This window comes from Methylobacillus glycogenes JCM 2850 (assembly GCF_000617925.1).
Lineage (GTDB): Bacteria > Pseudomonadota > Gammaproteobacteria > Burkholderiales > Methylophilaceae > Methylobacillus > Methylobacillus glycogenes.
This window is the reverse complement of sequence record NZ_BAMT01000015.1, coordinates 1-54902: the sequence shown is the minus strand read 5'-3', so window position 1 is coordinate 54902 and position 54902 is coordinate 1. Positions and strand designations below refer to the sequence as shown.

General features: G+C 54.2%; 53 protein-coding genes, 3 pseudogenes and 1 riboswitch. Of the genes and pseudogenes, 24 read left to right on the top strand and 32 right to left on the bottom strand.

The features are described 5' to 3' along the window. The 5 genes from JCM2850_RS23115 to JCM2850_RS20715 form a co-directional block, all read left to right on the top strand. Nucleotides 1-196: hypothetical protein (locus JCM2850_RS23115; RefSeq protein ID WP_234406296.1), on the top strand; the 196-nt coding region annotated here is incomplete at its 5' end. A 272-nt stretch (nucleotides 197-468) separates the two neighbouring features. After that, nucleotides 469-1143 (top strand): hypothetical protein, encoded by a 675-nt coding sequence (locus JCM2850_RS14825; RefSeq protein WP_159105187.1) that lies wholly within the window; start codon nucleotides 469-471, stop codon nucleotides 1141-1143. A gap of 163 nt (nucleotides 1144-1306) precedes the next feature. After that, entirely contained in the window at nucleotides 1307-2680 is a 1374-nt protein-coding gene (locus JCM2850_RS19785; RefSeq protein WP_199898370.1) for a molecular chaperone HscC, read from the top strand. Then, nucleotides 2566-3006 (top strand): hypothetical protein, encoded by a 441-nt coding sequence (locus JCM2850_RS22075; protein WP_199898372.1) that lies wholly within the window; start codon nucleotides 2566-2568, stop codon nucleotides 3004-3006. The genes JCM2850_RS19785 and JCM2850_RS22075 overlap by 115 nt, the downstream gene beginning before the upstream one ends. 17 nt (nucleotides 3007-3023) lie before the next feature. Next, a complete protein-coding gene (locus tag JCM2850_RS20715; RefSeq protein WP_025872883.1) occupies nucleotides 3024-4517 on the top strand; it encodes an energy transducer TonB in 1494 nt (497 codons plus the stop codon). 135 nt (nucleotides 4518-4652) lie between these two features. Here JCM2850_RS20715 and JCM2850_RS19775 read toward each other — a convergent pair whose 3' ends face one another. Then, nucleotides 4653-6212 carry a TonB-dependent receptor gene (locus JCM2850_RS19775; RefSeq protein ID WP_051525453.1) on the bottom strand — a complete coding sequence of 520 codons (1560 nt, stop codon included), beginning with the start codon at nucleotides 6210-6212 and terminating at the stop codon, nucleotides 4653-4655. Beyond that, a complete protein-coding gene (locus JCM2850_RS22070; protein ID WP_051525452.1) occupies nucleotides 6209-6826 on the bottom strand; it encodes a TonB-dependent receptor plug domain-containing protein in 618 nt (205 codons plus the stop codon). The genes JCM2850_RS19775 and JCM2850_RS22070 overlap by 4 nt, the downstream gene beginning before the upstream one ends. 122 nt (nucleotides 6827-6948) lie before the next feature. On the opposite strand from JCM2850_RS22070, the gene JCM2850_RS14800 reads away from it, so the two are divergent. From JCM2850_RS14800 to JCM2850_RS14790, 3 genes are all read left to right on the top strand, one after another. Beyond that, complete coding sequence (locus JCM2850_RS14800; protein WP_025872876.1) at nucleotides 6949-7140, top strand: hypothetical protein; 192 nt, start codon at nucleotides 6949-6951, stop codon at nucleotides 7138-7140. A gap of 167 nt (nucleotides 7141-7307) precedes the next feature. After that, nucleotides 7308-7727 (top strand): competence protein ComJ, encoded by a 420-nt coding sequence (gene comJ, locus JCM2850_RS14795; RefSeq protein ID WP_025872873.1) that lies wholly within the window; start codon nucleotides 7308-7310, stop codon nucleotides 7725-7727. A gap of 63 nt (nucleotides 7728-7790) precedes the next feature. Further along, complete coding sequence (locus JCM2850_RS14790) at nucleotides 7791-8321, top strand: cytochrome b (RefSeq protein ID WP_025872872.1); 531 nt, start codon at nucleotides 7791-7793, stop codon at nucleotides 8319-8321. A gap of 90 nt (nucleotides 8322-8411) precedes the next feature. Here JCM2850_RS14790 and JCM2850_RS19770 read toward each other — a convergent pair. From JCM2850_RS19770 to JCM2850_RS20695, 14 genes and pseudogenes are all read right to left on the bottom strand, one after another. Continuing rightward, nucleotides 8412-9841: pseudogene (locus JCM2850_RS19770) on the bottom strand (TonB-dependent receptor). A 203-nt stretch (nucleotides 9842-10044) separates the two neighbouring features. After that, nucleotides 10045-10518: a TonB-dependent receptor plug domain-containing protein gene (locus tag JCM2850_RS23110; RefSeq protein ID WP_234406293.1), complete on the bottom strand. Its 474-nt coding sequence runs from the start codon at nucleotides 10516-10518 to the stop codon at nucleotides 10045-10047. Nucleotides 10519-10720: 202 nt separating this feature from the next. Further along, nucleotides 10721-10938: riboswitch (cobalamin riboswitch) on the bottom strand. Nucleotides 10939-11015: 77 nt separating this feature from the next. Further along, nucleotides 11016-11645, bottom strand: a complete 630-nt coding sequence (locus tag JCM2850_RS19765) for a cytochrome c (RefSeq protein ID WP_025872870.1) — start codon at nucleotides 11643-11645, stop codon at nucleotides 11016-11018. A 9-nt stretch (nucleotides 11646-11654) separates the two neighbouring features. After that, complete coding sequence (locus tag JCM2850_RS14775; protein WP_025872868.1) at nucleotides 11655-12125, bottom strand: DUF6644 family protein; 471 nt, start codon at nucleotides 12123-12125, stop codon at nucleotides 11655-11657. Nucleotides 12126-12150: 25 nt separating this feature from the next. Then, nucleotides 12151-12648, bottom strand: coding sequence for a DUF6644 family protein (locus JCM2850_RS14770; protein ID WP_025872866.1), 498 nt, complete (start codon nucleotides 12646-12648; stop codon nucleotides 12151-12153). Between the two features lie 280 nt (nucleotides 12649-12928). After that, on the bottom strand, nucleotides 12929-13936 hold the full coding sequence (locus JCM2850_RS14765; RefSeq protein WP_025872864.1) for a hypothetical protein: 1008 nt from the start codon (nucleotides 13934-13936) through the stop codon (nucleotides 12929-12931). Between the two features lie 40 nt (nucleotides 13937-13976). Next, nucleotides 13977-14786, bottom strand: coding sequence for a hypothetical protein (locus JCM2850_RS14760; RefSeq protein ID WP_234406292.1), 810 nt, complete (start codon nucleotides 14784-14786; stop codon nucleotides 13977-13979). A 23-nt stretch (nucleotides 14787-14809) separates the two neighbouring features. After that, nucleotides 14810-15274: a DUF6152 family protein gene (locus JCM2850_RS14755; RefSeq protein ID WP_025872859.1), complete on the bottom strand. Its 465-nt coding sequence runs from the start codon at nucleotides 15272-15274 to the stop codon at nucleotides 14810-14812. Nucleotides 15275-15314: 40 nt separating this feature from the next. Continuing rightward, nucleotides 15315-15788: a rhodanese-like domain-containing protein gene (locus JCM2850_RS14750; RefSeq protein WP_025872857.1), complete on the bottom strand. Its 474-nt coding sequence runs from the start codon at nucleotides 15786-15788 to the stop codon at nucleotides 15315-15317. Nucleotides 15789-16013: 225 nt separating this feature from the next. Continuing rightward, the gene (locus JCM2850_RS20705) at nucleotides 16014-17768 is read right to left on the bottom strand and encodes a TonB-dependent receptor domain-containing protein (protein ID WP_234406295.1); all 1755 of its coding nucleotides are present in this window, start codon (nucleotides 17766-17768) and stop codon (nucleotides 16014-16016) included. Beyond that, on the bottom strand, nucleotides 17669-18796 hold the full coding sequence (locus JCM2850_RS14735; RefSeq protein ID WP_025872853.1) for a TonB-dependent receptor plug domain-containing protein: 1128 nt from the start codon (nucleotides 18794-18796) through the stop codon (nucleotides 17669-17671). Before JCM2850_RS14735 ends, JCM2850_RS20705 begins: the two co-directional genes overlap by 100 nt. Nucleotides 18797-19146: 350 nt before the next feature. Continuing rightward, nucleotides 19147-19917 (bottom strand): TonB-dependent receptor domain-containing protein, encoded by a 771-nt coding sequence (locus JCM2850_RS20700; protein ID WP_159105186.1) that lies wholly within the window; start codon nucleotides 19915-19917, stop codon nucleotides 19147-19149. After that, complete coding sequence (locus tag JCM2850_RS19760) at nucleotides 19836-21461, bottom strand: TonB-dependent receptor (RefSeq protein WP_051525449.1); 1626 nt, start codon at nucleotides 21459-21461, stop codon at nucleotides 19836-19838. The genes JCM2850_RS20700 and JCM2850_RS19760 overlap by 82 nt, the downstream gene beginning before the upstream one ends. After that, the gene (locus tag JCM2850_RS20695; protein ID WP_148301301.1) at nucleotides 21458-21829 is read right to left on the bottom strand and encodes a hypothetical protein; all 372 of its coding nucleotides are present in this window, start codon (nucleotides 21827-21829) and stop codon (nucleotides 21458-21460) included. Before JCM2850_RS20695 ends, JCM2850_RS19760 begins: the two co-directional genes overlap by 4 nt. Nucleotides 21830-22398: 569 nt before the next feature. On the opposite strand from JCM2850_RS20695, the gene JCM2850_RS14725 reads away from it, so the two are divergent. Both JCM2850_RS14725 and JCM2850_RS14720 read left to right on the top strand, forming a co-directional pair. Further along, nucleotides 22399-23490 carry an SMP-30/gluconolactonase/LRE family protein gene (locus JCM2850_RS14725; RefSeq protein WP_025872852.1) on the top strand — a complete coding sequence of 364 codons (1092 nt, stop codon included), beginning with the start codon at nucleotides 22399-22401 and terminating at the stop codon, nucleotides 23488-23490. A 58-nt stretch (nucleotides 23491-23548) separates the two neighbouring features. Continuing rightward, nucleotides 23549-24439 (top strand): dienelactone hydrolase family protein, encoded by an 891-nt coding sequence (locus JCM2850_RS14720; protein ID WP_025872846.1) that lies wholly within the window; start codon nucleotides 23549-23551, stop codon nucleotides 24437-24439. Between the two features lie 87 nt (nucleotides 24440-24526). Here JCM2850_RS14720 and JCM2850_RS14715 read toward each other — a convergent pair whose 3' ends face one another. The 8 genes and pseudogenes from JCM2850_RS14715 to JCM2850_RS23105 all read right to left on the bottom strand — a co-directional run. Then, on the bottom strand, nucleotides 24527-24829 hold the full coding sequence (locus JCM2850_RS14715; protein ID WP_025872844.1) for an HU family DNA-binding protein: 303 nt from the start codon (nucleotides 24827-24829) through the stop codon (nucleotides 24527-24529). A 403-nt stretch (nucleotides 24830-25232) separates the two neighbouring features. Further along, nucleotides 25233-27464, bottom strand: a complete 2232-nt coding sequence (locus JCM2850_RS14705) for an OsmC domain/YcaO domain-containing protein (RefSeq protein WP_025872842.1) — start codon at nucleotides 27462-27464, stop codon at nucleotides 25233-25235. Between the two features lie 161 nt (nucleotides 27465-27625). Beyond that, nucleotides 27626-27940, bottom strand: a complete 315-nt coding sequence (locus JCM2850_RS21485; protein WP_148301300.1) for a hypothetical protein — start codon at nucleotides 27938-27940, stop codon at nucleotides 27626-27628. A gap of 38 nt (nucleotides 27941-27978) precedes the next feature. Then, nucleotides 27979-29463 (bottom strand): anti-phage dCTP deaminase, encoded by a 1485-nt coding sequence (locus tag JCM2850_RS14700; RefSeq protein WP_025872840.1) that lies wholly within the window; start codon nucleotides 29461-29463, stop codon nucleotides 27979-27981. 747 nt (nucleotides 29464-30210) lie between these two features. Then, nucleotides 30211-30813: a mobile mystery protein B gene (locus tag JCM2850_RS14695; RefSeq protein ID WP_025872838.1), complete on the bottom strand. Its 603-nt coding sequence runs from the start codon at nucleotides 30811-30813 to the stop codon at nucleotides 30211-30213. Nucleotides 30814-30845: 32 nt separating this feature from the next. Continuing rightward, entirely contained in the window at nucleotides 30846-31304 is a 459-nt protein-coding gene (locus tag JCM2850_RS14690; RefSeq protein WP_025872836.1) for a mobile mystery protein A, read from the bottom strand. Between the two features lie 160 nt (nucleotides 31305-31464). Then, complete coding sequence (locus tag JCM2850_RS14685; RefSeq protein ID WP_234406291.1) at nucleotides 31465-32907, bottom strand: sensor histidine kinase; 1443 nt, start codon at nucleotides 32905-32907, stop codon at nucleotides 31465-31467. Nucleotides 32908-33065: 158 nt separating this feature from the next. Beyond that, nucleotides 33066-33518, bottom strand: a pseudogene (locus tag JCM2850_RS23105) (7TMR-DISMED2 domain-containing protein); the annotation flags it as partial. Between the two features lie 222 nt (nucleotides 33519-33740). On the opposite strand from JCM2850_RS23105, the gene JCM2850_RS19755 reads away from it, so the two are divergent. The 9 genes from JCM2850_RS19755 to JCM2850_RS14645 all read left to right on the top strand — a co-directional run bounded on the left by JCM2850_RS19755 (nucleotide 33741) and on the right by JCM2850_RS14645 (nucleotide 45007). Next, on the top strand, nucleotides 33741-34598 hold the full coding sequence (locus JCM2850_RS19755) for a response regulator transcription factor (RefSeq protein ID WP_159105185.1): 858 nt from the start codon (nucleotides 33741-33743) through the stop codon (nucleotides 34596-34598). Between the two features lie 270 nt (nucleotides 34599-34868). Continuing rightward, nucleotides 34869-38468, top strand: coding sequence for an SdrD B-like domain-containing protein (locus JCM2850_RS14670; protein ID WP_025872828.1), 3600 nt, complete (start codon nucleotides 34869-34871; stop codon nucleotides 38466-38468). Continuing rightward, nucleotides 38465-38842 (top strand): SdrD B-like domain-containing protein, encoded by a 378-nt coding sequence (locus JCM2850_RS14665; RefSeq protein WP_025872826.1) that lies wholly within the window; start codon nucleotides 38465-38467, stop codon nucleotides 38840-38842. Before JCM2850_RS14670 ends, JCM2850_RS14665 begins: the two co-directional genes overlap by 4 nt. Next, nucleotides 38796-39770: a DUF11 domain-containing protein gene (locus JCM2850_RS14660; protein ID WP_159105184.1), complete on the top strand. Its 975-nt coding sequence runs from the start codon at nucleotides 38796-38798 to the stop codon at nucleotides 39768-39770. The genes JCM2850_RS14665 and JCM2850_RS14660 overlap by 47 nt, the downstream gene beginning before the upstream one ends. After that, a complete protein-coding gene (locus JCM2850_RS14655) occupies nucleotides 39767-40432 on the top strand; it encodes an SdrD B-like domain-containing protein (RefSeq protein ID WP_025872820.1) in 666 nt (221 codons plus the stop codon). Before JCM2850_RS14660 ends, JCM2850_RS14655 begins: the two co-directional genes overlap by 4 nt. Next, nucleotides 40429-41226, top strand: coding sequence for an OmpA family protein (locus JCM2850_RS22065; RefSeq protein WP_199898369.1), 798 nt, complete (start codon nucleotides 40429-40431; stop codon nucleotides 41224-41226). The genes JCM2850_RS14655 and JCM2850_RS22065 overlap by 4 nt, the downstream gene beginning before the upstream one ends. Nucleotides 41227-41273: 47 nt before the next feature. Continuing rightward, on the top strand, nucleotides 41274-44129 hold the full coding sequence (locus JCM2850_RS19750; RefSeq protein WP_199898368.1) for a hypothetical protein: 2856 nt from the start codon (nucleotides 41274-41276) through the stop codon (nucleotides 44127-44129). Then, nucleotides 44045-44632, top strand: coding sequence for a hypothetical protein (locus JCM2850_RS22060; protein WP_199898367.1), 588 nt, complete (start codon nucleotides 44045-44047; stop codon nucleotides 44630-44632). The genes JCM2850_RS19750 and JCM2850_RS22060 overlap by 85 nt, the downstream gene beginning before the upstream one ends. A gap of 114 nt (nucleotides 44633-44746) precedes the next feature. Beyond that, the gene (locus JCM2850_RS14645) at nucleotides 44747-45007 is read left to right on the top strand and encodes a hypothetical protein (RefSeq protein WP_148301296.1); all 261 of its coding nucleotides are present in this window, start codon (nucleotides 44747-44749) and stop codon (nucleotides 45005-45007) included. A gap of 58 nt (nucleotides 45008-45065) precedes the next feature. Here JCM2850_RS14645 and JCM2850_RS14640 read toward each other — a convergent pair whose 3' ends face one another. The 3 genes from JCM2850_RS14640 to JCM2850_RS23570 form a co-directional block, all read right to left on the bottom strand. Further along, a complete protein-coding gene (locus JCM2850_RS14640) occupies nucleotides 45066-46268 on the bottom strand; it encodes an MFS transporter (protein ID WP_025872817.1) in 1203 nt (400 codons plus the stop codon). Between the two features lie 2 nt (nucleotides 46269-46270). Next, nucleotides 46271-47185 (bottom strand): alpha/beta hydrolase, encoded by a 915-nt coding sequence (locus tag JCM2850_RS14635; protein ID WP_199898366.1) that lies wholly within the window; start codon nucleotides 47183-47185, stop codon nucleotides 46271-46273. Between the two features lie 107 nt (nucleotides 47186-47292). Further along, complete coding sequence (locus JCM2850_RS23570) at nucleotides 47293-47427, bottom strand: hypothetical protein (RefSeq protein WP_267879302.1); 135 nt, start codon at nucleotides 47425-47427, stop codon at nucleotides 47293-47295. A 97-nt stretch (nucleotides 47428-47524) separates the two neighbouring features. On the opposite strand from JCM2850_RS23570, the gene JCM2850_RS24170 reads away from it, so the two are divergent. Beyond that, nucleotides 47525-47728 carry a helix-turn-helix domain-containing protein gene (locus tag JCM2850_RS24170; protein WP_199898365.1) on the top strand — a complete coding sequence of 68 codons (204 nt, stop codon included), beginning with the start codon at nucleotides 47525-47527 and terminating at the stop codon, nucleotides 47726-47728. 14 nt (nucleotides 47729-47742) lie between these two features. Further along, a complete protein-coding gene (locus JCM2850_RS19745; protein WP_199898364.1) occupies nucleotides 47743-48417 on the top strand; it encodes a LysR substrate-binding domain-containing protein in 675 nt (224 codons plus the stop codon). 71 nt (nucleotides 48418-48488) lie between these two features. On the opposite strand, the gene JCM2850_RS14620 is transcribed toward JCM2850_RS19745, so the two are convergent. Further along, a complete protein-coding gene (locus JCM2850_RS14620; RefSeq protein WP_025872810.1) occupies nucleotides 48489-49199 on the bottom strand; it encodes a PEP-CTERM sorting domain-containing protein in 711 nt (236 codons plus the stop codon). Nucleotides 49200-49443: 244 nt separating this feature from the next. After that, nucleotides 49444-49626, bottom strand: a complete 183-nt coding sequence (locus tag JCM2850_RS14615) for a hypothetical protein (protein ID WP_148301295.1) — start codon at nucleotides 49624-49626, stop codon at nucleotides 49444-49446. Between the two features lie 269 nt (nucleotides 49627-49895). On the opposite strand from JCM2850_RS14615, the gene JCM2850_RS14610 reads away from it, so the two are divergent. From JCM2850_RS14610 to JCM2850_RS14600, 3 genes are all read left to right on the top strand, one after another. Beyond that, nucleotides 49896-50120: a hypothetical protein gene (locus JCM2850_RS14610; protein WP_025872804.1), complete on the top strand. Its 225-nt coding sequence runs from the start codon at nucleotides 49896-49898 to the stop codon at nucleotides 50118-50120. 223 nt (nucleotides 50121-50343) lie between these two features. Then, nucleotides 50344-50556: a hypothetical protein gene (locus tag JCM2850_RS14605; protein WP_148301294.1), complete on the top strand. Its 213-nt coding sequence runs from the start codon at nucleotides 50344-50346 to the stop codon at nucleotides 50554-50556. Between the two features lie 15 nt (nucleotides 50557-50571). Next, nucleotides 50572-50778 carry a hypothetical protein gene (locus tag JCM2850_RS14600; protein ID WP_025872802.1) on the top strand — a complete coding sequence of 69 codons (207 nt, stop codon included), beginning with the start codon at nucleotides 50572-50574 and terminating at the stop codon, nucleotides 50776-50778. Between the two features lie 121 nt (nucleotides 50779-50899). Here the strand turns inward: JCM2850_RS14600 and JCM2850_RS14595 are convergent, their stop codons facing one another. The 3 genes and pseudogenes from JCM2850_RS14595 to JCM2850_RS24165 form a co-directional block, all read right to left on the bottom strand. Next, the gene (locus JCM2850_RS14595) at nucleotides 50900-52066 is read right to left on the bottom strand and encodes a zinc-dependent alcohol dehydrogenase (RefSeq protein WP_025872801.1); all 1167 of its coding nucleotides are present in this window, start codon (nucleotides 52064-52066) and stop codon (nucleotides 50900-50902) included. 261 nt (nucleotides 52067-52327) lie between these two features. Beyond that, nucleotides 52328-53080 carry a TonB-dependent receptor gene (locus tag JCM2850_RS22050; protein WP_234406294.1) on the bottom strand — a complete coding sequence of 251 codons (753 nt, stop codon included), beginning with the start codon at nucleotides 53078-53080 and terminating at the stop codon, nucleotides 52328-52330. Between the two features lie 65 nt (nucleotides 53081-53145). Beyond that, nucleotides 53146-54549, bottom strand: a pseudogene (locus tag JCM2850_RS24165) (TonB-dependent receptor); the annotation flags it as partial. Nucleotides 54550-54902 lie beyond the last annotated feature (353 nt).

Genomic DNA, 54902 nt, shown 5'->3' with positions numbered 1-54902 from the left:
GCCGGAGGTGGTGCTGGTGGCGGAGCAGGCGGTGGTGCTGGCGGTGGCGCTGGCGGTGGCGCGGGGCCTTAATTGGCCAGCGGCTGATCACCTCAGCTTTAAACATCAAAAGGTTTGGCTTAGGCCAACCTTTTTTTCATGTGCGTTTTTATGTGCATACTCATGTGCATATTCATGTGAGTTAAGCCAGATTTAAACTTGGTTTGCGTGTTGAAATTAAGTGAATATGGCCTGTCAATTTGTTCAACAAACTCTATAATCCAGCAGATAAATAAAAAAGCATGGCATTGCGGTAAATCTTTAAAGGGGAAAATCTTGTTGTTGCGTTATCAGGCTGTTCTGGCCTTTATTTGCGTGGCACTTTTTGGTTGTGCTGCCGCACCAAAACTTCAGGCTGCCCAGCCTGCTTCTTCCATACACCAGCAGTACGGTTACGCTAGCTCAAAAGTTCTCAGCACTCAGGATCATATGTGGAAGGGCGTAGTGGCGGATAATTCCGTGCTGTATTTCCAGAATTTTGGTGGTGGGGGCGCTGCACTGGGCTTGCTTGCCGGGCCATTTGGTGTGATGGCCAATATGAAAATGATCGAAACCAACACCGATCATGATCTCAGCAAGCTTAAGGGCCGTGTGCAGTTCAATGCCAAAACCGCCTTTGCGCAGGCCTCATCCACGCAGGGCTTCAAGTTGCTGGAGCAAGCCTCAGCGCAGGATATACGCGTAACGCCCTACTTCATCATTTCCAAAACCACAGAAAACACCATTCATCTTTCTTCATCGTTACAGATCGAGGGTGGCGAGGGCAGCAATCTCTGGAGTAGAAATTATCGCTATCAACTGCCTGGGGTTTATACCCTGGACAGTCTGGCAACGCTGCAGCCAGAAGCGCTGGCCAATATTCAGGCCCAAAGCACGCTGGCTTATGCGGCAATACTCAAACAGTACAATGCAGAATCCGATGCCTCTATTCTGGCGGAACCGCAGATTATCTATACCTCAGAGTTTCTTTATCCCCGGTTTACTTTTGACACCTTGGGGTCTTTGATAGGGGAAAAAGAAGGCAGGGTATGGGTGAGAGGTTTTCTCGGCGTGGTGGCCATAGACCCCAGCAATATCAGCTATAAAAAGCTGGCAAAAAACTAGGTTTAAGCATGGACGGATTGGCGGTGAATATTGTGCACAGTGCGTGCCCTTGCCGGGTATTGGCGGCTGGGCTTGCAAGGTGGGATTTGTGAGCGCGGATTTTTTAATTTCGTTTTGTTAATTCTGGTTTGTTAATTTGGCTTTATTAATTTAATTCTTAATCATGACAATTCTTGGTATTGATCTAGGCACCAGCAATAGTTTGGTCTGCTATCTCAAGGACGGTGTTCCTACCGCCATTCCCAATGCTACTGGTCAGTTGCTGACGCCTTCGGTGGTGGGTGTTGATGACACTGGCACGGTGCTGGTAGGAGCCACTGCTCGTGAGCGCCTGTATAAGTTTCCCCAGCTCACTGCCCATTCCTTCAAGCGCCTGATGGGCACACGCCAGCTGATCAAGCTGGGGAAAACCGACTATACGGCGGAAGATCTCTCAGCGCTGGTGCTGCGCTCGCTCAAGGCCGATGCCGAGGCCTTGCTGGGGCAGGAGGTCAGTGATGTGGTGATTTCCGTCCCGGCCTATTTCAATGATGCCCAGCGCAAAGCCACCAAGGCCGCGGGGCAGCTGGCTGGCTTGAATGTCCTGCGACTGATCAATGAACCCACGGCGGCGGCCTTGTTCCACGGCATTCAGGATTATGCCTCCGAGGCCAAGTTTCTGATTTTCGATCTGGGGGGCGGCACCTTTGATGTTTCCATTCTGGAGAAATTTGAAGGCGTGATGGAAGTGCGCGCCACGGGCGGGGATAGTTTTCTCGGTGGCGATGATTTCAGCCAGGTGCTGGTCGATCTGTTTATCAAGAAAGCTGGCCTCAGCCTGTCACAGCAGCACCAGCCTGCCGTGCTGGCCGCCATACGCTTTGCGGCGGAAGATGCCAAACGGCAGTTGAATGAGCAGGCCACTACCAGCATGCAGGTGAAGATAGACCAGGCGTTGGTGGCGGCAGAGATCAGCCAGGCCGAGTTTGAATCAGGCTGCAAGCCCTTGCTGGAGCGCTTGCGTGGCCCGATAGAGCGCGCCTTGCGCGATGCCAGATTGCGCACCAGCGACTTGGATGAACTGATTATGGTGGGCGGTGCCACGCGCATGACCATGATACGCAAGCTGGTGACGCAGTTATTTGGCCGCTTGCCCGCGCGCTATATAGACCCGGACCAGACCATAGGCCTGGGGGCGGCGGTGTGCGCCGGGCTGGTGGCGCAGGATGTGAGCTTTAATGAGGTGGTGCTTACCGATGTGTGCCCGCATACCCTGGGCACTGAGGTGACGGATTACGATCAGCAGCAAGTCATAGGTCTGGTGTTTATGCCCATCATAGAGCGCAACACCATAGTGCCAGCCAGCCGGGTGCGCACGGTGGTCACCGCCAATGACAATCAAACCCTGCTTGAGATCAAGATTTACCAGGGCGAATCTCGCGATTGTGCCAAGAATATTCTGCTGGAGACGCTGGAGATAGAAGTGCCCGCGCGGCCCAGGGTGAAATCAGCGCCGACATCCGCTACACCTACGATATCAACGGCATACTCGAAGTAGATGTGGATGTGGAAAAAGCCGGCATACGCAAGAATCTGGTGATCAACAAGCTGGCCAGCAATGTCAGTGAGCAGGAAATAGAAGCCAGACGCAAATTACTGGCCGCGCTGAAGGTGCACCCGCGTGAGCAGGAAGAAAACCGCTATTTACTGGAGCGTGGCGAACGCCTGTATGAGCAGTTTCTGGGTGACCAGCGCGTGCAGGTAGGGCAATTAATGGCGCAGTTTCTGGCGGTGCTGGAAAAACAGGACCCGCATGCCATCAGCCGCGCCAGAGAAGCCTTCAACCGCGCCCTGGGCTCTATAGAGCGTGGAGAGGTCTGGTAGCCAGGCTGAGTACGCAGATGAATATCTATCAAACCCTGGGCATTGCCAGCAATGCCGATAGCAAGGAAATCCGCCGTGCCTATGCAAGGCTGATCAAGGAGTTTCGCCCGGAAACCCACCCGGTGGAGTTTGGCAATATCCGTGAGGCCTATGAAATTGCGCTGGCAAACTTTGCTGCCGCACAGGCCGAGGCAGAAGCAGCGCAGGTTGAAGCAGCGCAAGCAGGGGCCGCGCAATTAGGGTTCACAAGCTCGTTAAGCGCGCCAACTGAGGCCATTAGCGCTGCGCCTGAGGCGCGCTCTGCCTATGCCGGGCAGGACGCGCAGTATGATCCAATTCAATACCAGGCAATTCAGCAACAGGTGCATTACCAGCCTGTTCAATATACAGACCTGCCGCCCGAGCCCGCTGCTGAAACTCCCTTGCACCCGGTGTTGCAGTATTTGCAGCAGCTGGAAGATTGCGCTGTGATGAGAAACGAAAACAAGGCGCAGGCGCAGACCCAGGCTTTTCTGGCCGGGCTTGGCCAATATTCGCTGGATGAGGCTGCCGCTATTGAGGTGGAAGTGCTGAACTGGGTGTTCAACACCCCCGCCCCTTTGCTGCTGAGCTATCTGGAGCTGGATGCGTTTTATAAGTGGACGGAGAGCGCAGGTTTTTCGCGGCGCGAATTCAACGCAGGTGAGCACCATTGGCTGAGCAATCTCAAGCTACTGGCCGAGACTTATCAAAATGCCCTGCTCAAGCAGGATGCCAATCTGGCCGGGCACAAGCAGCGTCTGCCCGATTTTCTGCTGTCAGACGCCGATATCGCGGAAAGAAAGCAATGGCAGGCCAGATGTGAAAATTTGGGCTTGCCTGCACTCGCGGCCTATTTCAAGCCCGCGCCCGGCACAGCTTTCCCGGTCAGGCGTCAGCATCTGCTGTATGCCAGCGTGGCAGCGCTGGTTGCAGGATTGCTGGTGGAAGAAAGCGCCTGGCTCACCGCCATGTATGCCGCCATAGCCTTTGCCATCATGCTGGCAATCACCACCTATCTGCTGCCGTTGTACAGAATTTATATGCAGCGCGGTAAAAGCAATGCCCGCAAATACTTTGGTTATCTGCTGCTGTTTTATTTCTTGTTTGGCGTGGGCCGGGCATTGCTCTCTCAGGATAATGAGGTGACAAACAACTGGGCGCGGGATTTAGCCCGCGAGCAGGTGCAACAAGTGACAGACCCGGTGCAGTCCATGGTGGGGCCTACCATATGCACGGGTAAAGAGCAGCGGCCAGCACCTGAGTACCCGGTGCAGTCGATGCGCAATCGCGAAACTGGCAAGGTCAAGGTGCTGATGCTGGTAGATGTGGATGGCTCTGTCATTGATGCGCAAATCACCGAGTCCAGCGGCCATCACCGCCTGGATCAGGCCTCGCTGGATGCCGCGCGGCGCTGGTGCTTTGAGCCAGTGCTCAAGCAAGGTCAGGCACAGAAATTCTCTGTCACTGCGCCTTTCAGTTACGCGCTTTAGTGCTGCGGTACTGAGGGCTTGATCTTGCATGGCTAGCAAGGAGATATGGCAAGGTGATATGCCTTGCTCGGGATATGCCTTGCTTGGAATATACCTGGCAGGCCACGGCATGCTGCGTGGCCCGCAAGGCATACGCTAGAACTGCAAGTGCAGGCTGGCCAGCACGCTACGCCCCAGGCCGGGCATGACGTAGTTGTTCCAGGTTGAGGTGATATAGCGCTGGTCAAACAGATTGCTCACATCCAGCGAGAAACGCGCCTTGGGGCTGACCTGCCAATAGCTCAGCAGCTTGACCGTGGTGTAAGCGGGCAGCTCATAAGTATCTGCCGCATTCCCTGAGCGCTTGCCTACATACACTATGCCCGTGCCTATGCCGTAACGGCTGCCGTTGGGCAAAATGTCCTCGCGTATGGCCAGCAGGCCAGCGCTGGTCTTGGGGATGTTGGCCAGGCGTGCGCCCACCATATTGGCGTTGCTATCCTTGCTGACTTCGGCATCGGTATAGGCAAAATTGGCGGTCAGGCGCCAGTGCTGATCGAGCTTGCCGTAGACATCAGCCTCAAAGCCCTTGCTGGTGGCTTCACCCGCCGCCACCTGAAAACCCGCATTGGCCAGGTCACCCACCAGTACATTGCGCTTGGTGATATCAAACACGGCAAAGTTGGCCCCCAGGCGCTGGTCTTGGGTTTGCAGCTTGAGGCCAATTTCGCTGGCGCGGGACTCTTGCGGGTCAAACGCACCGCCAGTGACGCTACCACCGGAGTTGGGGCGGAAGCCCTTGCTGTAAGAAACATAGACCGAGGCCCAGTCTGTGGGCAGATAGGTCAGGCCTATGCGCGGCGAGGTGGCGGTCTGGCGCTGCTGGCTGGTTTGCCCCGCGTTGAGGTGATCCACATAAGACTGGTGGTAGTTATCAAAACGCACGCCTGCCAGCAGTTTCCATTGCGGCGATAAACTCATTTGATCCTGCAGATACACGGCGTTGTTCTTCTGTTGTTCATCAACGTCATACCACCAGTCCTGGCTTGTTGGCTTGGCCTGACCATACACCGGGTTGTAGATATTCAGCGGGTAGGGCGTGGTGGCTGGGTTAGAGCGGGTAATCTCCTGCGCCATCCAGAGCCTGGAGGCTTCCACGCCTAGCAATACGGTGTGGCCTATGCTGCCAGTTTGCAGCTTGCCCTCAAGCTCGGCCTGGAAAGAGGTGTCACGCATAGGTAGCGAGCGCCACATCTGGCGGCGGTTGACCACGGGTGGGGTGAAGGTTGCCAGCTCGGTGTTGTCACCTTCAAACGTGCCTTTCTTGAAGTTAAGGCCAGCACGCGCGCGCCACTGGCTGGTGAATTCATGTTCCAGCGTCAGTTGATGCGCCTGGCTGGTTAGCTCCACATTGCCGTCATTGGGCTCACCCAGCACACGTGAGCGTGGCAGCGCTCGCGGGTTGCCGTTGATCTGAATCAGGCCTCTATCCAGAGGCGTACTCACCCGCGTGAATTCGGCTTCATAGTTAAGTACGGTTTTGTCACTGATCACCCAGGTCAGGGCCGGGGCCACGGTTTGCCTATCGCCTTCAAACAGGCTGCTGCGCATGGCGCTATCTTCCGCTACCACGTTAAGCCTGTAAGCCAGCTGCTCATTGATGGGGCCTGTGGTGTCCAGCGCGGCACGGCGCAGGCCATAGCTGCCTATATTCACATCCAGCTATTGGCCTGGGTGAACTTGGGTTTTTTGGTGACTATGTTGATAATGCCGCCGGGTTCACTAGCGCCATACACTGCAGCCGCCGGGCCTTTGAGAAACTCAAAGCGCTCCACGGTGGCGGCATCACGCGTGACGTTATAACCACGACCACCCCTGAAGCCATTGATCAGCATGCCCTGATCGGTATTGGAAAATCCGCGTATCGCAAAGTTATCCCAGGTGGTGCCAAAGTCGTTAAGGCGTGCAATGCCGCTGACGTAATCCACAGTGTCAGCCAGGCGCAGGGCGCGCGTGTCATCCAAACATTCACGCGAAATCACGCGCACCGATTGCGCCAGCTCCATCACCGGGGTTTCGGTGCGGCTGGGGCCAGTGCTGGTAATGGCGTTATAGCCTTGCACTGCCTGGCTACGGCCCGCAGAAACGCGAGTTTCTGGCAGCACGGCATTGCTGCCTGCTTCGGCCTGATGCTGGCTGTTAGCAGCATCGCCAGATTTAATATCAGATTGCGTGTCAGCCTTAACCTCGGCCCCGGCCGCCGTTGTCGCCACTAACAGCAAAGAGGCGGCGGGGATTGCACGGGCAAGAAACTTTAAAATAAATACCATCTTTATACCTTTGAACTTATAACAATAGAAAACAGGCGCTTGCTCTAGCGCCTGGTCACACCCATCAACAAAAAACCAACACTTAATACATCTTCCACTCTGTTGCACCCTCAGGCTGCGCCTTGCTGGCTTTGCAGCAGGGCGCAGGCAATGGCTGTTGCTGCATCAACATTCATATGCTGCAAATCCTGCTTTTTCTTTTTCTAAATCATTGCTGCCAATATCAAACTGAGGCGTTAGCAAAAATACTCAATCACTTGAATGGCTTAGCCATTCGCTGGCTTTTTGCGGCCAGTCAGCCCGCTCTGGCATAAAGGTTGCGATACACAGCGAGCGACAAGTGAAACCAGGCACCAGCCAACTCTGGCCCTGTATCGCATCCCTGCGGCTATAAGCTCAAGAATCAAGCTTTAGCATTGCGCGTTAACCAGGCCTGTCGCGTGGCAAGTTACCCATACCTCAACCTTTAGCAAGAACGATCATGGCCAAACTTGAACTCAATATTCATCTGTCCTATTCACAGCTGTGCATCTACATCCCGCACCTGTCCGCCCCGCTGAATGACTGGAGCGAGAAAAATCTGGCCCAGGGTTATTCCTGGCGGCCCTGTAGCTCCTCATTCCGTACCCTGGTGGATGATGGGCCGCACAAGATCAATGTCTTTATCAACGAGCCTTACCCGCCATTGACGCCGCAGGTGGTGCGGCATTTCAAGGTGCACTTCGAGACCATGGATGGCCTGGTTTCCATCGCCAGCATCACAGATGCCATCCCCATAGAAGTGCCTGCGGGCTCTTACCTGCTGCAAGTGGAGTTTCTGGCCCCAGAGCAGCAGGCCGTGCCTGAGGTGAATGTGCGCTTTAACAAACACCAGCAGGAAGAAAAGCTCCCTATTAATTAATCCATTTATTTAAACCATGTCTAACAACATCACAGCCCAAGAGGCGATAAGGATGAACATCCTATGACCAGCAATACCGCAGTAACCCGTTACAACTCCATCAGCATTGCCCTGCATTGGGCAGTGGCCATTCTCATCATCGGCCTCATCATTCTTGGCTGGTATATGGCCGGGCTGCCGCGCGATGAATTTCGCAGCACGCTCTACAACCTGCACAAGTCCTTTGGTGCCATCGTGCTGGGGCTGATTTTGCTACGCATCATCTGGCGCTTGCGCAGCGTATTGCCCAGCCAGGAGGTAGGGCATTTGCAGCAAGTACTCATCGAGTTTGCCCATTTCGGCCTCTACCTCTTGATGTTTGCCGTGCCCTTCATTGCCCTGGTAGCTGGCAGCTTTAACCGTGGCTATACCTTTTTTCAATGGCACTGGGAGCCGCTGTTTGCTAAAGACCCTGATCTGGCGCACTTCTTTATGGACTGGCACGGCTGGCTGGCTTATGCACTGACTGCGCTGGTGGCAGGCCATATCCTGGCGGCGCTGCATCATCAGTTTGTGGTCAAGGACAATATCTTCAGACGTATCTGGTTTAGCTAATGAGGCAGTTGCCGAATCAGGCAGGGCTTGCAGAGAAATCCGGCGCGCTGGATTTCTCTGCAAGCAGTCATAAGCGCAATCGCTAGCTCCTTAATAACTGAATTCGGCCACTATCTCTGCCGCCCGTGGTTGGCCGACAAGGAATTGCTGACTGTCATAAGAGACCGGGGCAAAGTACTTATCGGTGATGTTGCGCAGGTTGAGGCGCAGGGTGGTCTTGGGATTGATCTTCCAGGCCACGTTGGCGTCATACACGGTGTAACCCGCCATCACTGTGTTATTGGATGGGTCGGTATAACGTTTGCCCACCAGTCTTGCCCCTAGTCCCGCCTCCCAGCGCTCATGCTGGTAGTAAATCCAGCATTGGCCACTTTCTCAGGGACATCATAAGGCGTGTTGCCCGCACGGGAAGTCACCACGCCGCCTACAGTCTGGGAAAAGTCGTCATAGCGTGCGTCCAGCAATGCGGCGTTCAAATCAGCCCGCCAGTGTGGTGCTGGGTAGAAGGTGCCGGATAACTCTATACCGCGCGAAGATTGTGAGCCGCCTTGTACATTTTGGCTGGCCTGACCTGGTACGCGGGTGAGGATGTCATCCTTCTTGATATGGTAGAGGGCCAGTGATACTTCGCCTTTGCCATCGGGCAATAAATGTTTGGCCCCGACCTCAAGCTGCTCCGCCTTGGTTAGCTTGAAAGCGCTGTTGCTGGGGCGCAGCGTCACCAGTGAGGTCACCGGGTCTGAACCCTTGCTGTACTGACCGTAGAACGATAAATCGCGGACAGGCTGATAAACCAGGCCTGCGCGATAAGAAAACGGCGAATAATCCTTGTCTATCTCGGTGCTGTTGAGGTGACTGTCATATTGCACATTGATCCAGTCCTGGCGCAGGCCTACACTCAGCTTAATGTGGTCGTTGAGGTCTATGGCATCTTCAACAAACACCGCGTGCTGTTTGGTGCGTGAGCTGAAATCGAGCAGGGTAGCCAGATCAGAGAAAAACACGCCGCGATCAAAATTCTTGATTGGCACCGTGCTGGCCGCCGTATCGTCATCATAGAAATTATCGAAATAACGGAAATCCACGCGCGCGACTTCATAACCCACGGCCCAGCGATTTTTCAAACCAAACACTTCAGCGGTCGAGGCCAGTTCCAGCCTGTTGCCTAGCTGTTTCTGCTTGTGGCGAATTTCGGTATAGCCGCTTCTATCCACCGTATTGCTGGCAGTATCCAGCGAGAAGTACTCAAGGTTGCGCCAATGGCGTCTGGAGTTGAACCAATAAGCCACATTGGTCAGTTTCAGCGTGTCATTGATCTCCCACTCCAGCTTGCCGCGCAGTCTGTCATCATCAAAGTTCTGCACACCATTGCTGATGTTGTAGTTTTCCTTACGCAGGCCAGTGGAAAGGCGGCCATCACGCAGCGGAATGCCTGTGTATTGCGTAGGTGATTCCTCTGAGTGATCAAAGCTGATATTGAAGCGCAGCTGCTCTGAAGGCGTGAAGAGGAAATTACTCATGAGCTTCTTGCTCTTGTGCTCACCATCATCGACAAAACCATTGCCGCCAGTGGTGGAGGCATCAATACGGAAAGCGCCGATCTCGCCTATGGCGCCTGTACCGCCTACACCTGCGCGGTATTCACCACGCGTGCCAACACCCACTAAGGCTTCCAGGCTGCTATCCCGGCTGGGGGCCTTGCGTATGCTGTTGATAATGCCGCCTACGCTGGCATCGCCAAACAGCACCGAAGCCGGGCCACGCAGAATTTCAAAACGTTCATAACCCCAGGTGTCCGAAGGTAGGTGAGGGTGCTGGCGGCGGTGAGCAGGCGTATACCGTCCTCGGCCTGCGCCACCGAATTGTTGCCAGTGAAGCCACGGGCGGAGAATGCCACGCCCACGCCCAGATTGCTGATATCGGTAATGCCAGTGCTGCGTGAGACAGCCTCACGCACCAGGCTATCGCCACGGCTTCTGATCGTCTGCGCGTCGAGTAACTCTATGCTGGCTGGGGTTTCCTGCGCAGTAAGCCCTAAACGGCTAGCCGTGCTGTTCTGTTTCTTCAGGCCCAGGCCGTGCTTTTCGCTCGCGGCCTGAACCTGGATTTCTTCCAGTGTGGAGGTGGTATCAGCTAGCGCCCCGCTGCTGAACACAGCCCACATGGCCGCAGCCAATAGTGGATAGTGCTGTTTCATTGGTATTGCTCCCTAAGGTTTGCATCGAATGGCAAGCCAGGTTGCGCGGGCGGAAGTGAGAATGGAGGGCGCTGCCACTATCCAGATATTGTGGACGATGCAGCAATACGGCTGGGCCACTTCTGTGGTGGCATGACAGCATAAACCGGTTCCAGGGGCACCCCGCCCTGATACTGCGGGCCAGGCCTGCGGTATCTTGAACAACTTGACTAGACTAACGGCAGGTCTCCTGACTTCCGGGTCATCACCTGCATGCGCCTTCCCGGATAAATCCAGTGGCTAAGAGTGCATGCAAGCTCGTCGGTTACAGTTGCGGGGGCAGTTCCGGAATAGTGGCTGGCTTAAGCCAGCAAACGCACCGGATTCCCTATTATTTTGCCGCCCAGCTGAGCAGCAAAAACCGTGAGTGGCCAGATTCTAGCGTAAAAACATGAATAAAAGTGGCTAAAAGCCCAGTAACAACCCAGTAAAAACCGGGTAATGAAGGATTAAGTGACTTATTGGCCTCCTTGCTGCTTCAAGGCTTGATGTTCAATCGCCTTCAGGCGCGGAAATTCCGGAATACGTTCACCCGGATACCAAAAACGCGCATGGCAGCTTTCGCACACATGGTCCAGCTTGCCACCTAGGCGCAGAATGGCCTCATGGTCACGTTTATCCACCGCCGCCACAATTTCCAGGCTGGCCTCATGCAAGGCATTGGCGTAAGCCTGAAAAGCCGCGCGGTTCTGGCTGATTTCACGTGCAATTCCTTCTGGCTCCAGCTCCACCGGGTGCGAGGAAGTGCTCTCCCCGGCATGGGCAATTTTGCGCCCAGGAATCAGCAGCAGATTGCTGGCTTCAGCCAGGGTAAGCGCGCTTCTGCGCACCGCCGCCCACTCTTCATCGCTCTGCGGTGATTTTTCTATCTCTTCTTCCGCCGTTACCACGGTAGAAAACGCATTCCATACCTCGTCAGCATTGGTGTCTATGATGAAACGCATAATGTCCTGCAGACTGGTTTCGGTCTGAAAAGCCACCGCAACAGGCTGGCTATTTGCCCCTTGCTGGCATGCCGTGAGAAACAGCAACGCGCTACCTGCCATCAGGCCAAGCAGCCCGGTTAAACGCCAATTCAGCAACTTCATTTACCCAACCTAGAAAAAACCGACAAAACGACCCGCAAACGCCACGCTAAACCACAGGCCAAGAATAATCAGCGCCGCAATACGCGCCACCCAAAGATGCACCTGTTTGCTGCGCGTCACGTATTGGTACAGCGTGAAATGTGCCACCAGTGCCAGCAACAGCACCTGAAACTTGAACCAGAAAATCTTGTTGGGGTAATAAATATTGGCCGCAGGCACAAACAAAATCAGGCCGGAGATCACCAGCAAAGCCAGCCCCAGCCAGATAAAGCGCGAGGTGGATTTAGCCAGATCGGCAACCGATAGTGATACCAGGCCCCAGCCCATAAGCCGCAGCCCTGTAACCAGGAGCGAGGCCAGCAGCAGAATCAACCCGGCGATATGCAGCAGTTCTGCAATGGCACCCAGCAAATGGTTTTGCTTGCCGAGAAAGCTGCCTATGCCGCTGTTCTGGATATTGTTGAAAATGTGTTCAAACATACGAGATTTCCGAAAAGTGGCTGGCTTATTTATAGGCCAGATAGGGAATCATGCGGCCTGCTGCCACCACCGTGCTCCAGAGCAACAGCGAGGCCAGGCCGGCAAGGCGCACGGCTGCAGGCAATGCGGCAGAAGCCACTTCGGTTTGCAGACGTTTGCCCCAGCGGTACTCAAACCAGGCGGCATTTAGACCAGCCAGCACAATGAGCGCCAACTTCACTGGAAACAGCCAGATCTTGGTCACTTTCTCGGCATCGGCAATAAATAGCAGCAGACCGGAAAGAAAAGTCACGGTGAAACCAGCCAACAACCAGGGACGTAGAGGCTTCAACACCTGATTCACAGGCAACTGGCGTAGAAAAATGCCGATCAGGCGCAAATCCACAAACAGAATCAGACCGACGGAAAACGCCAGGCCCACCAGGTGTATGCCCTCAACGATAGGGTACATATAAATCGATTCGCGCAAGGCTGTACCAAGTTTGGAATCGTTAATCAGTGTGATGACTTCAGCCAGAGACATGGGGTGTTAGTTCAAAGGTGGATTCAGCAACACAGTTTGCAAAACTGATGCCAACCTGGCAGTGATTGAATTTCTGGCAATAAATACTTGTTTTGATATCGAATTGATGAAGGCTTACATAGCCTTACGTGTTGGTTATGCATCAATCCACGGCTTGGATGCAGGTAGGGCAGCAGATGCTGGTGGGACAACATCAGTGCCCGGTTCAGGCCGGGGCAAAGAAAAAACCCGGCCTGGGCCGGGTGAGAGAGCACAAAGACTGTCTATTGCTGTTGAGGGTTTATTTTCTGCCGCGGCTGGCACCCAGGCCAAAGCCGCCATTGTTCTCCGCGCAGATACGTTCATCCCTGTCCAGCAGCACTTCCTTACCGGGGTGGTTGGAACGTTCGGTTTCGAAGTGCCAGCCATTGGGCTTGTCATCGGCGGTCCAGCGACGTGCCGGGATGGTGACTTCAAAGGGGCGGGTATAGACGCTGGGGTCGGTGAAGGTGGCCACGTAGTTATAGCGCTTGTTGCTGTTATCGAAGATATAGCGCTCCTGGATTTTGCCGTTTTCGCTGATAAATTCGCCAGAGCGGCCAAACAAGGCCTTGCCGTTGTGGTTGCCTACATCAACCACCAGAGTGTTGCCTTCCCAGTGGCCGCGCGAATCGCCATTCCACAATTTAATGTTCTCGGCCAGGTGCGGCTTGCCATCCAGATGGATGATGCGGGTGCCGGAGTTGAAGAAGAAGACGATATAGCCCGGATACTGCGCTATTTCATAGCCATGCCAGTAGAAGGACTTGGGTATGCCGCCTGGGGCGCAACGTGCCAGTGGCTCGACAAAGCGCGGCTCGGTGGGGTTATGGAAACCCACCTGGAATTCCTTGACCTTGGCCAGCGCCCAGGGCTGGAAGGGTACTTCGCCACTAACCGGGTCGCTGACACGGCTGGGGGCACGTTCTTCACGCGGCCCCAGCGGACGGCGTGGCGGAGCCGGGTCGTTGGGAATGCCGCCTTGCGGGTCGGTAAAGTTGTTGTGATTGGCGATGGTGTTGGACCAATGGCCGGAGACATCGGGCTGGCCATCGGCCGTGCGTTTACCTGTCCATTTGCCGGAGGCAATGGCCGGGAAAGCGCGCTCATTGGCAATGCCACCGCCTGCGGGTGCTTGCGCTGCAGGGGCTGGGGTGGCGGCTGGTGCGGCAGGTTTTACAGGGTCTGCCGCCTGGCTGGTCAGAGAGAACAGCGCTGCCATAACGGCCAGCACGCCTATCCCCAGCGGTGTGTATTTGTGTGTATCCATCTAGACCTCGGTATCAGAGTTGGGGTTGTCAGCGCTGGCCTTATTGGCTGTCAGGCTTGGGCGGATAGTGTTGGTCGTATTCCAGCGTGTAGCGATAGTCTTCTATTAGCTGGAAGTTCTTTTCCCTATGGCGGTGCAGGATGACCTCCAGATTCCAGGGGCGGCTATATACCTGCGGGTCTTCTATGGTCGCCTTGTAGGCAATGGTGTTGCTGTCGATATAGGCCCAGCGCTCGACTACATGTAGCTGGTCGCTGTGATAATTGCCTGCGCGGTCCAGCCAGGTGCGGTCATTGAAGTTGGTGACATCAACCACCAGGGTATCGCCTTCCCATTTGCCGCGTGAATCGCCCAGCCAGTAGTCCGGCGCGTCTTCCTGATGCAGGCTGCCATTGGTGTAGATGGTGCGTACTGAGTGACCAAACTGGAACACCTGTTTGATGTCATTGGCGCGCTGGAAAATCTGGAAAGGCTCGGGGTAATAATTGCCGCGCGGAATGCCCAGCGTCCAGCCCTTGATGCGTGGGTCATCAGTTTCGCGGTGAGCAAAGTTTTCCTTTTTCTGCGCCAGTGCCTTGGGCAGGTAGGGAATGGTTCCGCCTTCTACCACGCCCGCGCCTGGGGGCGCATCCACGCGGTTGGAATGAGGTTCCAGATCATAATCGGCCGCGCTGGTGGTCTGCCAAATGCCGGAGAAATCCGGCTTGCCATTGGCCAGGCGCGGCAGTTTCTCGGCGGCTTCTGAAAGCAGGCTGAACGAGAACAGCGCAGCAATCGCGGCCAGCCCAATCAGCTTGGTCGATAGCGCCAGAAAATCGCTGGGCAATGCGTGTTTAAGTGATGTTTGCAAAGTAGGCTTCCTTCAAGCGACAACTAGTTGGAGGAGGGGGTTGCAGGCGCAGTGGTTGCGGGTGGCGCATCCTGTGCCCCGCCAGTCTGGAAGCTGCGACCATCGGCGAGTATGGTGGTGACGGCGTAACCGTATTCCTTGCCACTCTTGGACTTGAAACCATTGATGGTGATTTCGGTGCCTGGCGGCAGGGTTTTCTTGGTCAGGCCTTTTTCCTTGAGGCTGAAAGGTGCGCCAAATTCAAAGCCCCAGTTGGTCTTGCTGCCGTCGGCATTGGCCACATCCAGATAAAGCCAGCTATGCGGGTTGACCAGCTCCAGCTTGGTGACCGTGCCCTTGATGGTAATCGGCTGCTTGGCATCGAATTCAGCCGAGAAAGCGTGATGAGCATTGGCGGGGATAGTGGCAGATAGCAGCACCAGGCTGCTGCCTAGCAATAGCAAGCCGCTATGCTTGATTTTGTTTGGTAGGTTCTTGAGTAATGACATGGTGTATTCCGTGTTAAGTCTATAAGGTCTATACGGCTGCTTATTCAGGCTTTTTGGCAGGTGGCGGTGCCAGCTTGAGCAACTGGCCGCCTTCGGCTTCATAGTTTTCTACGCCAGTGGCACCCGCGACTTTGTAGCCGTGTTCAGCAAGGAAATCCGCAGCGCGGCCTGCACGGCCTGCGTGGTTGGAAACCGTGATCAGGGTTCTATCCTTGGGGATGTAAGCCCAATTCTTTTCCAGATCCTTGAGTTGTATGCTGAAGTAAACCGGGAACTGGCCCTTGGCCTGCAGTTCATCTGGCCTGCGCACATCTATCAGCAATACCTGATCAGGCTTGCTGAGCCAGCTGTCGGTTTCAGCCTTGGTCAGCACATGGGCCTTGAAAGCCGGGGCCTTGTTGGCAGGCGCAGGGGCATCCTCGGCCCAGGCTGGGGCAAAGTTGAGGGCCAGGCTGAGGCCCAAGGCCAATGGAACGGCTAATTTAAGGTCAGGAGTAAAGCGCAATGTGCTCATGGTGTTTCCTTCCAATGGTTTTGATTTCTGATGGTGTTAGTTTTGCAAAAGCCATGCCAGTCGGGCATTGCAGCCCGGCTGGCTTAACTGGCTGATGGCTATGGGGTTTTTTATTGGCCGCTGACAGTGCATACGGAATCACCATCAGCGGCTGTTGCCTTGGCAGCAAATGCTGGCGCGGTATTGCTGGGGGGCGGTCAGCAGCACTTGCCTTGGCTTTTAGTCTTAGAACAGCTTGGTGCTCAATACCACGCCTATCCATCTTGGCAGGCTGGCGGTGTAGCTATCCCAACCTTTGATGTTGTATTTCTCATTCAAGGCGTTCTTGGCGATAAAGTTGATATCAAACAAACCATCCCTGCGGCCAAAGCCTATGCCCACATCCAGCAGGCCATAGGCATCCACTTCGTTATAAATCGAAGGGCTGGTCTGGTAGCTGCTGGTAAAGCGGTAATTGGCGGTGGTGTGGAAGATGTATTTGCCAAATACGGGTTTGTTGTAATCCGCACTGAGGTTGGCAGTGTATTTAGGGGCGTTATCCAGCGTGTCGCCCTTGGCGTTGTAGTAGGCAGCAGGGTGGGTGGCAGGGTTGACCTCTGATGGCCGTGCCAGATAGGCATCCTTGGAGTAGCGCGCATCGTTGTAGGCAGCCGCCAGGCGCAAGGAGAGATATTCAATGCCGCGGTATGCCGCATCAATTTCCAGCCCCTTGACCCGTATGCCAGGCAAGTTACCTACCAGGCTTTGGAACGCCAGGTTCTCGTCATAGGACAAATTAGGGCGCGCATTGATGTTGGCTGCTGTGGTGACAGGGTCTATCAAGTTCACCGTGGTCTGGAAGTCCTTGATGTTATTCACGAAGGCATTGGCGTTAATGGCCAGCGTATCGTCAAGGAAGGAGGTCCTCACGCCTACTTCATAGCCAGTGGTGCGCTCTTTCTTCACCAGGCTGGAAACGCCACGTGAATCAAGCTGGGCAATCCCGGCTTTTTCGCCATATTGCAGCACGCCATAGACCGTCAGGTTTTCGTTGAAACGATTCTTCAGGCTGATATTGGCGGTGTTGAGATCGCCTTTCCAGGCGCGGTCTGCATCCTTGACGTTATACAGGCTGGAGGTTCCCAGCGTGCTGTTGCGTAACAAAGCAACTTGACGGATATAACCTTGATTGGTGCCGCCTATCGATGCCCAGGTTGCGGTGCTGCCAAAGTATCTGGCGGCCAGCCTGTTGGCAGCCGCCAAGTCTGTCGGATTGGTCGGCAGAGTCGCTGCGGTAGTGGCCGTACCAAATGCCTGTGTGAAGTCTCCACCTACACCGGGGTCTGCCAGCCAGACACCATTGGCGGTTTCACGCTTCTCGGTGGAGAAGCGATAACCAGTGGTCAGCGTCAGGGGATCAGACAAATGCCAATCTATGCTGCCGTATGCCGCCGTGCTTTCGTTTTTGACGAAGTTGTTGGTGTATTTGTAGGAAAGATTGAGCGAATCCTGCAACAAGGCCTGACCAGCACCGCCCAGGGCGGTCAAGTTGTTATAAAGCGTATCGCTGGCTTGATTGGTACCAGCATCATTGCCATAACGGGTTCTCTGCAGCGAATCGTTATCGGTGGTGATGTAGTAAATACCTGCGGTGTAGTCAAATTTGCGCTGACTATCAGGCTCTGAGGTGATGCGGAATTCCTGGCTTTTCTGGTCATAGCTGGTGATATAACCGCCGCTCTTGGTAATGTCGTAAGGCGTGCCTTCGTCATTAGCCGCGCTGAACCAATGGTTGCGATAACCAGTAATCGATTGCAGCAGATGTCCGGCTACATTCCACTCCAGATTGATAGTGGCACCCTGCGATGAAGTGATGATGCCGCCGTTGTTATCGGCAAAGGTCATGGAGCCGTAGTAGTCGGTAGCCGGGTTCCAGGTCGGGCTTCTACCAAAACGGGTGACGTAGCGGTTATAGCGGTGTCCACGCCCGAAGTCCTCAATGTGCCATCGCTGAAATAGCGTGGCTGTGGATGGCGTACCGAGCTGCCATTGACGAACTCTTCGCCCTTGGGTTGATATTCAACGCTGAGTTTGGCGGAGAAATTGTCAGTAGGCGTCAGCAGGAATTGCACACGACCGAAAGTTCTATCCACGTTCTGATACGAGGTACGGCCTTTCAGGTCAGGAAAGTCATTCTTGAACGGGCCTTCCTGCTGCTCACGCACAAAAGTACCGCGCCAGGCCAGCAGGCCATCAATCACCGGGCCACCAGCCACAGCATTGGAGCGTAGCGTGCCCCAATCACCCCATACCTGCGATACCTGGGCTTCAGGCGTGAAAGTAGGGGCCTTGGTTTTGAACGTGATGCGGCCAATATTCGAAGCCTTGCCGCCTGTGGTGCCTTGCGGGCCACGCGTCACGTCCACGGTTTCAATATCGGTGAAGATATAGCCATTTACCAGCGGCGTATAAGCAATGCTCACACCATCCAGTATCGTGCCTACGGTAGGGTCTATCTGGTCGCTGCTGCCCGTAGTGATGCCGCGCAGGGTCAGGCTGCCAGTACGTGGGTTGCCATAGTTGAAGTTGACATTACCTATGCGGGATAGCACTTCTGTGATGTTGGTGGCTTGCAGGCGTTGCAGTTCTTCACCTGTGACGGCGGACACCGAGGCCGGGGTTTCCTGTACCAGTTCCACCGCGTTCTGTTTTCTTGCGGTGACCACCACAGAGCCAAGTGCGTTGTTGCTGTCATCGGCATTTTCCGGATTAGCAGCGACCTGGGCTTGTGGTGTGGTCTGGTGTTCCGGTGCGGCGCTGTTGGGGTTGTTGCGGCTGGCCAGTTCTTGTTTCAGGCGCGCAATTTCGGCCTGCAACTCCTGCACCAGTTGCTCATCAGCGGCATAGCTGGCTTGTGATGCCAAGGCCATGATGCTGGCCAGCATCACTACCGCAGGCTTGAGCCTGAACTGCGGTTTTTCCCTGGGTATGCGCCTGTTGGTATCGGGCGCTATATTCTTTTTTTGCATGAAACTCCCCTAGCGATAGAAATAAAAAATCATTTTCTAAGCGCAAGGCGCATGCCATGGCATTGATAAAAATTGTAAAGATCGTAGCGCTATGATTCTTGGGCTTATTTACAACACCTGTTGCAAACGCCACAGCACAGCAACAGAGCTTTCCTTACAAAACTGTTGTTGAGTAAATGCAGAGAAATCCATATTTCAAACAGTGCTGCCTGAAACAAAACAGTCATAAAAGCCGCTTGTCTGCTTAAGTTGATAGGCATAAGCCGTCATTTGCAGCAATGCAAAAGGCCTGGCAAGAGCCGCTCAAAAAAGTTGTAAAAGAGAGCCACGCGAGTGGCTCCCTGCCGGGTTTAGAACCTGGAGCGCAGCACTACACCCACATAGCGCCGCTGGCCCAGGCCGTCATAGCCCACCGGGGCGTTATTGCTATAGGCGTTGACGCTGGTGGTGTAGACCTTATCGAACAGGTTTTTGGCCACCAGGTTGAACTCCCAGTTGTCCTGCTTGCCGCCTATGATGCCCAGGCCGCCATCGGTGACCGAGTAGCCGGATTGCTTGCCAAACTCTGACAGCAGGTTTTCCACATTCTGGTTAGAGCGGATGACGGTGCTGAGGAAAGCCTGTGCCTTGAAGCCACCCCAGATAGGCTGGACATAATGCACACCGAAAATCCCGGTTAGCCTGGGGGCACCCACAATCTGCTTGCCTGTGTTGTCGCACACGCTCTGGTTGGGTTGCTCTGTGGGGCAAGTGGCGGTTTCCCAATCAGAATATCTGGCGCGGTTGTAAGCAGCACCAAAGTTGAAGCTCAGCCTGTCGCTGGCGCGGTAGCCGCCTTCCAGTTCAATCCCGGTGGCGGTAATTTCCGGGATATTGCCCAGGCGTGAGCGATAGCCGGTATCGGTGCTGGCATCCACCACATTGGTGGTGGCCTGATAGCCTTTGACGCGGGTGTGATAGAGGTTGACGTTAAGCAACAGGCTACGCTCAAGGAACAAGCCCTTGAAGCCCAGCTCGAAATCCAGCGATTTTTCCGGGTCTACATTATCGCTGCGGCCAGTGCTGCTGTTGAACGACACCGCGCCGGATTTCTCGCCGCCTGCAGCCGAGGCATACAGCAACACATCATCATTGAGCTTGTAATTGGGGCTGAGCAGCAAGAGATGGAGTTATCGCGGATTTCCTCGCCCTTTTGCAGCCCATAGACATTGTTAACCCGGCCATCGCGTATGGCAGTTGCGGCGTTGTTCTCGGCCAGGCTGCCTTCGGTGAAGGCAGCATTGTTGCCTGTGCTCCATTTTTCTACCGAGTTGTTTTTCACCTCATAGGTGTTGCGCAAGCCTGTGGTGAGGGTGGCTTTCTCGGTCAAATGCCAGTTGATCTGGCCAAAAGCGGCATAGCTGTCGGTTTCGGGGCGGAAGCGCGTGTTGACGCGCAGATTGTTGAGCGATTGCCGCAGCAGCGAGCGGCCTATGGCGCTGCTGGTGAGGGTGTTGTATTGGCCACCCGTGGCATAGAAAGCCCCAGCATCATCGCCAAAGCCGTTGCGGCTGGTCTGCACGGTTTCGCTGTGCAGGTAGAACAAGCCCAGCTGGTAGTCCAGCAGCTTGCCTATATCCGAGGTCAGGCGGAACTCCTGCGAGTACTGCTTGTGATCGACCAGGGTGCCAGTGGTGGCAATGTCAAAGCGGGTCTGTTCGCTGTCATTGACCGCGTCAAAGCCATAGCCACGATAGGCGCTGATCGAGGTGAGCGTATGGCTGCCCAGCTGCCAGTCCAGCTTGGCGGAGATGCCATAGTTGTTGGTCTTGAGCGGCTCGCCCTGACCAATATCTATCTTGTCCTTGGAGCCTATGATGGGGCGGTAGCCACCAAAATAGCTGCGCGCCAGCCGGGCGCTATAGGTGTTGCCCCGCGGCGAGCCATCGGCAAAGGTGCTGGGGTCGTACTGAAACGGCTTGGTATTGCTGTATTCCGACGATTCGGAGTAATCCAGCGCCACGCGCGCAGAGAAGGTTTCGCTGGGGGTGAGCAGCAATTGAATCTTGCCGCCATAGCGGTTGCGCTCATGAAAGCGTCGGTCGGCAATTGAGCCTTCCAGCGTATTGTTGACGTTCTCAATATCACCTTGCTGCTTATCGACAAAGAAAGAGGCGCGATAGGCCAGCACGTTATCAACGATGGCATCGGTGAGTGAGCCGCGTGCGCGCAGGGCACCGGGGAAATCACTGCCATTCTGGTTGGCACCCACTTCGGTTTCGAAGTAGGTCTGGCGCGTGAAGCTGGGGGCCTTGCTTACATAGTTGATGGCACCCATGGTGGTGTTCTTGCCCAGCAGCGTGCCTTGCGGCCCGCGCAATACTTCCACTCGGTCCAGGTCGGTAAAGTCCTGGTAAGTCATGCCGGGCAGGCTGAGATAAACGTCATCGACAATGGTGCCCACCGCTGCTTCCAACGATTCATCCCCTGTGGATTTACCTATGCCACGGATAGAAATGCCAGAGCGGCGGGCATTAGGGGTGGTGGCGGTGAGGCCGGGCGTAACGCGCGTGAGGTCATCCACGGTAAAAATGCGCTCACGGTCGAGCTTTTGCGCCCCTATCACTGAAACCGGGATAGGCACATCCTGGGCAATTTCCTCGCGATTACGCGAGGTGACAATCACCGCACCCAGCGCGGCTGCATTATCGCTGCCGCGCGTGGTTCAGTCGTGCTTGCAGCGTTGGCTACAGGCTGATTGGTTACTGATGCGTTAGCTTCAGCCGAGTTAGCTTTAGCCGAGTTAACTTCAGATTGTTTTGCTTCTGCTGGGCTGGCCTGGCCCTGCTGGTAGCGGCGCTTCAAGGCTTCGATTTCTTCTGTCAGCCTGGCGTTTTCTTGTTGCAGGCGCAGCACATCGTCATCTGCGGCCAGGCTCAGCATGGGGCTGGAGAAAGCCAGCCCCAGGCCAGCCAGCAGTGATGCGTGTAGCAAGCGCTGTCTGAAGCGCCCAGCGTGGGGAAGCCGGGAGAGTACCGGGGGGGTGATATGCATAAGGGTTCCCTGAATGAATGATGAGGTCAGGCCCGGCCATATTGGCCAAGCCAGCAGCTAAAAGCGCAACATGCGTGCCAGCCGGGCTACTTGCCTGGTCTGGCCTTGGCAGACGCCACGGTTTACATTCCCTTAGACATTGCTAGTACTGGTTTTGACCAAATTTCACCGCGTGATCAAGCACGCGCTTGCACTGTTTATTTCTGTTGGGGACGATTCATTAAGGTGATATTTTTTGATGGATATGCAGCAGAGAGTGTTGAAATTTACACTTTTTAAGCGTTGATTTTTTATTAAAATTTTTAGTGCTTAATTTTGCTATGAATATGTTGGATACGCAGCATCTCTTGTTGTACTGCTGCATTTAAAGCATGGGGTGTTGCTGTGTTTGAATATATTTAATTATGGAGTTTACATTGATAATTTTTGATTAACATCAATTTAATCAATCATATATTTTATATGGTGGCATTTTTTATAAGAGTAAATTCTCTAAATAATTTAAAACATTTTCCTGGCATGTATTCTGCTGAGTAATGATCTGGTTCATTTAAAAGGGCAGAATAATCATGTGCTATGCAAAACTGGAAGTTTTTGAAAGCAGAATAAAAAATCATCTGCCTGGGCAGAAAAATTCTGCACTCAATCAATCAGGCAATATCGTCAAAATTTCCCCAGTCAAAGCCACGAAAATTGCCCGTATATTGTTGCCGACGCTGCTGCTGGCCGCCATACTGGTTTCGCATGATCTCTCTGCGGCAGAAGCCCGTGATCAGCGTGATCAGACACTGCCGCAAGTCACTGTCACGCCAGCTATACCGGGTGTGGTGGCCGAGGGTACGCCCATTACTTTTATCAAGGACGGTTTTGACGGTACTGAAGGGCCGCTGGCCTATGAGGACGGCAGCGTGCTGTTTACCGAAACCCGTGCCAACCGCATTGTGCGCATTGCCGAAGATGGCACGGTGTCGGAGTTTCTGCAGCAGAGTAAAGGCGCCAATGGCCTAGCGCTCAATGCCCAGGGCGATATTGTCGCCGTGCAGACGCAAGAGCCGCAGATTGCCGTGATTTATCCGCCAGCGCATGCCAGGGTGCTGACCAAGGGGCCCGCAGAGCATGCCCTCAACCGCCCTAATGACCTGGTGCTGGATAAAAAAGGCGGTGTCTATTTCACAGACCCCGGCCCTGCCAACTCACCCCATCCTGCGTTTTATTACCTCAGCCCCAATGGCAAGCTGCTGACACTGGGCCACGATATTCCCCGGCCCAATGGCATACAACTCAGCCCGGATGAGCAAACCCTGTATGTGGCCAATACCTATGGGGAATATATATTGGCTTATGATGTGGCGGCGGATGGCAGTGTGGGCAAATCGCGCAATTTTGCCAAACTGACTGGCCTTAAAACCACGGAAACCGGGCAATCCAGCGGGGCCGATGGCCTGGCGGTGGATAACCTGGGCCGTTTGTACGTGGCCTCCAATGATGGGGTGCAGATATTCAGCCCCAAGGGTGAAGCCCTGGGCAGCATTGCTTTGCCCAAGCCACCGCAGAACCTGGCCTTTGCTGGCAAGGATAAGAAAACCCTGTATGTGGTGGGCCGTGGCGCGGTCTACAAAATCAGCACCTTGACTCCCGGCTTTTTAGGCCGGGCCAAATAATCCCAGCAACAGGCCAGGCCTTTAACCCCCTTGGCCCTGATAACCCCAGGAGTGAGCGATGACACGCAAGACCGCAGCAGATTTTCATCCCGAAGTGCTTAAGGCCTTTGACCAATACACCCATGGCGATATCACACGCCGTGGCTTTCTGGGCACGGTGACCAAGTTTGCCGTGGCCGGAATCACTGCCGAGGGCATACTGGCGGCGCTGACGCCGCAGTTTGCCCAGGCCGAGCAGATCACGTCGGATGACCCACGCGTGAAGGCCGAATGGGTAGAGTTTGCCTCGCCCCATGGCACAGGCAAGGTCAAAGGCTATCTGGTGCGGCCAGCCAAGGTGAGCGGCAAGCTGCCTGTGGTGCTGGTGGTGCATGAAAACCGGGGTTTGAATCCGCATATTCAGGACATTGCGCGCCGGGTGGCGCTGGATAACTTTATTGCCTTTGCGCCAGATGCACTGGCCTCACTGGGCGGTTACCCCGGCGATGAAGACAAGGCGCGTGAGTTGTTTGCCACGCTGGACCAAACCAAGATACGTGAAGATTTTGTGGCGGCGGCGCAGGCTGTGCGTGCCTTGCCTGATAGCAATGGCAAGCTGGGCGTGGTGGGCTTTTGCTATGGTGGCGGTATTGCCAATTTCCTCGCCACGCGCCTGCCAGACCTGAATGCCGCCGTGCCGTTTTATGGCGCGCACCCAGCGGCAGAAGATGTTGCCAAGATCAAGGCACCGCTTTTGATACAACTGGCAGAGAAAGACGAGCGCATTACCGCAGGCTGGCCCGCCTATGAAAGCGCGCTCAAGCAGGCGGGGGTGAGGTATCAGGCTTATATTTACCCCGGCGTGCAGCATGCCTTTAATAACGACACCACACCACGTTACGACGAAGCCGCTGCCAAACTGGCCTGGCAGCGCACCATAGATTTTTTCAATCAGTATTTACGTGCTTAATGGCGTGGTTAATTCCGTGCGCTTGATATGGCGCACTTGATGGCGTGATTGATTCAGCGTGCATGATTTAACGAGATATAGGCAGTGCTAAGCCCCAGCCTGCTGGTTCAGCAGCGCACGCAGTTGCTTGCCACACTTGAAGTAAGGCACCGCCACGCTGGGCACTTGCAGGCTTTGCCCGGTGCTGGGGTTGCGCCCGCGCCTGGGCGGCCTGATACGCACATCAAAAGAGCCAAAGCCACGTATCTCGGCTCTATCGTGGCTGGCCAGGGTCTGGCTGATGGCCTGCAAAATAATATCCACCGCCAGCTTGGTATCTTGCCGCGAGAGGTTGCTGGCATTGGCCTCTAGCTTGTCTGAAAGTTTATCTACCAGTTCTGATTTCACCATCTTGTTCTTCCCCTTATGCATGCATGTATGGGCGCAGTTTGAGCGCCTGCTTATTTTCTTGGTCTTGGCTGCAAGACGGTGAACATGATGCAAAGCGCGTGCCAAATTGGCATGTAGTATTGTACATATGAATTACACAAATAGAGTATGCAGCCAGGCCGCGCCCGGCAAAGCTTAGGCAGAATTGCTGGCCTGCAAGCGCCTGCCCGGCATGTGCACAGCAGGCAACGGCAGCGCTGCCTTACGCCCAGCAATGGTGCTCAGGCAGCAGCAAGGCAGGGTAAACGCCTGCCCAGATAAACCAAAGGCACTGCTGCTGCAGTGCCTTTGGCTGGGTTTTTAGCTTTTAATCCTGCGGTTTAAAGATATAAATGCTTACAGAGATAAGTCTAGTGCCAACACCTTAAGCAGTAGCCGCTGCCTTGGCTCTGGCCGCATGCAGCTTGCGGTAGCTATCCAGCAGGCGCTGGTGCCTATCCAGGCCTTCGAGTTGCAGGCCTATGGGGGTGAGGCCGTAGAAGCGCACTGTGCCATCGCATGAGCCTATGGCCGCATCCATTTTTTCATGGCCAAACATGCGGCGGAAGTTGGCTTCAAAGTCTGCCAGTTCCAGTTCATCATCCAACAGCACTTCCAGCACCACGTTGAGGGCCTGGTAAAACAGCCCGCGGTCTACGGTGTTGTCGTTGTACTGCAAGAAGGCACCTACCAGCTCATGCGCTTCTTCCAGCTGTTGCAGCGCCAGGTGTACCAGCAGCTTGAGCTCCAGCACGGTGAGCTGGCCCAAGTGCGTGTTGTCGTCAAAGGAAATGCCTATGAGTGTGCCTATGTCGCCGTAATCATCCAGCTCATTGCTATCCAGCCGCTCCAGCAGTGCCTCCAGGCTGGCATTGTCCAGCTGGTGCAGCTTGAGTATGTCTTCACGGAACAGCAAGGCCTTGTTGGTGTTGTCCCACACCAGATCTTCCACCGGGTAGATTTCGGAATAACCCGGCACCAGTATGCGGCAGGCCACGGCACCCAGTTGGTCGTACACAGCGCTGTAAACTTCTTTGCCCATGTCTTGCAAAATGGCCAGCAGGGTGGCGGCTTCTGTGGCATTGGCGTTTTCAGGATTAGTTTCTCCGGGATTAGTCTCCCCGGCCTGCGCCGAGAAATCCCATTCCACAAATTCATAATCCGCCTGCGCGCTGAAAAAGCGCCACGAGACTATGCCGCTGGAATCGATAAAGTGTTCCACAAAATTATTAGGCTCAGTCACCGCTTCACTGGCAAAGGTAGGCTGTGGCAGGTCGTTGAGGCCTTCAAAGCTGCGGCCCTGCAATAGCTCGGTCAGGCTGCGCTCCAGCGCTACTTCCAGCCGTGGGTGTGCGCCAAACGAGGCAAACACGCCGCCAGTGCGCGGGTTCATCAAGGTCACGCACATCACCGGGTAAGCCCCGCCCAGCGAGGCATCTTTCACCAGCACCGGAAAGCCCTGCTGTTCCAGCCCTTCTATACCCGCTACCACGCCCGGGTATTTCGCCAGCACCTCGGCAGGCACATCAGGCAAGCTGATTTCACCTTCAATAATCTCGCGCTTGACCGCACGCTCAAAAATCTCGGATAAACACTGCACCTGCGCCTCTGCCAGGGTATTACCCGCGCTCATGCCGTTGCTAACGTAAAGGTTCTCTATCAGGTTAGAGGGGAAGTAGACGGTTGCACCATCAGAGTGGCGCACATAAGGCAGGGCGCAAATGCCGCGTGCTGCATTGCCGGAGTTGGTGTCTATCAGGTGTGAGGCGCGTAGCTCGCCATCGGGGTTGTAAATATCCAGACAGTAGTCATCGAGAATTTCCTTGGGCAGCGCATCCTTGCGCCCGGGCTTAAACCAGCGCTCATTGGGGTAATGCACAAAGTCTGCATTGGCAATCTCTTCACCCCAGTAACTGCCCGCGTAAAAGTGGTTGTTGCTCAGCCGCTCAATATATTCCCCCAGCGCCGAGGCCAACGCGCTTTCCTTGGTGGCGCCTTTGCCGTTGGTGAAGCACATGGGCGAATGCGCATCGCGGATATGCAGCGACCAGACATTGGGGATGATGTTGCGCCAGGAGGCAATTTCTATCTTGATACCCAGCCCCGCCAGCAGCGCCGACATATTGGCGATGGTCTGCTCCAGCGGCAAATCCTTGCCGGGGATGAAAGTGCTGGCGTCGGTGTCCGGGTTCAGTGTCAGCAGCGCCTGCGCGTCTGCATCCAGGTTTTCTACCTCTTCAATAATAAAGTCTGGCCCGGCCTGTACTACTTTCTTAACTGTGCAGCGGTCTATGGCGCGCAGTATGCCTTCTCGGTCTTTAGCGGAAATGTCCTCGGGCAGCTCTACCTGTATCTTGAAAATCTGCTGGTAGCGGTTTTCCGGGTCCACGATGTTGTTTTGGGAGAGGCGGATGTTCTCAGTGGGGATATTGCGCGTGTTGCAGTACAGCTTGACGAAGTAGGCAGCACACAGCGCGGAGGAGGCGAGAAAGTAATCAAACGGCCCGGGCGCAGAGCCATCGCCCTTATAGCGTATGGGCTGATCGGAGATCAGCGTGAAGTCATCAAACTTGGCTTCCAGACGTAGCTTGTCGAGAAAGTTGACCTTAATTTCCATGGGGAAGTCCAGCGGGGTGTAGATGGGGAAGGGGGGTATTATCCGTCAGGGTGGGGGGTAGGGGGAATAGATTGATTGAGCTTGCTAGAGTTAATGATCTAACAAGCCGTAAGGGAAATGATGCTAAAGAAAATATTTTCGCGATTGATATCAGAATTGAGCTACCTAATGATGCGGATTTCTGAATCACTTTCTTGTATAGCGTAGCCTTCACGAATCAGGATTGGAGCAACGTAAGATGCAATTGCTGTGCGCGTGACATTTGCTTGTAGCCATGCACCAAGGCTTCCAGGTGGAGGGTTGTCAAATGAAGTGCCTACCACAACTATTTGGCCAAGATATGAGTTTCTAAGATTAGAGTATTGTTCAGCTGTAACATTGATGAAGTTTAAATTTCCAAATTCGATCCCAGTACCAACTGCAACACATCCTGTGTATTTAAAAGTGCTTCTTCCTGCCCAAGTGTCAATAGTCATAAAGTCTCCATGTTGATGTAAATAATAAGTATGTAAATTTATTTTGATTTCTCTATTATGATAGGGTCTATATTTTTTAGTAGTTTTTCAGACTCAGTTTCAACAATTTTTTCATTATTAATATATGAAGTATCAAAAATTTTTAAACGGGGGAAAGCTTTTATTCTTTCCCATGATGCCTTTTCATATGCTCCAGATTTTTTTCTTTTTGTTTTTTCTCCAAAACCTTGAGTCATTGAAAACAAATTTACATAGATTCTCGGACCAACACCAATGAAAGGTGTAAAAACTACTCTGTTATCAGAGTTTGATTTATCATCAGGTGTTCTAATAGAGTCTTTATGCATATCGATAGCTTTGCTTTTTGGGTAGGGTTCAATATAAATAACTTGAGAGATGCCTGAAGCAACTATGTGTTTTGCGCAATTGTGGCAAGGGTGGGTTGAGCAGTAAAGAACAGTACCTAATGTGCTAATCCCTCGGCGAGCACATGAAAGAATTGCATCCATCTCTGCATGCACGACTCTTCCATATTCTGTTATATCGTTTAGCCCCGAGGTCTGGATGTTTTTTTTGAGTTGTTCGGAAATTTCAGGTGGTATGTCTTTTAATATGGCATCTTCAATTAATTTTTTTTCTTTACCATTTCTGTCGATGCCCGTAGTGTAATCACGTCCGTCTTTAATATCTTCTATGCTATGGTCATAAGCATCAAATTTTGGCCAGTATGTTCCACCTCCTGGACTTGGACATTCGTTCGCACCTGTGGTTAAAATATCAGTTTTATTTGTGATAACTGCTCCAACTTGTCTAGACATGTCCGCACTTCTCGTTGCTGCAGAATATGCCATATACATGGCATGTTCCTGAAATGTTGGAGTTTTAAAGGGATGGCCAAATATTAAATCAAGAAATCTTTCTATAACATTCCAAAGTTTTGTACTGTCGCCATTCTCTGATAGAAAAAAATCAGCTCGATGAAACGCTTCACTTGTACTCTGACCATAGCCAAGTTTTTCATCTTTATCTCTTTCTATTAACTCTCTTCTTTTTGACTTGTCAGCGATAAGGCAATCATTTTTTAAATATTTCTCTCGCCTTTCTTCTGATGAGTGTAAGGCAAATAAATAAAATCCTAATCCATAAATATTTCTCAACTCTTCGATTTCTTCTGGATGTTTTAAAGAGTCAATTATATAAATTGTTTTGTTATTATTATTTCTATTTTGTTTTATTTTAACTGCGGCTAATTTTGCCAATATTGAATTGTCATTTGTTCTTTTTCTTAATTCAGATCCGGCCGACATCAGATCACTAACTCGAGTATATTGATCATCGTTGTGAGGAGGGAGTTGTACATGCTCAGTGATGATGCTGCTCAAACCAATTTTGATTGCTGTGTAACCATAATGTGGTGCAAGCTTTGTAAATGTGTCAATTACCAATTGACGATTGCACCCTATAGGCCCAATCAATCCAAAAACCATCTCTGTTTCTTTTTTTGTGTTTTGCCGAAAATTCATACTTCCCCCTCCCGGTTATAAATTTAACTCTAAGTGGTATTTCGTAATTTTTTTACGATAATAAACTGGAAATGTTGGTTTTGGGAATCAATTTATATGATGTTAGGTTGTTTTTTTATATTTGTGATGAATGTTTGGTATTGCAATCCAAGTTAAGAGTGACGAGTGAGAACATAATTTATAGACCTTGTGTCTAGTGAAGCTCTGTTCGTTTTTTTTTTAGGTTGTATGTTCTTCGGGAGGAATGTCGGTTCGTTGATTATTGTATATGCGGAAAAATCACCCACCTCTATTTATCAAGAGGGGAAATGTAAAGTTATATGCTTTGTATGATTTGTGAGTGAAATACTCACTCACAAGTCGGCACCATCAACATAAGAGGACTTTCTGTCCTTCCTTCTCAACTTACCTTCAATCTCTCATCCTGAATTTCACCAATTTTACTTGGCATACGCAAGCCCCGCTCTGTTCTTATGGGGAGATTTGGTGACGTTGTCTATCTGGTTGGAGATTGCCAGATTGATCATAGGTGTCGCACAGCACCATAACTTCCTAATCTGGTTTGTCGTGGAAATGGACCTAAATTATCATTGGTAAGCTGATATGGGTATAGATAGGTAGGAAGGTGATTCTTGAGCGGTAGGGAGAGTCTATCTAATTCATATTCATTGCCGCACATCGGGGCCACACTTAGATTTCAATGAAATCTAAGCTCTGTCGAATAACTGGATTACCTGAATTGAGATTTCAGCTTTGCTCATACCCCACAAAGCTAAACATAAGCTTATAGTCTCTTTCATCAGCCGCTCTTAGCGCTTGTATATAAATATCCCTGCGCTCGTTCATGGATTGCAGATCATAGCCGCCCGCCCAGTCTATAGCGGGGCTGCCATAAATTTTGGTGAGTATGACATCTGCCATGATGCGCGCGTGGCGGCCATTGCCATTGGGGAATGGATGTATATAAACCAGCTTGTGATGAAACCTTGCTGCAATCTCCAGCGGGGGAAAGGTTTCATGTTCTATCCAATATTGCGTGTCACCCAATAAATGGTGTAATTCCACCGCAATTTTTACTGGGTCAATGCCTATACTCTTTTCTGTCTTGCGGAAGGTGCCAGCCCAGCGCCAGACATCGCCAAACAGCCTCTTGTGCAGGGTTCTTACAAAGTCCTCAGTTAAAATATCTGTGCGCTTTGTTCTTTGCAGCCATTGCAGCCCAGCTTGAATATTGGCTTGCTCTAAATGATCCAATTCTCCGCGTTTTGTGACATGCGCAAACTTAAGCCCGGCCAGTTCATCGGGGTCTAAAGGGGTGGCGCCTTGTGGATGGTCATTGTTTAGAGCCATGTCATCTAGAGCTATGTCACCCTGCGCCATGATTACTTATCCCAAAAGTCGGCAGGCATCTTTTCTAGCAGTTCTTTCTTCAAACGGCTGATTTCATCTGTCATTTGCCCTCTTGTTAACATCTGCATTTCCAACGCCATATGGTTGCTTGCGCTTCTCACCAGGTCAGTTGCTTTTTCTACTGCCTGCTGGTGTATCAGGGTTTCTATATCGCGGTTGGGGATAATGGCGTAGACAAACTGACAGTTCATGGCCGCGGCCATCTCTTGCATGGTCTTGAGTGTTAGCGCGCCTGCGATTTCACCTTTTTCTGCCTGAGAAACACGAGCGCGCGTGACCTTTAAGCGCCGTGCCAGTTGTGCCCCGGACATATTGAGTGATTTGCGCACTGTGCAAATCCAGCCTTCCGGCGGGCGGGTAACAGGGGATATATGCTTGGCGGCAGCATTAACAATGTCCTGATATTGCTTCAGTACAATTTTTTTAATCATGTTTGTATACTTTTAGGTAAACATTTAAAGGTTAAAAGTAAACCTTAAGGTATACATATTGATTAGTTATGTCAATGTATAAGTATACATTGTGATGAGTATTGTCAACCTTTATGTTGACATGTGACTGGCGTGGCCTGTGCTGTGCTGTGGATGTGCTTTAGCCTGACTCGCTAAGCGGCAAGCTAAACACAAGCGTACTCCCTATGCCCACCTCACTGCTCACCGTCAGGCTGCCATCATGGCTTTCTGCAATCTTTCTTGAAACATGCAAGCCCAGCCCCGTGCCCTGTATCTGCTTGTTATCGCTACCGCGGAAGTATTTTTCAAATATCTTCTCTAGCTGATCTGCCGCTATGCCACTGCCTGCATCGCGCACCTGTATCTGCGCCTGACCTTTCACCTCACTTAGCGCTATTTCCAGCGCCGTGCCCATAGTCGAATATTTGATGGCGTTGTCTATCAGGTTGGAGATCACCAGGTTGATCATATAGGGGTCGCACAACACCATCACGGCGTTATCTGGCAGGTCTAGATTTATGCTGTGGTTGGTGAGGCTGCGGTAGTGCTCGGCGTTGGCGAGGATTAGCTGGCGTAGGTCTATCAGCTCTAGCGTGATGGCGTCTGGCACGTTCACCAGTTCCAGCTTGTCCATATTGAGGAAGTTATCAATCATGCGGCTCATGCGCAGGGTGGCGCGGCGGATTTTGCTCATGGCGTTGAGGGTGGTGCTGGCGTTTTCACTCTCAGCTAGTTTTTCTGCTGCTTGCTCACTCCTGGCTGCTTGCTCAGCTTCTAGCTCATGGCTCAGTGCCAGCCGTTGCGCGGTGGCATCAATAATCGCCAGTGGGGTGCGGAATTCGTGTGAGGCCATGGCAAAAAACTGGCGCTGGGCGGCCATGAGTTCACGTTTGCGCGTGAGTGCGCCTTGTAGCTGGTGGTGCAGGGTTTCGCGTTCGGCTATTTCCAGCTTTAGCCTGTGATTGCTTTGCTCCAGTTGCTGGGTACGTTCGCTCACGCGTTGGTCCAGTATGCGCTCGCTTTCTTGTGAGTTTCTCAGCGCCAGGTCTTTGGCCAGCAGTTTTTTCTCGGCCTCGTTTTTGGCAAATTTCACCATGCCCAGCGTCACCAGCACCAGGGAGATCAAGGGCCAGAGTATGAGGTTATCCATGATGGTGATAGAGGGTGCCCAGGGCACGCCCAGGTTTTTCAGAATGGCGGGCAGTATGGGCATGCCGTTGACCCAGAGTGAGGCAATAAACAGCACATTGCCGTATCTGCGGTCACGCAGTATGCGGATGCTGATGCCCAGCAACAGCAGCATGCCGCCTAGGTAAAGCAGATTGACCCAGGTGGCGGGGTAGGGCATCAAACGCGTAACCACGGCCAAAAACAGCACAATGTTGATGCTGGCCAAAACATGAATCACGCGCAGGGTGCGCGGGTAATAGCTTTTAAGGTCAAACAGCGCGGCGTAAAACCACAGCGCGGTGGCGGTGTATAAGAAGTTGAGGGATTTCTGAATGGCATCTGCCAGCAGCGGCTCCATAGGCCACATGATTTGCGCGGTGCCAGCAAAATAGGCTTGTACGCTGCACACCACGCATTGATAAAACGCATACCAAAAGAATATCTGATGGCGCAGCCACACCCAGAGAATGATGCAAACATGGCCAGGAATAGCCTGATGCCGTAATACGCGCCTATCAGAGAATCCGGGCGGCTATGCTGCGCAATGAACGCGCCGGGCTGCCACAGCGTGGCGTGGAAGTTGATCACGCCTGTGGATTTAACCCGCACGTAAAACGTGTGCGGCTGGTCATCCAGCAGCGGATGCAGCGGAAACACAAAATTGCGATGGGTGATGGGCCGCGCACTGGCGGGCTGGTGATCGCCCAGCCTTTGCAACTGGTATTGCTCTACACCTGTGGGCACGTAAAGCTGTATGTCATCGAGTATGGCGGGGGAAATTTCTAGCCAGTAGGGCGCAATGCCATGGCTGGGGAAGGCCAGCGTGAACTTCATCCAGATGGCATCTGCGGTATAACCCGCCACCCAGTTGGGCGGCATGGCCGTGAACTGCCCGGCCTTGTCCTTACGGATTATTTCATCCAGATCATCATCGCCTGTGGCATCACGCAGATAGCTGACGGCTTGCAGTTTTTCCAGCTCTAGCCCGGTGGTCAGTGGCTCATTGACCTGCAAGGCAGGCACGGACAGGCGCTGAACTGATAACGCTTGCACTGGCAACGTTTCAGCTGGCGAGGCATAGACTAGAGACGACAGCGTGCTGGTCAATAGTACAAGGACTGCAAGCAGGCAATAGTGAGAAAAGCCTGTAAAAAAGCCTGAGCGATGTGGGCGCAATGGATTAGAATCCAGGGGTTAAGGTGTTTTGATGACAAGTATTTAGATTTTGCCGGATTTTATACTCAATTGAATAGCGCCACCCATCTCAATGTAATCATTGTCGAGGATGACCTCGACCTCAGGGAAGAGACCGTGCTGGGTCTGCGCTCGCTGGGCATTGCCGCCACAGGCGTGGGCGATGCCGCCGGGCTGTACCGCGAGATGGTGCTGCAAAAGTTTGATGTAGTGATTCTGGACGTGGGCCTGCCGGGGGAAGATGGCTTCTCTGTGCTCAGGCATCTGCGTCAGTCCAGCAAGATGGGCATCGTGATGCTCTCCGCACGTGGCACGCTGGAAGACCGCGTGCAGGGCCTGAATGATGGCGCGGATGCTTATATGGTCAAGCCTGTGGACCTGAAAGAGCTGGTATCGGTGCTGGGCTCTTTATCACGCCGGCTTGAGCAGCCCGGGGGTGAGGGCGTGGCAGCCGCCGCAGCGCAACCTGCCGCACAGGCCAGCGCAGATAAGCTCTCATGGCGCTTGAACAAATCATTCTGGACTCTGGAATCACCGCAGAACATCACCATACCGCTCACGCCCAAGGAATACACTTTTCTCAACCGCCTGGTAGAACGCTGCGGCGAGCCTGTGCCGCGTGCGCATATCATTCACGCCTTTGGTGGTGATATTAATGACTTTGATTTTCACCGCGTTGAAGTCATTATCTCGCGCCTGCGGCGCAAGGCGCTGGCCACCACGGGTACGCCCTTGCCTATCAAGCCATTCCCGGCTTTGGTTTTACCTTCACGGGCGCTTGCGTCATTACCTGAGTTTTTCTTTTCTGCTCAGCCGTGTTTTTCAGACTTCCATTTCACAAGCAATTTCGGCCATCTCCCTGACAGCAAGCTGAATTGCTGCCTTGTCTGCTTAGTCCGTCTGGCCTAATTGACCACCCTGCCTCACCAAGCCTCTCACACTACCAAAAAACCTGCGCCCAGCCGCGCAATGCAGTGGTGACAAGTCTTTATTAAATCTACGCGGGTTTTTCACTGTAGCCAGGCTGTGAGTCTGTGTGAGTCAAATGTGCATTTTGCTGAGTTACTGTTAGTGAACCCTACTCTGATTGTGGCTACATTCCACAGCCTATAAATCCGTGCCGCGCCTGTATTGGCGGTCAACGGAACTTCAAGGCGCGTAGTCAGGGGAACACAAGGGATGAGTATCTGGGGAACGCTGGCGTTTTACGCCAAGCAGGGCTTTGCTGGTTTGCGTGTGGCGGTTTCAGGCGCACATAACACTCAAGCGGTAACAGCTAACGTGCAGTCTGTAAAAGCTGTCGCACAAGCCGGGCATCAAGGTTTCGGCCAGTCAACAGCAGAAAACAACAGCTTGAACTGGGCAGCCATCAGCCTGCTGGCACTGCTGGGCATGCTGGCCGCCGCGCCTGCACAGGCTGCGGTAGATGTGCTGATTTCCAACCTCAGTGATACACCAGACCCGGCCCCGCGTGGTGGCGATGTGATTTACACCATCGTCGTCGCCAATAACGGCAACGACCTGGCCAGCAATGTCACCGTCACCGTGCCGCTGCCCGCCACCACCACCTATCAGGACGCCAGCATCGTCGGCGGCACCTGCCCGGCGGCAGGCAGTGTGGCCCCGGGGGGCACTGTGGTCTGTAGCCTCTCGGCCAATCTGGCTGGGGGTGATTCGCGCAATATGAGCTTGCGCCTGCGCACCACGGCCGCCACCGCCAGCACCATCAATATCGCCGCCACTGCGGCTACCAGCAGTGTGGAATCCAACAGCGGCAACAACACCGCCACACAAAACACCACCATCAACAACGGTGCCGATCTTGAACTCAGCAGCGTAGTCGGCAGCCCAGACCCGGTCACAGGCGGCGGCAATATCAGCTGGAGCATGGGGGGCCAAAACCTGGGGCCAGATGCGGCCAGCACCCCGCGTGTCACCCTCACGCTGCCAGCCTCGCTAAGCTTTGTCTCCACTGGCAGTGGTGGCGCGGGCTTTAGCTGTAGCGCCAGCGGCCAGCAAGTCACCTGTACCCGCAGCACCCCTTTGGCGCTGAATGAAAGTTTCAGCGGCCTCAATATTGTCACGCGCGTCAATGACGTCAGCAGCGGCACGGCCACCATTGCGCCACAACTCAGCTCTGCCGTGGCTGACCCATTCAGCAGCAACAATGTGCGCTCTGCCAGTGTGCAGGTGAATGCCGGGGCAGACCTCACCATCAGCCAGGCCGCGCCCAGCCCATCACCCGCCAACCCTGGCAACCCGGTGACCTTTACCGTATTGCCCAGCAACCAGGGCCCCAGCAGTGCTACCAATGGCGTGACGGTGACCTACAACCTGCCTGCAGGCTTTGTGTATAACTCCAGCGCCTCAAGCAGCGGTAGCTGGGCCTGTACGCCTTCTGGCCAGGTGGTTACCTGCCAGCACCCTACAACGTTTGCCGCGGGTGCCAGCGACCAGATTCAGATTGTGGCCACTGCCCCTGCGGTAACCCAGCTGGAAACCTATAACAACATCAGCGCGGTGATTGCGCACAACCCCGGCAACCCGGCTGACCCTATCCCGAGCAACAACAGCGCCAGCGTCAACCTCAACGTCATGCCCGCAGGTGCAGGCCTCACCGTAGCCAAATCGCGCAGCCCCAACCCGGTGGCGGCAGGGCAGGACGTAGTCAACACCATTACCGTGGCCAACCAGGGCTCCAGCGCCGCCCCGGCCAACAGCATTTCGGTGGTGGATACCATACAACTGGCCGATGAAACCTTTGTCAGCTACAGCGGCACGGGCTGGGTATGTACCCCCGCAGGCAGTGGCGGCGGCAATACGCTGGATGCTGGCGCTAATGCAGCCACATGTAGATACACCGCAGCATTGCCCGCAGGGCAAACAGCCCCGGCACTGCGCATTATCACGCGCGTAGCGAGTAGCCATGCGGGTGGCGTGGCAGTAAATAACGCCAATATCAGCTGCGTCAGCCCAGGCTCTGGCCAGCCAGTGCCAGATTGCTGGTACCCCGCAGGTCAAAGCGTCAACGCCAATGTCAGCGTTTCGCAAACGGCCAACTCCATCAATCTGGCCATGGCAAAATCCGTGACCACGCCTAATGGTGACACCAGCCTGGATGCTAGTGAAACCGTCATGACCTACACGCTGACGGTGAGCAATTTAGGCGCGGTGGATGCGCAGAATATTGTGGTGCGCGACCCTATCCCCGGTCACCGCAGTGATACGCCAAACGTGGCAGCAGCCACCACCTACGCCACCGCTTCTAGCGCCACATTCAGCTGCGCCATGGATAACGCCGCGCTGGTGTGTACGCAGACAGGTGGCGTGCTGGCCGTGGGCCAAAGCGTGACCTTCACCGTACCAGTCGAGCGCAACCTCACTGGCGGCAGTTTCACCAACACCGCTTCTGTCTCTTCCACCACCCAGGGCGATACCGATACCAGCAACAACAGCGCTTCTGTGCCTGTGGTCATCGTGCCGATTACCGATGTGGAAATGGTTTCCAAGATTGTTACCCCGGCCACGGCGCAGGCGGGCACCAATGTCACCTATGTGCTGACCTTCCGTAACAACGGGCCATCACCCGCGCAAAACGTGCAGGTGCGTGACCAGTTTGTGCTGGCCGCCACAGACCCAGGCTTTACCGTGATTTCTGTCAATGCTGCCAACTGGACATCAGGCGCGCCCACTTGCAGCGGCTTGGAAGCTGGCCGTAGCTATGGCCCAGGCAGCAACCCCTTGCTTAACTGCCAGGGTGGCAATCTGGCTAGTGGCGAGCAGCGCACGATCACAATAGTGCTGCGCCCCAACTGGAAGAGCGGTCAGGCCAGCGGCACTTCATGGAGCATCAACAACACCGCGCGCATAGACACCTCGACCGCAGAAAATGCCGACACCACCAACGGTGCCAATAACAGCAAATCTGCCGTGCTGCTGGTGGAAGCCGCTGACATCGACCTCTTGGTCAACAATATCGATAACGTAGACCCGCTGGGTTATGACCCCAGCAACAACGGCGATAACCCGCAGAATGATGTGATTTACACCATCAATCTGGTGAATAACGGCCCCTCGCAGGCCACAGGGGTGCGCTTTACCTACCGCATTACACCACCCAATAGCAAAACCCTGCGCTTTCTGGGTGATAGCGCCAGCATGGGCCCGCCTGCAGGCAGTATTTGTAACAACATAGGCAGCGAAGTCACCGGGCCAGCCAGCCTGCTGGTGACTTGTACCTACACTGGTGCACAGGCCAGCATGGAAAACGCCGAGGTGCGCAATCGTTATCTCTCGGTGCGCCTGAAGTCTGAGCCTGCCGTGGGTGGCGATGTGTATAACAGCGTGGCCGAAGTTTTTGCCAACGAGAATGACCGCAATCTGGGCAATAACACCGAAGGTGAAGCCACCACCGTGCGCTCTGATATCTCGCCTAACAACCTGTCATTGAGCGGCCGCGTGTTTGTGGACGTCAACGACAACGGCCAGATTGATAGCGGTGAAGTAGGTATCTCCGGCGTGACCGTCACCTTGTCTGGCACTACCGCCACAGGCGGCGATGTCTGCCTGATAGCGCAATGTGTGGTGCAGACCGGGGCCGATGGTCGCTACAGCTTTACTGGCCTGCCGCCTTCCAATGGCAGCGGCTACACCATAGTTGAAACCCAACCCGCAGGTTATACCAACGGCAAAAACCAGGTGGGCAGCCAGGTGCGCAGGGCGGCAACCCGCCACGTACCGTGCTGCCAGCCGGGTCTGACACCTTTGTTGTTGTATTGAACAACTCTGGCACCGATTACAACTTTGGTGAACTGGCCGCCGCCATTGGCAGCGCCAGCATCAGCGGCCATGTCTGGCTGGATGGTGACCACGACCGCATTTACAACAGCAGCAGCCCCGCCGCTGAAGACAGGCCGCAAGCCGATTGGCTGGTGGAACTGTGGCGGAATGGCAGCCTGGTCACCAGCATGACCACCGCCGCCAATGGTGCTTACAGCTTTACCAATCTGCCGCCGGGTTCTGGCTATCAGGTCAAGTTTATTCACCCCACTACAGGCACGCTGTACGGCCATGCCCGCCCTAACGAGCAGGGTTTGGGTTATGACAATGGTCAGGTGCACCCGATCAGCAACTACGGGCGCATCCAACCTTGATGGCAGCCTGAGTGGCATTACCCTCAACAATGGTGACAACATTCTCGGCCACAGCTTGCCGCTGGACCCGGCCGGGGTGGTGTATGACGCGGTGACGCGCCAGCCTGTATCCGGTGCTGTAGTCAGAATCAGCGGCCCGGCTGGCTTTACCCCGGCGCTGCATCTGGTGGGTGGTCAGGACAGGCACACCACGGCTGGGGATGGTGGCTATCAGTTCCTGCTTAATCAAAACGCGCCTGCTGGTGTGTACACGCTGAGCATAGATAGCTACCCCGCCAATTATCTGCCGCAACCTTCGGCCATGTTGCCCGTGTGTCAGGCCACCTTGCAGGTGACCGCCACGCCAGACCCGGCCATGGTGCAGCAAAACGCCACAGCCCCTGCGGTAGGTGCAGGCCCTGTGGATGCCAGCACCTGCGCCAGCAGCAGTGCAGATGGCTCATTTGCCAACAACAGCACTGGCCTGGCCGCAGCCGCCACACGCCACTACTTCAACTTTAACCTGCAGCCTGGCGTATCGGCCAATCTGGTGAACAACCATATTCCGCTAGACCCCATGCTGGGCGGCATTATCACCGTCACCAAGGTGACGCCGCTGGTGAATGTAGTGCGTGGTGACCTGGTGCCTTACACCATTACCGCCAGCAGCTCGGTGGCGATCAACAACATAGACGTCACCGACCGCCTGCCGCCTGGCTTCAAGTACCGCAGTGGTTCTGCCTCTATCAATGGCGTGCGCATAGAACCTGAAGTCAATGGTCGTGACCTGAGCTGGAAAAACCAGAGCTTCACCGCAGGTGAGCGCAAGACTTACAAGCTGATTCTGGTGGTGGGTACTGGCGTAGGCGAGGGCGAGTACATCAACCAGGCCTGGGCGCAGAACGCATTGGTCAACACCCTGGTTTCCAATATCGCTCCGCCCCGGTGAAAGTCACCCCAGACCCTACCTTTGACTGCTCGGACATCATAGGCAAGGTGTTTGATGACAAGAACGCAAACGGCTATCAGGACCAGGGCGAACCCGGCATTGCCAATGTACGCGTGGTAACCGCGCGTGGCCTGCTGGTGACTACCGATGCCGAAGGCCGCTTCCATGTCACTTGTGCCGATATTCCGCAGATGGACAGAGGCAGCAACTTTGTCATGAAGCTGGATGAGCGCACCCTGCCATCCGGTTACCGCGTGACCACGGAAAACCCCCGTGATGTGCGCGTAACCCGAGGCAAGATGGTCAAGCTCAACTTCGGCGCCACCGTACACCGCGTGGTGCGTGTGGATATCAATGACGCCGCTTTCCTGCCTGCGGGGCTGGAATTGCAGCCGCAATGGCAGCAAGCGTTTGAAGACATGCTGCACAAGCTGGAGGGCAGACCTTCGGTATTGCGCATTGCCTTTGCTGCCAATACCAGCAATGCCAACGATAAAGCTCAGCCGTCATTGACCAAGAAGCGCCTGGACAGCCTGGCCAAGCTGGCACGAAAACGCTGGCGCGAGATGCATGAAAAACCAAATCAACAACAAGAACAGGCGGCTTTCCCGCTCATTGTAGAAACAGCAGTAGAGGCAGTAGAAGGGGAGACTCAGCCATGAAGCGCCGCGCCATAGCAATTGCCATCACCATGATGGTTAACGGGGCTCAGGCTGAGCCTGATTTCAAGCATGAAACTGGCAAGCGCCTGGATAACGCCAGGGTAGACCAGCACGGCCTGCCCGCCCCGGCAGAAATGCAGGGGCCAGTCAGCTACCCCTTGCCCTCGGGCATCAGCAGCAGTGCCCTGGCGCGCATGAAGGCCGCCGCCATGCAAGTACCTGCCGCCGAGCCGCAGATTTTCACGCGGCTGGTGGAAGATAGTGGTGCTGCCAGATTCAGCTCTGGCAAGGCCGATTTGACCGCAGATTCCATCAGCGACTTGCAGGCGCTGAGTGCGCAGTTGCAAGGCAAAAAAGGTGTGCGCATTGATATTGCCGGGCATACCGATAATCAGCGTTTGTCACTCAATGCCAAGCGCATTTTCAGGGACAACCAAGGCCTGTCGGAAGCCCGCTCGCTGGCAGTGGCGGCTTACCTCAAGCAGGCCCTGCAACTGGATGACAGCCAGCTCAGCTTGCGCGGCTATGGCGAAAGCCAGCCTGTGGCGAGTAATGACACGGCGGCAGGCATGGCCAGCAATCGCCGCGTGATTATCAAGGTGTGGTTTGATGAGCAGGAAATCATTCCCGCTGCCCCCGTGGCCGTGGTGGCCCCGCCGCGTGCAGCCTGCGAAGCACTAAGTACTGCACAAAGTACTGCACAAAGTACTGCACAAAGTACTGCGCAGAGTGGGTCTAAGACTGGAAAGCCTGCGGGCGCACCATTCCGCATCAGCATAGACGGCGAGCTGTAGACCTTAATGACGGGCCGCTGGAAGCCGACCTGCAGCGCTGTACCGATGTGGCTTTGGAAAAAGCCGATATTCAGGTGCGCTACGACAATCTTTCTACCTTGCCGCAAATGAATGCCTGGCTGCACCAGCCTGCATTGTCACGCGGTGAAGAAGCGCAATTCCGCGCCTGGGCCAATTACCTGCCGTGGATCAGCAAGGCAGAAATCCGTATTTTTGTACCCGGCCAAATGCCGCAGGAAAAACCGCTGGCAGTGGTGCCCGTGGACTGGAACGGCGCCAGCAAGTGGCAGGTGAGCGCGCCTGAGGGCTTGTCGCAAGTAATGTACTTGCTGCGCGTGTATGACCCCCAGGGACGTTTTGATGAATCGGTGATGAAGCCGCTGGAGATTATTGCCAGCAACACGCCGCGCATTAGCAGCGATTTGCAACCAGGCAAGGAATTGCTCACGGGTTATGGCGAAAACAGCCTGAGCCTGCGCAATATCCCAGTCAAGGGCGGCACGGTGACGGTGAACGGCAGCCATTTGCAGCCTGGGCAGCGTATAGAAACCCTGGGCTTGCAGGTGCCTGTGGATACGCAAGGGCGATTTGCCATCAAGCAGATCATGCCGCCAGGCCCCAATAGTGTGGAGGTTAAGCTGATTGAAAGCGATGGTGAGTTCACCAGCTTCCGCCGCAACCTCAATATTGCCGATAACGACTGGTTCTACATTGCCATTGGTGACATCACCGCTGGCAAAAACAATGTGCGCGGCCCAGCCACACTGGTAACGGGCGATGACCAGCACTATGACGGCTCAGGCTTTGTTGATGGCCGTGGGGCTTTCTATGTCAAGGGCAAGGTCAAGGGCGACTGGCTGCTGACCGCTGCTGCCGATACGCGCGAGCAGCCGCTGGAGCATTTGTTCTCCAACTTCTCCTCCAAGGACCCGCGCTATCTGCTGCGCAATATCAACCCGGATCTCTACTACCCGGTGTATGGCGATGACAGCACCACGGTGGACGATGCGCCTACCCAGGGCAAGTTCTACGTCAAGCTGGCACGCGGTGACTCGCATGTGATGTGGGGTAACTTCAAGACCTCATGGAGCGGCACCGAACTGCTGCAATATTCGCGTGGCCTCTATGGTGCCAACGCCAAGTATCGCTCTGAAAACACCACGCGCTTTGGCGAAAAAACCACGCAGGTAGACGCCTTTGCGGCTGACCCTGGCACCCTGGGTTCACGCGATGAATTCCGTGGTACGGGCGGCTCACTGTACTACTTGCGTCACCAAGCCCTGACCATGGGCTCTGAGCGTATCTGGGTGGAAGTGCGTGACCGTGATTCTGGCCTGGTGATAGAGCGCAAGCTGCTGGCCCCGGCGCAGGATTACGAGATCAACTATCTGCAAGGCCGCATTACGCTGCGCGAGGCGCTGAACTCCACAGGCGCTGCGCCCAGCATGATCAGCACCGCTTCCATCAATGGCAGCGAGATTTACCTGGTGACTACCTATGAATACGTGCCGGGGTTATCCAAGGTCGATAACTTCTCCACGGGTGGCCGCGCCACGCATTGGGTCAATGATTATCTGCAAATAGGCGTGACAGGCTACAAGCAGGGTGACGGCATGCTCAAGCAGACCCTGCAAGGGCTGGATGCCACCATACGCTACACCCCAGGCACCTTTATCAAGCTCGAAGCCGCACGCTCTGACGGCGCAGGCGATGGTGCGCAAACTTCGCTGGATGGCGGTTTTGCCTTCAACGGCATGACCACCACCGGGGAAGCGGCCAATGCCTACCGCATTGAGTCTGCGCTGGATCTGGCTGATGTTAGCGACAATATGAAGGGCAAGGTCACGGCCTATGTGCAGAACCGTGACAGAGGCTATTCCGGCCCCGGGCAGATTGCTGTTTCGGGTGAGGAAATCAAGCAACATGGCCTGAAAGCCAATGTGCAGGTGGCGCCCAACACTATCCTCGATGCCAAGGCTGACGTCAGGCGTGCAGACACGCTGGACAGCCAGGCGGTAGAAGTAGGCGTGCGCCAGCAGCTGGACCCGCAATGGCAGGCAGGCGTGGCGGTGCGTCAGGATGAGCGCGACGTGCATATCCCCAATGCCAGCAGCCTGCTATCGCAGACAGGCAACCGCACCGATGTGCAGGTACGCATGGACTACACGCCGCTACAGGATGCCAGCGAGCTTGAACCTGGCCAGCAGCCGGGCAAGAAAGACTGGAATGCCTATGGTTACCTGCAGGGCACGGTGGCCCGCGATGGCACACGTGACGATAACAACCGCGCTGGTTTGGGCATGAGTTATCGCGTCAATGACAGGCTGCGCCTGGTAGCGGAAGGCTCACAAGGTAATCTGGGGCCAGGCGTCAAGCTGGGTGCGGATTACCGCATCTCCGACCGCAGCAATGCCTATAGCAACTATCTGGTGGAGAACGAGCGCCCGGATAATGCCTGGCGCGGCCGTCAGGGTAGCTGGGTCACGGGTACGTCATACCGCGTGACTGATGAAATGCGCGTATTTGGCGAAACCCGTACTGTCGATGGCTCCGGTGTGCAAAGCCTGATCAATGCCTTTGGTCTGGATTATGCCGCCAATGATTTCTGGAACTTTGGCGTCAAGGGCGAGGCGGGCAAGGTATCCAACCCCTTGTCTGGCGACCTCAAGCGCAAGGCGGTGAGTTTTGCGCTGGCCTATAAGCGTGATAACACCAAGTACAGCGGCAATATCGAGTTCCGCGATGAACAGAGCAACCTCTATGGCGACCGCGATACCTGGCTGATACGCAATACCCTGGGTTATCAGGCCACGCCGGAATGGCGCTTGCTGGGCAAGCTCAACTGGTCGGTCTCCAGCAACAGCGTGGCGCGTTCTATGACGGTGATTACCACGAAATTGTGACGGGTGCGGCTTACCGTCCCATTAACAATGACAGATGGAACACCTTGTTCAAGTACACCAACTTCTACAACCTGCCATCTCCCGGGCAGCTCTCGCCGTCTGGCTTTACCGCCGATTACGCGCAGCGCAGCCAGGTGCTGTCGGTGGATACCATTTACGACGTTAAACCTTGGTTATCGCTGGGGGCGAAATATGCCTTCCGCATAGGCGAGCTTAAGGATAGCAAGGTGGATGGTCAGTGGTTCTCCAGCCGTGCCGACCTGATGATACTCAGAGCCGACTGGCACTTTGTGAAGGAATGGGATGCGGTGCTGGAGCTAAGAAACCTGCGTGCGACTGAAGCGCAGGATTCCAGGGCTGGCGTGCTGATGGCGATTTACCGCCATATGGCAGAAGGCGTGAAAGCGGGTGTGGGGTACAACTTCACCAACTACTCTGATGACCTGACCAATCTTTCTTACCGCAGCCGCGGCTTCTTTGTGAACGTCATAGGCACGATGTAAGTGGCTATGTAACTGACGATGTAAGCGTAGCCTGAGATCTGGCCTGGCACGCAGATTCAGTCTGCGTGCTGGCTAGTCTAGCCAGACCGCTGTTAACAGATAAGGCGCATATTTGTGGATACGGGAATGCACGCCAGCTTTGATCTGGTGCTGATAGAAAACGGTAAATATCTGGTGCAAAGCCATCACGGTATCTGGTTTGGTTTTGTCACCGATGAGCCTTGCAATTTTGCCGTAGGGGCCAGGTTATCCGGCAGTTTTCAGCAACCGGGCACCTTCTGCATTACCAGCCAGAATGGTGAGCAGGTGCAGGCCAGGGTGAAGTTGTCGCATGCCACTCAGGCCGAAGGGGTGTTGTGGCTTTACAGCAGTTAAACGCTGGCCATTATCTTGGCCGTGTCACTCAAGCTGATCATGGATGCAATATGCTTGCTTATTGCTCATGCTTTTGTGTGTTTGCCGTGGCCCAGGTTAAAAGTGCAGCGATCAGCAGCAGGCCTGCACTGACCATAAATGCGGCCCGGTAACCCGCACCATCAAACAACAGGCCTCCCAAAGTAGAGCCAAAGGCGATGCATAACTGGATAATGGCCACCATCAAGCCACCACCTGCTTCTGCATCTTTGGGCAGCGCCTGCGCCAGCCATGACCACCACCCGGTTGGTGCTGCGGTGGCCATCAATCCCCACAAGCCCAGCAATATCAGCGTCATGCCTGTCCAGTTGCCCCACACGGTCAGGGCCAGGGCAATTCCTGCCATCAGCAGGGGAATGATGATCAGGGTGCGGTACAAGCTCCATTGCACTAATGTGCTGATCAGCAGTGTGCCGAGAAATCCTGCAAGCCCGATCACCAGCAGTATGGTGGACAGTGTGGCGTTGTCTACCTGAGTCACTCGCTCAAGAAACGGGCGTATATAGGTGAACAACACAAACTGACCCATGAAGAATGTGCCCACCGCCAACATGCCCAACACCACTAATCGTTGCTTGAGCAAGCCCAGTAGGGGCGCTGGAGCTTCTTCACGCGCTGCAGCTGGCATGGAGGGCAGGCTGATCCACTGCCAGGCCAAAGCCATGGCTGCAATCGGCACCAGAATCAGAAAGGTACTTCTCCAGCCAAACAAGTGGCCTAGATAGCTGCCTAGCGGGGCGGCAACCACGGTGGCCAGCGCATTGCCGCCGTTGAATATGGCGAGTGCTCTAGGCACGCTGGCGCTAGGCACCAAGCGCATGGCCACTGCGGCAGACATGGACCAGAAGCCGCCCACCACAACCCCTATCAGTGCCCGGCCTATCATGTAGCTGACGTAGTTTTGCGCGCTTGCCACCACCACGGCCGAGATTGCCATCAAGGCGGTCATGAGCAAAAGCAGGGTTTTGCGATTCATGCCAGCCGCAAGCCTGGCAATACTCAAGCTGGTCAAGACGGCAAACGCCCCCGAGATTGCCAGGCCGTAACCTGCCAGCCCTTCGCTGACATGCAAGTCAGCAGCGATGGGCGTCAGCAGGCTAACCGGAAGAAACTCAGAAGCAATCAAGGCAAATACACATAGGGTCATGGCCAACACCCCACCCCAGTGGGCAGTGTGTTCTGTCATGGCACCCGGTGTTGTGGTGCTGAGTGGTGTGCTCATACTTATTTAGCCAGATGCTGCTGGAAGAATGTGCCCAGCTTTTGCCATGGAATCAGGTTGGCCCTGTCATAAAGATCTACGTGGCCTGCCCCTGCCACCCAATACAGCTCTTTGGGTGCGGCTGCCAGGCGATAGGCTTCCTCGCTGAATTCTCTGGAATGTGCCTGATCTCCGGCAATGAACAGCAGCGGGCGCGGCGCAATGCTTGCGATATCGTTGAAGGGATAGAAATTCACAAAGCGAATTTCACTGCTTAACATGCGGTTTTGGGTTAGTTCCAGCGTACGGCCTTTGGGGATGTGGATGCCTCTGGGAGTACGATAAAACTCCCAGAACTCCCGCGTCACTGCATCGGTGTCGGCACTGAGTTTTTCTGGCAGGTAGCTTAACCATAGGGATTTGCCTGTTGTGAATTCCGTCTGGCGTTGACTCACGCCTTTTTCTAGCAAGGCTTGGCGTTGCTCAAGGCTTACGACGTGATGCAAGCCATTGCGTGTGACGGCTCCCATGTCGTACATGCTGACCGTGGCAATGGCTTTCAGGCGCGGGTCAATTTTGGCCGCGCTAATGGCAAAGCCGCCGCTGCCGCAGATGCCCAGCACCCCAATACGTTGCGGATGGATGAATGTTTGCGTGCTGAGGTAATCCACGGCAGCACTGAATGCATCGGCATAAAGCTCAGGCGCAACCAGATTACGTGGCTGGCCTGCGCTTTCACCCCAGAACGGCAGGTCTATTGCCAGGGTGACAAAGCCTTGCTCGGCCATCTTCTGGGCATAGAGCATGGCGCTTTGCTCTTTCACTGCGCCCATGGGATGCCCCACGATAATGGCGGGATTTTGAGTGCTGCGGTTCAGTTGTTTGGGCGTGACGAGATTGCCCACTATTTCCATATTGTATTGATTCTTGAATCTCACTTTCTGAATGCTGACTTGAGTGCTTTGATAAAAATTGTCAGCGCCTTGTGCGCTGGTTACTGCATTGCCGCTTTCTGCGGCCAGCGCTGTGCCATGGCAAACAGTCATCAGCCTATGGCAGCCAGGGTGGAGCAAACGCTGGCAGCAATGCTTATAGTCACTGTTTTCATAATGGATTTGCGCGGGGTGATGTTGGCATCTGAGCTAAAACTGGTAGCCCTAGCGAAGTGGGAATTACGCATGATGAACTCCTGAAATGATATGGAGGTCATCTTGCAGGATTCACCAGTATTTGATTAGTGGGTAGAATCTTGATGAACTTGTGAGTAGGATTCATCAATGGCACTTCCCAAAGTTGACGATCTACAGGCTTTTGTGGCTGTGGCGAGAGACCAGAGTTTTACTAGGGCGGCGGCCAAGCTTGGCGTGACCGCGTCTGGCCTTAGTCATGCCATACGTGCACTCGAGGAAAAGCTAGGGGTGAGGCTTTTGGCCAGAACCACGCGCAATGTATCTACACTGAAGCCGGGGAGCGCCTGTTAAGTGCGATAGGGCCATTGTTTGACCAGATACGAGCAGAAGTGGATGCCTTGGGCGAGCTTAGAGACAAGCCCAGCGGCACCGTGCGGGTAAGCTGCACCGATGATCATATTGAGTTGTATCTCCGCCCTATGCTGGCGCAGTTTGTTCAGGATTATCCTGATATCACGCTGGAGTTTTATGTGGATTACGGGTTTACCAACGTGGTGGAGGAAAGATTTGATGCCGGGATTCGTTTTGGAGGCGCTGTCAGTAAAGACATGATTGCGGTGCGGATTAGTCCGGATTGGCGCTTGGCCGTGGTGGCATCGCCGACTTATTTTGCCGCACATGCCATGCCTGCCACGCCCCATGATTTGACCCAGTACCGCTGCATTAATATTCGCCATAATCCCGCAGGGTCAAACTATGCCTGGGAGTTTGCCAGGGGCGAGCACGCATTTAGCGTCAAGGTGGAGGGGCCGCTGGTATTCAATAGCATTATGCATGTGCTGAATGCTGCGGTGGATGGTTTAGGCTTGGCCTATGTACCTGTAGAGCTGGCGGCACCCTATCTGGCGGATGGCCGATTGATAGAGGTATTGGCGGATTGGTGCCCGTATTTCGAAGGTTTCCATTTGTATTATCCCAACAGGCGTCACACTTCACCTGCATTTAGCGCCTTTGTTGCTGCGGTGAGATATCAGGGATGAAATACTAGGGGTGAGGCTGGCGCTGGGTAAGAAAAAACCCGCCGTAGCGGGTTTTGCACAGGCTTGAATGCTTAGCTGATGGTACGGCGTCTGCCTTGACGACGTTGTGCCACTGCCCCGAGTACACCCAGGCCAGCCAGCAGCATGGCATAGGTGTCAGCCTCGGGCACTGGTGCCAAGCTGAATACCAGGCTATCGGCATAACCATCATTGGCTGTGCCTTCCAGACGCTGCATTTCCAGCAGGAAGCTGATCTGGCTTGTGCCTACAGGAGTGTAGCCGCTAACTTCCTTGTAGATAAAGCTGGTGGCATTAGCGCGCTCGCCAGGGGTTGCTGGCCCCAGCACTGCCGTACCCAGCACCAGTGAACTGGCATCGAGGAAGCTGATGGTGAGGCGGGCATTGTCCGCTTGGCTGGCAAAGCCACCAAAGTAACCCGAGGCGCTAAAGGCCACGTTGCTGGCAGCAGCCAAAATGTCGGTGATTTGATAGGCGCTGGAGTAAGCGCTGCTGGAGCCGCCACTGAAGTAATTCAGGCCGCGATCAGGTGCGCCTGGGTCTGTGGCATTGGGGTAACCGCCGCCCGCATCATAGCGAATCACGGTGAAACCACCTGTGAGGTTGGTCCAGCCGGGCACAGCTACAGGTTGGCTGGTGCCACCCAGGCCTGCTTCAGCATTGCCATTTTGTATGAGGTTGTCTGCGGCGCTGGCCTGGTTGATGGATGTGGCAGCAAGGGCAGCGACAACCGCCCATTGCAGTATGGATTTGGAAATACTCATAAATCTCCCCTTTTGAATGATGATGGTTTATGGTGAATTTTCTCAACATCATGCTGCGCGCTGGAATTTTGCAGTAAAACCAGGCTTTTTTCAGTAAAAGCACCGCAGTTGATCCAGGCAATTTTATGCTTTTGCTGGTAAGGGGGAATAGTCCGTTTGGACCAATAAGTATATCTTTATGTGACTGTTTTAATATCGTCGGGTGAGGGCATTGCGTAGGCGCAGATGCGCTGGACAAGCGCCATCACGACCAGTATAAGCTGCCCAGATGATAAGCAAAGCTGAGCAGGGAGATGGCTATCAGCCACTTCAGGAAGGTAACGCTCAATATATCGGTGGGGGCATCCAAAGGGCGGCTGCACACCGGGCAGATGACGGCGCTGGCACTGACTGAGGAGTGACATTTCTTGCACGCGGTAAAAGCCATGTTGCTATCCCAAAAAATCACAGCATTGAGCGAAAAAAAAGCGCCCAAATCCAGGAGAGGAAACTAAGGCGCTATTACTTAAGGAACGTGTTATTGCTAGGAGGCAGTAACGATTGCATTATCAATACTGGGGCTCGGCAATACAACGCTAGCGCGTCCTATTTGGCTGTCAGCCAATTCCTACATCATATTTCCGCAATGTCCAATTGATTCAATAGCAATAAAACGTTTGAATACTGCCATCGCTAATAGGTATTTGCCCAACCATCATGATTGAGTCACTCATCTATAAAAATATGAAGATTGAAGTGCGCGGTGCCAAGCTGGCTTTTGCTGGCTTTACCTACTCTGTGCATATAGGCGATGTGGAGCATAGCCCCTCGGTGGTGCCACTGGAAAGCTGGGACTTGGCCAAGCTGGAGGGGATTCAATATGGCATGAAGCTGGTGGATCAGGTGATGGATTCATTTTTACCTGCCACTGCGCTGCAATAGCACGCTCTTAACCGCACTATTAATCTCTGGCAAATTATTGGCACTTTTACCGTGCCAGATTTGCCTTGAGTTTCTGAATACTTCTCCCGGCAAAGGGCTGATTTTTACACAGCCTTTTCTGCCATTCATCAGCCATATTCTCTCTTGCTACGCCAGCGCTTGACCTTGCATTGCCAGGGTGAATGGCGCATGGTGGATGTTTGATCTTTTTTGGAGAGAGGTCATGGATAAAATCATTTATAAACAGCATGAGGTGCAGGTGACTACCCGTGCCGCCCATGATGGCGGCTTTATTTGGATAGATACCATAGACGGTGAATTTGTTGGCCCGCTGGATAATTTCAAGACGCGCCGCCCCACGGCCAATGCCGCATGCCAGGAAGGCATTGAATACGCCAAGGCGGTGATTGATGGCGCTGCGCCACAGACGCATTAATTCAGGAGCCTACCCATGGAACATGTGATTTATAAGCACCGCAGTATTGATGTGGTGAGCCGGGTGTTTGATTGGGTAGGGTTTATTTCCGTGGTGCATATAGATGGCAAGCTGATAGATCAATATGCCCAGGGCCTGACCATGTATGGCACGGCTGAAGATGCCGAGCAGGCCGGGCTGGCGTTTGCCATGGCGCAGGTGGATGCGCTGGCGGATGCCTAGCGGCGGCACACCTTTGCGATACCTGTTTCTGAACATATACCAAGCCCCCTTCAACACTTGAAGGGGGCTTGGACCTTATGCACTAGTTTTAAATTATCTGTGACTTGAAATTATCTGTGCCTTAATTAGGCGTCAGCACCACCTTACGGCAACTCTCGGCCTTGCTGTTGAAGATGTCATAGCCCAGCGCCGCTTCTTCCAGCGTCATGCGGTGGGTGATGATGTCTGCTGGGGTTAAATTGCCATTTTCTATATGTTCCAGTAGCTCAGGCAGGTAACGCTGCACATGGGTTTGGCCCATTTTGAAGGTGAGGCCTTTATCAAAGGCATCGCCAAACAGGAAGGCGTGGATAGGCCCCGCATACACCCCAGGCACACTGACTACACCGCCACGGCGCACCGAGGCTATGCATTGCCTGAGCGCCTTGCCGCTGCTGCCTTCCAGCTTGAGGTTGGTTAATATGGTTTCCAGCGTGCTGCCCTTGGCTTCAAAGCCCACGGCATCAATCACCGCATCCACACCGCGATTGGCGGTTTGCGCGAGTATGGTTTCTGCCGGGTCTTCATCTTCATCAAAGTTGATACTGATGGTGTTGTATTGCTGTTGCGCGTAATCCAGGCGGTATTGATGGTGATCCACCATGAAAATCTTCTCTGCACCCATCAGCCTGGCAGTCGCTGCCGCCATCAGCCCCACTGGCCCGGCCCCAAAAATGGCCAGGCTGGAGCCGGGTTTGACATCGGCATTGAGCACCGCCTGATAACCTGTAGGCAGTATGTCGGTTAAGAACAGCACTTGCTCATCGGCCAGGCTGCCATGGATTTTGAAAGGCCCGACATTGCCCTTGGGCACGCGCACATATTCCGCCTGCCCACCGGGTACGCCACCGTAGAGATGGCTATAGCCAAACAGGGCGGCAGAGGGTGTGACCTGCTTTTTATTGACGATGGCGCCGCGGCCGGGATTGGTGGTCTCGCAGGCGGCAAATAAATCCTGCTGACAGAAGAAGCAGTCGCCGCAGGCAATGACAAAAGGAATGATGACCCTATCACCCTTGCGCACATTCACTACATCCTTGCCTACGTCTTCAACAATGCCCATAAACTCATGCCCAAGAATGTCGCCATCCTTCACCATGGGGATATTGCCGCGGTAGATATGTAGATCGGAGCCGCAAATAGCGGTGGCCGTCACTTTCAGAATCACGTCATCGCTATCGATGATGACCGGGTCCGGCACGGTTTCGACCCGCACATCTTTGCTGCCATGATAAGTAAGTGCACGCATGGTGAGGCTCCTGAGTATGGATAAGAGCGACTATCATGCGCAGGCCAGAGGGCGGCCACTATAAGATGAAGGCCTGATATAGCGTAGGAATCGGACAATAGCGTTGTTGGTGCAGGTTGCGCGCCAATGGCCGTGACGTAGGGTATGAGTGGGTGTAGGGTATAAGTGGGTGTTGGGAAAAGCGCTAGGCTTGGGAAAGGCTGGAGTTGTAGCTACTTCCAGCATGCAGCTGGCATGCTGGGAGTAGAGGTTTAGCTAGGTTTAGTAATTAAACAGCAGTTGCAGCATGGCAGATCTGCCAGCGGCCACCGTCGCAAAGTGCGTGGTGAAGGACTTGTCGATATAGCGCTTGTCGGTGAGGTTCAGCACATTGAGCTGCAGGCTCAGGTTTTTATCTATCTTGTAGCTGCTCATGGCATCAAAGCGGGTATAGGACGGCAGCACAATGGTGTTGGCGACGTTGGCATAGACTTCATCCATGTAGTTGGCACCGCCACCTACTGTCCATTTGTTGGTGACATTGTAAGTGGTCCACAACGTGGCGCTCTTCTTGGCAATGCCGGGGAACTCATTGCCGTTGTTGGCGCGGTCTACAGCACGTGGGCCATTGCCAACCAGCTCGCTATCGAGGTGGGTGTAACCACCAAACACTTGCCAGGAGGGCGTTACCGCACCCGCAAAGCCAATTTCAAAGCCCTTGACCTTTTGCTCACCATCCAGTGCCAGCGTGGTGCCGTCCGCCAGGGTGACACGGGCGTTGTCTTTTTTGGTGTGGAAGATGGCAGTGGTCAGGGACAGGTTGCTCAGCACATCCCACTTGAGGCCAATTTCATTATTCTTCACGCGCTCTGGGTCCAGGTTCATATTGGCAGCCGAGAGGTTTTCAGTGCCGTCACCATTGGAGGTGCCGCTAGGTGTAGAAGATGTGCCGTGGGCGATATAGACGCTGGCATTGGGTTGAATCTTGTACACCAGACCCGCCTGGTAATTCCAGAATGCAGCACCGCTATCCAGCTTGGTACGTACTCTGGTGGAGCTGTTATAGCGTCGGAATCGGTAGAGTAGATATCGCGGCGCAAGCCCAGATTCACTATCCAGTTCTGTGCAATTTCGGCGCTATCAAACACGTAGAAAGACTTGCTCTGGGTGCGGGTTTCTGTGGTGGTTGGGCCTTTGACTACTGTGCCCAGCCAGGGGTCAGAAGGGTTGGGGTTGTAAAGGCTGGTGCAGGTGTAGTTGTTGAGCAAGGTTGCGTTACAGATTCTGGTGCTGGAGGCCGCAGTCACCAGGTAAGGCGTATTGGTGGTGTCTTCGTAGCTGTATTCAAAGCCAGTATTGAGGCTGTGCTTGATGGCCGCAGTCTCAAACTTGAAGCTGAATTCACTCAGATTGCCAAACGATTCAGTCTTGGAATTGCGGCTCTTGGATGAGCGCCAGACTGTGCCATTGGCCACATTGCCTTGAGAATCATCAGGGTTGGTGACGACGTAATCATTCTTGGAAACCGCATAGCGCGTGACATTGCGGAAGCTGGCAGTTTCACTGAAGGCATGCTTGATCACCGCCGTGCCTGCATCAATTTCGGTTTCGCGGAAATCGCGGTCTTTGATGCCGTAGAAGTTATCCTTGCTCACGCCACTGACTGGGCGGCGGATAGGCCCCTGGCTGGCAGCGGTTAAAGGCAGGCCGTAATCTGGCATATCATCAGTCTTGAGCTTGTAGTAGCTCAGGGTCAGTGAAGTAGGGGTGTTGAGGCCAAAGATGATGGAAGGCGCAAAGCCCCAGCGCTTGGTATCGACAGCGTCACGGCCAGGCACATCGGCATCGTGCGCCATGGCGTTGATGCGTACCGCCACATCGTCAGTCAGCAGATAGTTAACATCCAGGCTGCCGCGCTTGTACTGATCTGTACCCAGGCCCACGCTACCGCGCACAAAGTTTTCTGCCTTGGGTGTTTTGCTGACGATATTGATGCTGCCACCGCCAGAACCACGGCCATCAAAGGCACCGCTAGGGCCTTTCAGTACTTCTATGGTTTCAATGTTGAAAATTTCGCGCGATTGCGAACCCAGGTCACGCAAGCCATCGACAAAGGTAGAGGAGCTGGAGTCATAACCACGGATAAACGGCCTGTCATTCATGGGCGTGCCACCTTCACCCGCGCCGAAGGTCACGCCTGGCACCGTGCGCAGCGCTTGTTCAAACGTGGTTGCGCCCTGATCACGGATCAAGGCCTCGGTTAATACTGTGACCGACTTGGGCGTATCCAGCAGCGGCGCGGTGAATTTCTCGGAAGAAGCGCGCTTGACGGTATAGCTATCGGCGGTTTCCCTTTCTGAGCTTACCTTGACTTCAGGCAGCGTGGCAGTGTCTTGCGCTGCACGCTCTTCAGCGGCATGCGCGCCTGAGGCGATGAGGGCGACTGCCAGTACCGATACCCGCGGTTGGAAAAGAAAAGTGGAAGGCGTATTACCCTTGGCCATGAAGATTATCCCTGTAGTTTTGAATAACAGCGGAATGCTAGAAACATCCCGACCTGCGAAAAAAAGGAGCGAATTATAATAGGAATAATTCCTATTGCGTTTCTATTTTGCATCATGGCGAAGTGTTAATTTTTGTAAGTGAAATCTGCGTATGTCATTGAGATTATGCGAATTTGGCGAGAGAGGCCGAGCTAGGCGTTATGCCCATTCGTCTGTTGCTCACACAAAGCAGTCACCTCGGTACTTGAAGGGCTGTGTATTGGCAACGCCGGGTACAACAAAGCTATATGACGTATAAGCTGCAAGCGGATATTGCTGCTTGCTGCCGCCAAAGGCAGATGTGTAACCTGAGC

Coding starts and splice junctions, on each gene's coding strand:
- JCM2850_RS14825 (WP_159105187.1), top strand. CDS start 469: ATGTGGAAGGGCGTAGTGGCGGATAATTCCGTGCTGTATTTCCAGAAT.
- JCM2850_RS19785 (WP_199898370.1), top strand. CDS start 1,307: ATGACAATTCTTGGTATTGATCTAGGCACCAGCAATAGTTTGGTCTGC.
- JCM2850_RS20715 (WP_025872883.1), top strand. CDS start 3,024: ATGAATATCTATCAAACCCTGGGCATTGCCAGCAATGCCGATAGCAAG.
- JCM2850_RS22070 (WP_051525452.1), bottom strand. CDS start 6,826: ATGGTATTTATTTTAAAGTTTCTTGCCCGTGCAATCCCCGCCGCCTCT.
- comJ (WP_025872873.1), top strand. CDS start 7,308: ATGGCCAAACTTGAACTCAATATTCATCTGTCCTATTCACAGCTGTGC.
- JCM2850_RS14790 (WP_025872872.1), top strand. CDS start 7,791: ATGACCAGCAATACCGCAGTAACCCGTTACAACTCCATCAGCATTGCC.
- JCM2850_RS23110 (WP_234406293.1), bottom strand. CDS start 10,518: ATGAAACAGCACTATCCACTATTGGCTGCGGCCATGTGGGCTGTGTTC.
- JCM2850_RS19765 (WP_025872870.1), bottom strand. CDS start 11,645: ATGAAGTTGCTGAATTGGCGTTTAACCGGGCTGCTTGGCCTGATGGCA.
- JCM2850_RS14775 (WP_025872868.1), bottom strand. CDS start 12,125: ATGTTTGAACACATTTTCAACAATATCCAGAACAGCGGCATAGGCAGC.
- JCM2850_RS14770 (WP_025872866.1), bottom strand. CDS start 12,648: ATGTCTCTGGCTGAAGTCATCACACTGATTAACGATTCCAAACTTGGT.
- JCM2850_RS14765 (WP_025872864.1), bottom strand. CDS start 13,936: ATGGATACACACAAATACACACCGCTGGGGATAGGCGTGCTGGCCGTT.
- JCM2850_RS14755 (WP_025872859.1), bottom strand. CDS start 15,274: ATGTCATTACTCAAGAACCTACCAAACAAAATCAAGCATAGCGGCTTG.
- JCM2850_RS14750 (WP_025872857.1), bottom strand. CDS start 15,788: ATGAGCACATTGCGCTTTACTCCTGACCTTAAATTAGCCGTTCCATTG.
- JCM2850_RS14735 (WP_025872853.1), bottom strand. CDS start 18,796: ATGCAAAAAAAGAATATAGCGCCCGATACCAACAGGCGCATACCCAGG.
- JCM2850_RS20695 (WP_148301301.1), bottom strand. CDS start 21,829: ATGCATATCACCCCCCCGGTACTCTCCCGGCTTCCCCACGCTGGGCGC.
- JCM2850_RS14725 (WP_025872852.1), top strand. CDS start 22,399: ATGTGCTATGCAAAACTGGAAGTTTTTGAAAGCAGAATAAAAAATCAT.
- JCM2850_RS14720 (WP_025872846.1), top strand. CDS start 23,549: ATGACACGCAAGACCGCAGCAGATTTTCATCCCGAAGTGCTTAAGGCC.
- JCM2850_RS14715 (WP_025872844.1), bottom strand. CDS start 24,829: ATGGTGAAATCAGAACTGGTAGATAAACTTTCAGACAAGCTAGAGGCC.
- JCM2850_RS14705 (WP_025872842.1), bottom strand. CDS start 27,464: ATGGAAATTAAGGTCAACTTTCTCGACAAGCTACGTCTGGAAGCCAAG.
- JCM2850_RS21485 (WP_148301300.1), bottom strand. CDS start 27,940: ATGACTATTGACACTTGGGCAGGAAGAAGCACTTTTAAATACACAGGA.
- JCM2850_RS14700 (WP_025872840.1), bottom strand. CDS start 29,463: ATGAATTTTCGGCAAAACACAAAAAAAGAAACAGAGATGGTTTTTGGA.
- JCM2850_RS14695 (WP_025872838.1), bottom strand. CDS start 30,813: ATGGCTCTAAACAATGACCATCCACAAGGCGCCACCCCTTTAGACCCC.
- JCM2850_RS14690 (WP_025872836.1), bottom strand. CDS start 31,304: ATGATTAAAAAAATTGTACTGAAGCAATATCAGGACATTGTTAATGCT.
- JCM2850_RS14670 (WP_025872828.1), top strand. CDS start 34,869: ATGAGTATCTGGGGAACGCTGGCGTTTTACGCCAAGCAGGGCTTTGCT.
- JCM2850_RS14660 (WP_159105184.1), top strand. CDS start 38,796: ATGGTCAGGTGCACCCGATCAGCAACTACGGGCGCATCCAACCTTGAT.
- JCM2850_RS22065 (WP_199898369.1), top strand. CDS start 40,429: ATGAAGCGCCGCGCCATAGCAATTGCCATCACCATGATGGTTAACGGG.
- JCM2850_RS22060 (WP_199898367.1), top strand. CDS start 44,045: ATGGCGCTTGCTGGGCAAGCTCAACTGGTCGGTCTCCAGCAACAGCGT.
- JCM2850_RS14640 (WP_025872817.1), bottom strand. CDS start 46,268: ATGAGCACACCACTCAGCACCACAACACCGGGTGCCATGACAGAACAC.
- JCM2850_RS23570 (WP_267879302.1), bottom strand. CDS start 47,427: ATGCGTAATTCCCACTTCGCTAGGGCTACCAGTTTTAGCTCAGATGCC.
- JCM2850_RS24170 (WP_199898365.1), top strand. CDS start 47,525: ATGGCACTTCCCAAAGTTGACGATCTACAGGCTTTTGTGGCTGTGGCG.
- JCM2850_RS14620 (WP_025872810.1), bottom strand. CDS start 49,199: ATGAGTATTTCCAAATCCATACTGCAATGGGCGGTTGTCGCTGCCCTT.
- JCM2850_RS14615 (WP_148301295.1), bottom strand. CDS start 49,626: ATGGCTTTTACCGCGTGCAAGAAATGTCACTCCTCAGTCAGTGCCAGC.
- JCM2850_RS14610 (WP_025872804.1), top strand. CDS start 49,896: ATGATTGAGTCACTCATCTATAAAAATATGAAGATTGAAGTGCGCGGT.
- JCM2850_RS14605 (WP_148301294.1), top strand. CDS start 50,344: ATGGATAAAATCATTTATAAACAGCATGAGGTGCAGGTGACTACCCGT.
- JCM2850_RS14600 (WP_025872802.1), top strand. CDS start 50,572: ATGGAACATGTGATTTATAAGCACCGCAGTATTGATGTGGTGAGCCGG.
- JCM2850_RS14595 (WP_025872801.1), bottom strand. CDS start 52,066: ATGCGTGCACTTACTTATCATGGCAGCAAAGATGTGCGGGTCGAAACC.